Below are 57,671 nucleotides of genomic sequence, written 5' to 3' on the forward strand. Positions count from 1 at the left end.
CGTGGGCATTTTCGCCTAAAAGTTCAGCGTTTTGTATCTTTTTTAGTAAATCTCGACCATATAATTCCATATTCCAAATATAGTAAATTGAAGATGGAATTTGTTTTAAATAGATGTTAAAATTGAGTTGTTTTCAAAGCTTTTTTAGACGATTTTTTTAAGGATTTCTTAAAATAAAAACTCCCGAAAAAAATCGGGAGTAAATTTTGGATTAATAAAATTTAGGCAGTTCATTGCCGAATTTTATTTAATTTGAATAGCTCATCAACTCTTCTTTTTTCGAGTTGATTAGTTTGTATTCCAAGTATTTAAAGGAATCTCTTGGGATAATGGTTACCCATTTTTTGTATCTTAAAAACCATTTCATTTGGGTGCTCATCAAGCCTTTGGTCAGGTAAGCTTCCACAAACGGATGAACGTGAAGGAAAATTTTTCCTTTTTCCTTTTGGATAAGTGTTCTTATCACTTCTTCCATACGTTCTACCACAACAATTGGGGCTAGAATTTCGCCGTCAATATTTGGGTTTTCTTCTTTGGTTTCAATTTGGTTTTCGGGGCGCGTTCTTTGTCGCGTTATTTGGATGAGTCCGAATTTACTTGGTGGTAAAATTTTGTGGCGCGCTTTGTCGCGGCTCATTTCTGCTTTCAGGTGTTCGTATAAATCTTTTCGGTGATCAGCATTGATCATATCGATGAAATCGACAACGATAATTCCGCCCATATCGCGAAGTCTGAGTTGGCGCGCAATTTCTGTAGCGGCCATTTTATTCACGTTTAATGCATGTTCTTTGCTCGCTGAAGTTCCCGATGAAATGTTGTTTCCGGAGTTCACATCGATCACGTGAAGCGCTTCGGTATGTTCGATGACCAAATATGCGCCTTTAGAACTCGGGATATTCACATGTTTGCCGAAACTTTGTTTCAGTTGTTTTTCTACGTTGTAATATTCCATTAACGGAATTGGTTTGTCGTAGAATTGTACGATGTTTTTCCTTTCTGGAGCGATGACTTCGATATAAGCTTCCATATCGTTTACCATTTGCTCGTCATCACAAATAATAGAAACAAAATCTGCATTGAAATTATCGCGCAGAATCGCCGATGCTTTATCTTCTTCGCTTAAAATTTTGCTTGGAACTTTGTTTTTCTGTAGATTTTTGAAGGTATTTTCCCATTTTTGCACCAACAGATTCATATCATTGTGCAGTTCGGCAACTTTTTTTCCTTCGGCTACGGTTCTTATGATCACACCGAATCCTTCTGGTTTGATGCTTTCAATTAAAGTACGCAAACGTTCTCTTTCTTCGGTGTTGCTTATTTTTTTGGAAATCGAAACGCTTTTGTCGAAAGGAATCAGCACAAGAAATCTTCCTGTTAAAGAAATTTGAGTGGAAATTCGAGGACCTTTTGTAGAAATCGGTTCTTTGGTGATTTGCAGGATTACGCTGTCGTCTTTTGCGAGAACCTTGTCAATTACACCATTTTTGTTGATTTCCGGCTGGATTTCGAAGTTTTTCAGCGAAGAATTCTGCTGTTTTTTAGCGAGAGTGTCTTTGAGAAATTTTTTATACGTGAGAAATTGCGGTCCCAAATCCTGATAATGCAAGAAAGCATCTTTTTCGTAGCCAATGCTTACAAAAGCTGCGTTGAGGTTGGGTGCCAATTTTTTTACCTTACCAATAAATAAATCACCTACCACGAAGTCGCTTTTGTCTTCCTGTTCGTGTAATTCGAACAGCCGACCGTCTTCGAGAAGGGCAATTTTAGAGTGCTCATCTTCATGTGAAATAATCAGTTCTTTCTTCATTGTTGAGTTAAGGAATTAAAAAATTTAGTAGGATAGTCGTCAAAAACCTTTTGGATTTTATGGCTATTTTTTAAAATAATTTAATTGTTTTTTTATTACTTAGTGATGTTTTATCTTTTTAAAGAATGTTTGAAATGCCAGATTATCATTAAGATAAATCTATAATGAATAGGCTGCTTTCAAATTTTAGATAAAACAAAAATATAGTTGGTGAGGTTTTATGAATATAAAAACACCAACTATATTGTTATATTGTAAATCGCGAAGAGATTATTTTTTCTTGTGTCTGTTCGCTCTTCTTCTTTTCTTTCTTTTGTGAGTTGCAACCTTGTGTCTCTTTCTTTTCTTTCCGCTTGGCATAATTTATAAATTTTTAATTTGTAACTTATCGTTTTGTTTATTATTTAATTGCTACTTTGGTTTTTACCTTCTCTACAAACGTTTTTGATGGTTTGAAAGCCGGAATATTGTGAGCTGGGATTTCAATTGCTGTATTTTTAGAAATGTTTCTTCCCGTCTTTGCTGCTCTGGTTTTGATTACAAATGATCCGAATCCTCTTAAATAAACATTGTCGCCATTATACATCGAAGTTCTGATTTCCTGCATGAACGCCTCTACAACTTTCTGTGTTTCATTCTTTTCAGTTCCCAATTTATTTGAGATGGTGTTCACCAATTCTGCCTTTGTCATTTCCTTTATTTATTTATATTTTTGGTGTGCAAATATAAGAACATTTTTTGAAAACTAAAAAACAAAATGCTGATTTTCTTCACGTTGGTGAAAAACTATTGGCTTGGTACAAAACTTACGGAAGAGACTTACCTTTTCGATCGACGAAAGATCCCTATAAAATTTGGATCTGCGAAATTATTTTCCAGCAAACTAGAATCGAACAAGGGCTTAATCATTATCATAATTTCATCTCGAGATTTCCCGATATAGAAACCTTGGCAAATGCTGAAAACGACGAGGTTTTGCTCTATTGGAAAGGACTTGGTTACTATTCGCGCGCGCTGAATCTTCATAAAGCCGCACAGCAAATTATGATTGATCATGAAGGCATTTTTCCTGAAAAGTATGAAGATATTTTACAGTTAAAAGGTGTTGGAAAATATACGGCTGCTGCGATTTCAAGTATTTGTTTTGGAGCAAAAATTCCGGCGGTTGATGGTAATTTTTATCGGGTTTTATCACGGGTTTTTGCTGATGATTTTGATGTGTCGAATTCTAAAGCTTTCCAATATTTCTCCGAATTGGCTTTGCAAATGATGCCTGAAAAACAAGCTGGTTCTTTCAATGAAGCGATGATGGATTTGGGTTCAGAAATTTGTAAACCACGAAATCCAAAATGTGAAGTTTGCCCTTTAAATCAAGATTGTTTAGCATTTAATTTAGGAAAGATCCAGGATTTTCCGGTGAAATCGAAGAAGGTGAAACCGCAGGATTTGGAACTCAAATATTATTTCGTTCACTTCGGAGATTTGTTTTTGATCAAACAAAGGAAAGAAGATTTTATCTGGAAAAAATTATATGAATTTCCGGTCGAAATCCCTGAATCTTTTTCGGGATATGTTGGTTCGATGAAAACGGTTTCGCATAAACTTACCCACAAAAATTTGACGATACATATATATAAGGTCAGTTTGCCAACGATAAAAATGCTGAATGATTTTGCCAAAGAACAAGGCTTTACAATCACCAATCTAGTAGATTCTCATCAGAAATCTTTTCCAAAACCTTTGGAAAATTATTTGAAAAATATTGATTGACAATCATTTAACTTTATAGTTTTATTGAAATCTAAAAATAAAGTTTGAGTAAAAATCTCAACTTTTTTTAACTGGCTTAGGAATCTCATAGAATTGAATGATTGATAACATAAAACGAGATTCCTAAGTTTTTTTTGATAAAAATTATGCTTCAGAAAACGACTTCGCAATCTCAAATCTAATTTGTACTTTTGCGCAATGTTTAAAAAACTCATTTTCACTTTTTTAGGATTTATTTTGGTTTCTTGCAGTCCGGAAACTCAGCCGAAACCTTCTGGTGAACTTCGTTTGGAATATCCGAAACCCAAATATCAGGCGTTTTCCGCGCCGTGTAATTTCACCTTTGAATATTCGGATTTTGCGAAAATTGAAAATGCCAAAAATGCTTGTTGGTATTACATTTATTATCCAAAAATGAAAGCGAAAGTTTTCATTACTTATTTTCCGGTGAAGAACGATTTTGCCCTTCATATCAAAGAATCCGAGAAAATGGTTTACGAACACACAATAAAAGCCAGCTCGATTGATACGAAATCTTTCAGCTATCCGGAGCGAAGAGTTTTCGGGAATTTCTATGAATTGAAAGGTCCAACTGCATCGAATCTTCAGTTTTTTGTCACCGATTCCACAAGGCATTATGTAACTGCCAATTTGTATTTTAATTCCCGACCGAAACCAGATTCTTTAGCACCGGCTGTAGAATATATCAAAAAAGATTTGCTGCATTTAATCGATACTTTTCAGTGGAAATAATCAGTAAAAAGAACAACAAAAACATAATTTTTAATTAAAATAAAACTTTATAAATGAAACTTTTAGTCGTAGGATCAGTCGCTTTTGATGCCATTGAAACACCATTTGGAAAAACAGATAAAATTTTAGGTGGAGCCGCAACTTATATCGGTATCGCAGCTTCAATTTTGAATGTGAAATCAGGAATTGTTTCGGTTGTAGGAGGCGATTTTCCTCAATCGGATTTGGATATGCTGATCAACAGAGGTGTAAATATCGAAGGAATTGAAATCGTAAAAGACGGAAAAACTTTCTTCTGGAGCGGAAAATATCACAACGATTTGAACTCCAGAGATACTTTAGCAACTGAAGTCAATGTTTTAGAGAATTTCGACCCGAAAATTCCTGATTCTATGCAAGATTCCGAGATTTTGCTTTTAGGAAATCTTCATCCGGGAGTACAACTTTCTGTTTTGGAAAAAATGAACAAGCGTCCTAAATTGGTTATTCTCGATACGATGAATTTCTGGATGGATTCTGCTTGGGATGTTTTGATGCAAATGATTGCAAAAACAGACGTTATTACCATTAATGACGAAGAAGCTCGCCAACTTTCCGGCGAATATTCTTTGGTAAAAGCAGCGAAAAAAATCCATACAATGGGACCGGAATTTGTCATCATTAAAAAAGGTGAACACGGTGCATTGCTTTTCCACGATGGGAGAATTTTCGCAATTCCTGCGCTTCCACTGGAAGATGTTTTCGACCCAACCGGAGCCGGCGACACTTTTGCGGGAGGTTTTGCATCTTATCTTGCCAAAAAAGGCGATTTCAGTTTCGAAACCATGAAATCAGCGTTGATCGTAGGTTCAGCGATGGCATCTTTCACTGTTGAAAAATTCGGTACCGAAAAATTACAGGAAGTTACCGAGGCTGAAATGATGACCAGAATTCAGGATTTCAAGGATTTAACAACTTTCGAAGTAGAAGTTTAAATTATTTCCGAAAATTCAATCTTTTAATTTTTTAAAAATCTTCACCATAACAGAAGACCGAAGTATGAAAAAAATAGTTGCTTTCATGATGTTGGCAGGTTTGGGAAACACTCTTTCTGCACAGTATATGATAATTGGGAAAGACAGTATTTCGCTTGCCGATTTCAAAAAAGAATACCAATATGGTTTGCAAAATGCAGGTATTGAAAAAACCATTAAAGCGACAGAAGATTTTATTCTTCTCCAACAGTTTGCGGCCCAAAAACAGGTTGATACTACTGCATCATTTCGCGAGAAGATGATGGATAAAGAAAGTGAATTGAGAACGAAGTTTTTCTACCCGAAAAAAGTTGTAGACCCAGTTCTGAATGAGTACATGAAGGATAGCAAAACCGAGAAATTGGTACAGATTTTTATGGTGCAAAAAGCCGAAGGCGACAAAAATAATTATCAGCAGATTTACGATGATGTGAAATCCGGGAAAATGACGATGGAAGACGCGATTTCGAAATATACGAAAAGCGGACCGAAAGGTATTTACATCAAGCCCGGAAGCGTTGATAACAGTTTGTATTCTGAATTAAAGGTTTTGCCTAATAATTCATTAACTAAGTTGCAAAATACGCCGAATTATGTGGCTTTTGCTAAAGTTCAAAACTCGAGGCCAAGTTTGGGTTACATGATTTTCGGAACCATTTCTTATCCGAAAAATGCCGATTCCGAAGCGATGAAAACCAAAATTTACAACGATTTGAAAGCCGGAAAAAGCTTCCAAGAAGTTGCTAAACTTTACGGAGCCAACGAGCATGAAAAAGAAAACGGTGGAGTAGTGATGGGTTCGCCAACGCTTCCGGATGATGTGTATGAAGCTTTTAAAGGAAAAAAATCAGGATATTATTTACCGGAACCAATTCTTTTCGGGGAGAATTATTTTGTTTTTAATCTTTATAATGTTGAACCTTATGTTTTGACAGATAAAAACCAAGATTTTTTCTTGAAAGATATGAACAGCGCTTTGTATGGCGAAAATCTTCAGGATAAAATGCTTGCATTTGTGAAATCGGATCCTACTTATAAAGAGTTTCCGGAATTTCAGAATGTGAAGAAATCTTACCAAGCTTTCAATACGGCGAAAGATAATGTGGTTCTTTACCAGTACAAAAATTACAAAACGACAGTCGGTGATTTGAAAAAATTAATTGCTGATAAGAAAAGCGAGGCCGAAAAATTATCGCCGGAATCTTGGAGTGAAGCATTGAAAGGTGCAAATAATCAGGATGTGATGAGGTTCTATAGCCAGGATTTAACCAACCAAAAAGAGATTAAAAAAGAACTTTCAGATTTCCAAAAAGGATTGTATTCTGATTATATTTTCTCAAAATATTTGAATGAAGAAATCACAAAACACCCGGAATGGCTGACTGATTATTACAACAAAAACAAAGAAAAATACGTTTGGGGAAACAGAGCGGACGGCAGAGTAGCCATCATCGCAGATGAAACACTTAACAAAGAAATTGAAAAGGAAATCAAGAATCCTAAAAACTGGGAAAGTTTGAAAGCTAAATATTACGGCAAACTCAACGATAAGAAACAAATCCTCGTGCATTTCGAAAAAGGGGAAATGTCGGAAGATGCGGATGTGTTTACCAAATACAAAGTTCCTTTCAAAACGGGTGTTCATCAAACTAAAATGGAAGAAAGATCACTGGTGATCGCAATTGATAAGATTCTCCCTCCATCTCAAATGACTGAAGCCGAAGCTGCAGAAATGCTGAAAGATGCGGTAACTGAAGTGAAGCTTTCCGAGATTATTGCTCAGCAAAAAGCCAACACCAAAATTGTGATTCAGCCGGAATTCATGAAAGATTTGGAAAAGAATTTTAAGAAATAATTATAATAAAAAATGCAGTTTATCTCGTTTAGAATGATAATTTTGCAAATCGTTAAAAAATGAATATGAACAAGAAAATAAAATTTGCGCTTCTTTTTACCATGATTTTTGCCTTTTTTGGGGTTAAATTAAATGCACAATTGCAATCCGGATCTTTGGTGGATGGTATTGCAGTGGTAGTAGGAAACGAAATTATTTTGGAATCGGATATCGAAGATCAGGCAAATTATGCCAAACAACAAGGTGCACAGGTATCTGACAAATGTGAATTTGTTGAAAGCATTATTAATAACAAATTACTTATCTACGAAGCTAAAAGAGATACGCTGATCGAAAACCGATCCGAAGCTATCAAAGAAACTGCCAACCAAAAATATAACCAAATTCTTGGGCAATTTCCTGATGAAAAAACAATGCTTTCTACCTACAAGTTCCGAACTTCGTATGAAATGAAAAACGCCATCGAAAAAATTGATACCGACAATTATTATGGGCAAATGAAATACGGCAGAATCACCGATAAAGCCGACGTAACGCCGAACGAAGTAACCGATTTTTTCAATACTTACAAATCTCAGCTTCCTGAGGTGAAAGATGAAGTGACTTTGTCACAAATTATCATGTATCCAAAGCTTACAGATGCTCATAAGGACGAAATTATTGCCAAGCTTAACAAGATAAAACAAGATATTCTTGCCGGCGAATCATTCGAAAATCAAGCGAGAATTTACTCCGAAGATCCAGGTTCTGCGGCCAATGGAGGTTTGTACAAAAATATTTCTAAAGGAAAAATGGTAAAACCTTTCGAAGCTGCCGCACTTAATCTTCAGGAAGGCGAAATTTCCGATCCTGTGGAATCTGAATTTGGTTATCATTTAATTCAACTGGTGAAAAAAAGTGGTAAAAACTACGATGCAAGACATATTTTGCTAAAAGCAGAACCTAATGATGCCGAAATTGCAACCGCCAAAAAAGAACTCGATAGTATCAGAACTTTGATTCTTAATGGCCGATTGACCTTCAAAGAAGCAGCTTATCGATTCTCTGATGACAAAAAAACCAAGTTCAATGCAGGTATTCTTACCTCAGAAGATGGTTCCGACAGAATTGAAAAACTCAATCTTGCTCCTACCGTTTCTTATCAAATTGCAGGACTTAATAAAAATGATATTACCGATGTTTTTCAAGATACGATTCAGCAGGACAAGAAAGTTGTAAGCATCGTGAAAGTGGATGATATCATCGCATCTCATCAACTCGATATCACTACCGATTACGACCGAATTAAGCAAATGGCTCTTAATAAAAAGAAAAACGAAATGGTTGAAAAATGGGTGAAAGAGAAATTACCAGACGTATTTATCTCCATCAACAACCGGTACAAAGATTGTGCTTTCAAAACCGATTGGCGCAAATCTGAAGCTAAATAAATATTAAATCTCTGCAAAATCTGCGGAGATTTTTTTATTTTAAAAGAGGTTTCATTCTTCTCAGATTTTTTTTAAATTTACTTCATGAGCAATTTTATCCATTTCGGAATCGCAGAAAAAATGTACAGCGAAAACCAAAACAGAATCACCCAATTATTTCAAATTAAATATCCCATCATCCAAGGCGGAATGATATGGCATTCGGGGTGGCGATTGGCTTCTGCGGTCTCCAATAATGGAGGTTTAGGACTGATTGGTTCCGCAAGTATGTATCCCGATATTTTGCGCGAAAATATCAGGAAATGTAAAGCTGCGACCGACAAACCTTTTGGGGTAAATGTGGCGCTGCTTTACCCGAATTTAGAGGAAATCATTAACATTATTCTGGAAGAAGATGTAAAAATCGTATTTACTTCCGCCGGAAATCCGAAAGTTTATACAGAAACTTTACAAAAAGAAGGAATAAAAGTTGCGCACGTTGTTTCCTCCACAAAATTCGCCATGAAATGCGAAGATGCCGGCGTAGACGCTATTGTAGCCGAAGGTTTCGAAGCAGGTGGCCACAACGGACGAGATGAAACGACCACGTTTTGCTTAATTCCTAATGTAAAAAAACATATTTCAAAACCTTTAATCGCAGCTGGTGGAATTGCACTTGGTTCGCAAATGAAAGCTGCGATGATTCTCGGAGCCGATGGTGTGCAAATTGGTTCTCGTTTCGCAGCGACCGAAGAAGCGAGTTCTCATGATCATTTTAAGGAAAAAATTGTTTCATTAAACGAAGGCGATACTCAACTTACCTTGAAGGAATTAGCGCCGGTTCGGATGATTAAAAATAAATTTTTCTATGAATTAGAAGAACTTTATGATAAAGGAAGAGATGCTGAAGCATTAAAGAAAACCCTCGGAAGAGCACGCGCAAAACGCGGAATGTTCGAAGGTGATTTGGAAGATGGCGAACTCGAAATTGGACAAGTTTCCGCATTAATCGACGAAATATTGCCGGTAGAAAAGGTGTTTGAAAATCTACTGAAAGAATATCGAGAAGCGAATACTTTTGATCTTTAAATAAAAAATACCGCATCGTAAATGATGCGGTATTTTTGTTTAGTTTGCGTTAGTTGCTGCTTTTTCCTGTTGCTTTTTAGCCTGTCTTTCTTCGTATTTTTTCATAAAATAGCCAATAGCGATTGGTGCAACCCACATCAGGATTTTTCTTAAAAGTGCTGGATTCATAATGTATTTTTTTTGGTAATAGCATTTTCAATTTTTAAGCCAAACTTTCATTAAGCATAAAAAAAACCACCGAAAATTTCGGTGGTTTTACTGTTATGCGTTTTCAGTTGGCTTTTGACCTTCCTGATTGTTTTGCGGTCTATCTTCTCTCGGTTTTTGTTCCGGTCTTGCTGGTCTTGGCAAAAGTACTTTTCTTGAAAGTTTCATTTTCTTACGATCATCGTAACCCATGAATTTTACTTCTACTTCGTCGCCTTCTTTGTAAGGAACTTTCTCCAAACGAGCCCATTCGATTTCAGAAATGTGCAATAAACCTTCAGTTCCTTTCGCAATGGCTACGAAAGCACCGAAATCCATTACTTTTACTACTTTCCCTTTGTAAACCTCGCCTACAACAGGTACGAAAGTGATTTCGTTGATGGCAGCAATCGTTGCATTAATGTTTTCTCTGCTTACGCCGGAAATTTCAATTCTTCCGATTTCACCGATTTCTTCAATTGCGATTACGGTATCGAAATCTTTCTGCATTTGTTGAATGATTTTCCCACCAGGTCCGATTACAGCACCGATAAATTCTTTAGGAATTTCCAATACTTCCATTTTCGGAGCGTGTGGTTTCACATCAACTCTTGGTTTATCGATGGTTTTTAAGATTTCTCCTAAAATATGAAGTCTTCCTTCTCTTGCTTGGTTTAGCGCGGTTTCCATGATGTCCATTGTTAAACCTTGGATTTTAATATCCATTTGACAAGCGGTGATTCCGTCTGCGGTTCCTGTAACTTTGAAATCCATGTCACCTAAGTGATCTTCATCTCCTAAAATATCAGAAAGTACCGTGAATTTGCCTGATTTTGGATCAGTAATTAATCCCATCGCAATTCCAGAAACTGGTTTTGAAATTTGTACACCTGCATCCATTAAAGCTAATGTTCCTGCACAAACGGTCGCCATTGAAGAAGAACCATTAGATTCTAAAATATCGGAAACGATACGAATTGTGTAAGGGTTTTCTGTAGGAATCATGTTTGCTAAAGCTCTTTGCGCTAAGTTTCCGTGTCCAACTTCTCTTCTTGAAGTTCCTCTTAAAGGTCTAGCTTCACCGGTTGAGAATGGTGGGAAATTATAGTGTAAAAAGAATTTTTGATCATAATTAATGGCTACGGTATCTACCATATTTGCGTCTTTCACAGAACCTAAAGTTACCGCTGTTAACGATTGAGTTTCCCCTCTGGTAAAGATTGCAGAACCGTGAGCTCCTGGTAAATAATCGATTTCAGACCAGATTGGGCGGATCGTTTTCGGATCTCTACCATCTAATCGAATTCCTTCGTTGAGGATCATTTGGCGCATTGCCTCTTTTTCAACATCGTGGAAATAAACTTTTGCGAAAGGTTTTACCGTTTCTAGTTCTTCCTCGGAATATTGAGATAAAAATTCATCCAAAACTGCTTTGAAGTTTTCGCCTCTTTCTTCTTTAGCAGAAGGCGTTTTCGCTACAGCATATACTTTATCATAAGTTTCTTTCCACACTTTTTCGCGAATTTCTTCGTCGTGAGTTTCGTGGGAATATTCTCTTTTGGTTAAAGAAGAAGCTACTTTTGCAGCCAATTTTTCCTGAGCTTCAATCTGAGTTTTTATTTCTTCGTGAGCGTACTGAATCGCTTCGATCATTTCTGCTTCCGAAATTTCCTTCATTTCGCCTTCTACCATTACGATAGAGTCTTTTGTAGCTCCAACCATAATGTCTAAATCTGCTTTCGCTAAATTTTCAAGACTTGGGTTAATGGAAAGTTTTCCGTCGATTCTTACTACTCTTACTTCAGACATTGGTCCGTTGAAAGGAATATCGGTAATCGCAATCGCTGCAGATGCTGCCAAACCGGCAAGATCTTCGGGCATTACTTCTTTGTCATAAGAAATTAGAGAGATCATCACCTGAACTTCCGCGTGGAAATCTTCAGGGAAAAGTGGTCTTAGAACTCGGTCTACTAATCTCATGGTTAAAATTTCCTCATCGGAAGGTCTCGCTTCTCTTCTGAAGAAATTTCCTGGGATTTTACCACCTGCGTAGAATTTTTCGCGGTAATCTACTGTTAATGGAAGGAAATCAACTCCCGGATTTGCTTCTTTGTTGGCTACTACAGTTGCTAAAAGCATTGTTCCGCCACATTTTACTACTACCGAACCATCGGCTTGTTTTGCCAGTTTACCTGTTTCTAAGGTAATCTCCCGGCCGTCTTTTAATTGAAATTTTTCAATAATTGCTTGTGGAGCATTCATAAATTGGTCTCGTCTTTGGCACTCCGTATTGAGTGCGGTTAAATATTTAATCGTTTTAAATTTTCAATGGCAAATATACGGTTTTTCTCTGAATTTACCTTTTTAATTCCTTCGGAGAGGCGATTCCTGAGCTTATTTAATGGTGATCTAATGAGAATTTTGCAGTGTTTTCAAGCTTATAAAATGAGTTTGAATTTTCAAAATGGCATATTTAATGTATAAAAAAATCAAACATTAAAAATTTAAAATTATGGAAATTTTATGGACACTTATTATTGGCGCAGTTGCAGGATGGCTTGGTGCGCAGATTTTTAAAGGCGGAAGTCTCGGTTTAATCGGTAATATTATCGTCGGAATTATTGGTGGTGTGATTGGATATTATCTTTTGGGTACCACTTTTGGAACTGCGATAATTGGTCAAATTTTAACAGGAGCAGTCGGTTCGATTATTTTACTGGCAGTAATCAATCTTATTTCCGGAAGGAGGGTTTAAATTTTTAAACTAAATTTCATCAAAAAAAGCAACCCATTTCTGAGTTGCTTTTTTTAATTGTAATCGAAGATTATTTTCTGATTCCTAATTCAGCGATAATTGTTCTGTAACGTGCAATTTCTTTTTTCTTAAGATAATCTAATAAACTTTTTCTTTTCCCTACCAATTTTACCAAAGATCTTTCGGTATTGTAATCGTGACGATTGGCTTTTAAGTGTTGAGATAAGTGATTGATTCTGTAGGTAAATAATGCAATTTGCCCTTCAGCGCTTCCTGTGTCTGCGTCAGACTTTCCGTGTTTTGCGAAGATTTCTTTCTTCTTGTCAGTTGTTAAGTACATTCCAATATTATTTTAATGATTATTATGTAACGGGTGCAAAAGTACAACTTTTTTTCTTTCCTGAAAAACATTATTTATCAAGTAAATAGATTTATTAAAATTAAATGTTAAAAAAAACTTAAAATTTTCATTGTCAATCCATTCAATGGCAGTATTTTTGCTAAGACAAATACCAATGAAAAAAATCTATCCGTTTCTTTTCTCTTTTATCTTTATACTGTCTGGTTTTCAACTAGTTTCTGCTCAATTGGGCATCTTACAAAAGGAATCCAAGAAGCAGAATATTATTTATTTCAATCCCGAAGTTTTCCCAAATATTGAAGAAATCAAAGAGCCAACTTACACGGCTTTTTATTCAGGCGTTTCTGAAAAAAACAGCCCCTTTCGCAATTACAAAGTTTTGCGCGTTGATGCCAATATTCCTTTCGATTCCATAGATGTTGATGCAATTAAAGAATATTGTAAAAATAATAATGCACAACTCGCAGTGATTCCTAAAGTGAAATATTTCAAAGTAGGTTTTGGCAAATACGTTTTTTCAAACCAAGTGATTGTCAGTATGAAATTATACGATTCTATGGGAAATTTCATTACCGAAACCGATTACGATACCTATAGAAAGAATGCGAGAATTCTTGGTTCAGCTGAAAATTCTATTAAAATAGGCACTTCCGGAGCAGTGAATAGAATGGGAAAAAATCTCAAAAAATCCAAAAGCTTTTTTCTTGGTAATACGGAAAATTAATTTTTTTTCACCTTTATAAACATCATTTAATTCGGTTTTTGTAAGTTTTGAGTTATTTTTGCAATTCTAGAACAAAGAATTTTGGATACACAGGAACTTATTTTTAATCCGGCAGATATTGCAGAAACGCTAAGTGAGCTTCATGCTAAAGAGCGCGTTTTGGCATTTCTGAAAGTTCCGAAACAATACAAAGCCGAAGTTTTCTCTCATTTGGATCCCGATTTTCAAGAAGAAACCATACGAAATATCGGCAGTGAAGAGGTTTCCGAAATCCTCAACGCAATGACTCCCGATGACCGAACCGCGCTGTTCGAAGATTTTCCGGATGAACTCATTAAATATTCCATCAATCACCTCAATCCTCAGGAAAGAAGAATTGCCCTGAAACTTTTAGGTTATAATACAGATTCTATCGCACGTTTGATGACGCCTTATTACATTCAAATTCGAAAAGAATGGACGGTAAAAAGATGTTTCCAACAAATTAAGAAAGTTGGTAAAAAGATGGAAACCATGAACCATCTTTATGTAGTAGATGAAAGAAATAAATTAATAGATGACATCGCCATTGGATCCTTGCTTCTGGCCGAAGAAGATACCCTAATTTCAGAAATTACCGATAATCATTTTGTAGCCATTACCACGACCACTTCCAAGGAAGATGCGGTGCAGTATTTTGAAAAATATGACAGAACCGCACTTCCAATTGTTACTGAAGCCGGAGTTTTAGTCGGCATCGTAACGATTGATGATATTTTGGATCAAATTGAGCAACAAAATACCGAAGATATTCAGAAATTCGGGGGAATGGAAGCGCTGGATGAACCTTACCGACAAACCCATTGGTTCGAAATGATCAAAAAACGTGGTTTCTGGTTGATTCTTTTGTTTTTATTTCAGCTTTTAACGGCTTCTGCAATGGGTTACTTTGAAGATGAAATTCAGAAAGCAGTAGTACTCACATTATTTGTTCCGCTTATCATTTCCAGCGGTGGAAACACCGGTTCGCAGGCAGCCACACTGATAATACGTGCGATGGCACTCCAAGAAATCACTGTGAAAGATTGGTGGCTGGTCATCAAAAAAGAACTTGTTACCGGAATGGTTCTCGGCGGACTTTTGGGCGTTTTGGGATTTTTCAGAATTATGCTTTGGCAATACGCAGGTTGGTTCGATTATGGTCAATATTGGGAATTTATCGGCATTAGCGTAGGAATTTCTTTGATGATGATTGTGATGTGGGGAACACTTTCCGGATCGATGGTTCCATTTGTTTTGAAGCGATTTAATCTCGATCCTGCTACTTCTTCCGCGCCTTTTGTGGCAACTTTGGTTGATGTTACCGGTTTGGTGATCTACTTTTCTGTTGCCGGATTGCTTCTGAGTGGGAAACTTCTTTAAAAATGTCCTATGAAAATCATTTCTCTTGTTCCGAGTATTACCGAAGCGCTTTTCGATTTTGGGTTGAGTGAAAATGAAATTATTGGAAGAACGAAATTTTGCATTCATCCGGAAAATTTGGTTCAAAAAATTGAAATTATTGGCGGTACAAAAAATCTGAATTTAGATAAAATTAAAGCATTAAATCCCGATTTAATCATTGCTAACAAAGAAGAAAACGTCAAAGAACAAATCGAGGAATTGCAAAAAGATTTCAAAGTTTTGGTGACGAATATTTCCAATTTGGAAGACAATTATTATCTTCTGAAAACGCTCGGGAATTTACTTGTAAAACAAGAAATCGCTCAGAAATTCAACTTGAAAATCTATGAAATTCTGGCTAATTTTTCGGATTTAAAAAAGAAAAAATGCGCTTATCTAATTTGGAGAAATCCTTATATGACGGTAGGTTTCGATACTTTTATTCATGATATTTTGGATAAAATAGGTTTTGAAAATATTTTTAAAAACCAAAAAAGATATCCGGAAATTTCAGTGGAAGATTTACAAAGTGCGGATTATATTTTTCTTTCTTCGGAACCGTTTCCGTTTCAGCAAAAACATATTGATGAACTCCAAAAAGAGCTTCCAGACGCCAAAATTTTTTTGGTAGATGGTGAAGCATTTTCCTGGTACGGAACCCGACTTGCGAAGTGCGAAAGTTATTTTCAAAGTTTGGTTCAAAATTGCAAATAAAAAAGGACTCTTTGAAGAAAAAGTCCTTTTAAAAATTATTTTATTTGAATTAAATTTTTGCCATTTCTGCCTTGATTTTTTCCTGCAAACCAGCGCTTGCTGCGACCAATGGAAGTCTCAAATAATTTTTGATGATTCCCAATTCTGCCAAAACAGTTTTAATTCCGGCTGGATTTCCTTCTGCGAAAATCAATCTTGTGATTTCAACCAATTTATTGTGAATTTCGTAAGCTTCTTTCACTTTTCCTTCGAAAGCTAATTGAACCATCGTTGAAAATTCTTTCGGATAACCTTGTCCAATCACCGAAATAACGCCATTTCCACCTGCTAAAGTTACCGGAAGTGTATATTCGTCATCGCCGGAAACTAAATTGAAATTCGCAGGTTTTAGCCTTAAAATATCAAAATATTGCAAAATATTCGGAGCGGCTTCTTTAATCATAATTAAATTCGGGAATTCCTTTGCTAAACGCAATGTTGTGGACGCTTCAAGATTTTGTCCAGTTCGAGAAGGAACATTGTAAATGATGATGTTTTTTCCGGTTGAAGCCAAAGCTTTGTAATGTTGGTAAAGCCCTTCCTGATTAGGTTTGTTGTAATATGGTGAAACAGAAAGTACCGCATCGAAATCCGATAAATCGGTTTCTTCGATTTGCTTTTTCACTTCCAATGTGTTGTTTCCACCGATGCCTAAAACCAAAGGAACCCGTTTATTGTTGACCTTTATGATATGATTGATTACCTGTTTTTTTTCTTCTGTAGAAAGCGTAGCAGCTTCCGCAGTAGTTCCCAAAACAACCAAATAATTGGTTCCGTTTTCGATGTTGAAGTTGACCAATTTGGTCAGTGAATCGAAATCGACCGATAAATCTTCATTGAAAGGTGTAACCAAGGCAACACCAAGTCCTTTTAAATTACTCATTTTTATAAAATTAATATTTTCAAAATTACAAAATTTAATGCAAGAATTTATCAAAAAAATCATTAGTTAATATTCATATCTTTATATTTGCAACACAAGATTTATCTCAATGAATACCAAATTTTTCGTTCTTGGTTTGGCAATTTTGTCGCTTTCTTCGTGTAGAACGCCACTGAATGTTGCTCAAATAAAACCAGAAAAAAACATTTCTGTTTCCAAAGATTTACAGGAAGACCAAAATTTCAAAAACTTTATCGAACCCTACAAACAGGAAGTTGAAGGGAAAATGAATACCAAAATTTCCCACACCGCTGTTGATCTTAATAAACAAGGCGACAACAGTAATTTGGGTAATTTGTTGGCAGATTTCACTTTCGAAGGAGCCGATGATTGGGCGAAAAAGAATGGAATTGCAACCGGAGTTGACGCTGCAGTAATCAACATCGGAGGAATTCGAACTACGATCGGAGCTGGAGATATTTTGATGAAACATATTTACGAAGTAATGCCGTTTGAAAACGAAGTGATGATCGTAAAAATGAAAGGCTCGGATTTGAAAGGACTTTTCGAATATTACCTGAAAACCCAGAAAAATAATCCAGTTTCGCATTTGGTTATAGAAACGGATAATGGAGCGATAACTAATGAGTTAATTAATGGTCAGAAAGTGGATTCACACAAGGATTATTACATTGCAACCTCCGATTACTTGGCTTTAGGTGGTGATAATATGGCGTTTTTCGGGAAGGGTGAAATTATTTCTACCGGAATTAAATTGAGAGATTTATTTATTGAAAAATTCAAAGCAAATCCGGAAATCGTAGCTCCGAAAGATGTAAGATTAAATTTTAAAAATAAAAAAAATAAAACTGATGAATAGAAAGCAGTTTTTAAAAACAATAGGTGGTGGAACTTTAGCAATGACTTTAGCTCCGAATCTTTTGCTCGCGGAAAATTTGAATTTTTTAGAGGCAAATTCCGAAAATAAACTCACGATCCTTCACACCAATGATCAACATAGCCGTATTGAACCTTTCGATGCAAGTTATACCAGAAATCCCAATCAGGGAGGGTTTGCGAGAAGAGCTGCTTTGATCCAAAAAATAAGATCGGAAGAGAAAAATCTTCTTTTGCTCGATTCTGGCGATATTTTTCAAGGAACGCCTTATTTCAATTTCTTTGGTGGCGAATTGGAATTTAAACTGATGTCGATGATGGGTTATGACGCTTCCACAATGGGAAATCACGATTTTGATAATGGTTTGGAAGGTTTCAAAAAAGTGTTGCCGAATGCGAAATTCCCTTTCATTTGTTCAAATTATGATTTCAAAAATACCATTCTCGACGGGCAGACGATTCCGTATAAAATTTTTAATAAAAATGGAATTAAAGTCGGAATTTTTGCTGTAGGAATTGAACTTGCAGGTTTGGTTGGAAAGAAAAGTTATGATGAAACTGTTTGGCAAAATCCTATAGAAATTGCACAACATTATTCCGAATTTTTGAGAAATGATAAAAAATGCGATTTAGTGATTTGTCTTTCGCACATCGGCTACGATTACAAAGATGATCCAAAGAAAATTTCAGATAAAATTCTTGCTGCACAAACCGATGGAATTGACCTGATTTTAGGAGGCCATACCCACACTTTCTTGCCGGAACCGCAATCTTTCACCAACCGAAAAGGTAAAAATGTATTGGTAAATCAAGTTGGCTGGGCTGGTTTGCTTTTAGGAAAAATCGATTTTTATTTCGATAAAAACAAAAAAGTGCAAAATATTTCGTGGAATAATCAAGTTATAGATGATGGTATTTTAGTTTAATTAAAATCAAAAAAAGCTGTTTGCAACCTGATAACACACAAAGTTTACAATAAACACATGAAAAAAATATTACCGTTTTTACTCATTTTATTTTCGCTGAGCCTTAATTCACAAGTGATTTCGTCCAGCAAATGGAGCGATTTGTTTTCTTATAATAATGTTTTGGCGATTCGGGAAGACAACGGAAAACTCATCGCTGCTACTGAAAACGGAATTTTCTATTACACACCAGGAACAGGAGAGCTGAGCAAACTTTCCAAAGCAAATGGCTTACACGAAGTAAAAATTTCGGCATTTGATTATAATCCGGAAACGAAAACTGGTTTGGTAGGTTATGCAAATGGCTCGATGGATGTGATTACGCCGGAAGGAATTACTTATGTAGTTGATATTCCGATCGCTTCGGGCTATACCGGCAACAAAAAAATCAATCATATTTCGATTTCAGGAAATTTGGCGGTGATTTCTGTGGGGTACGGAGTTTCGATTTTTAAATTAGATAAAAAAGAATTCGGCGATTCATCTTTTTTCATGGTTAATGGCGTTTACGAAACAGCAAAAGAAGCGGTAATTAAAGATAATTTCGTGTATGCTGTGACAGCAACCGGACTGAAATCCCATGAAATGAATGTCACTTTTCCTATTTTTTCTACATGGAATAATGTGGCAACAGGTAATTTTACCCAAATTTCAGGAGGAACCATCATCGCTTATGCCGATGCAAATACGGTGAAATTTGGTGATGGAAATTCTTTTGCAAATTTGCCAAGAAGGTTTTCCGATATTCGAGATGTTCTTGTTACGGCTCAAAACATCATTGTTGCAGATGCTACTTCGGTATCAGTTTTTAATATTTCAGGAGCCTTTGTGAAATCTTACGACGCAGGAGAATCCTTGAATAGTGGATTTTATACCGATTCGAAAATATACGCAGCAACGAAAGTTTCCGGGATGAAAAACGAATCTGGTGATTCGCTAAAACCTGATGGACCTTACAATAATACCTCATATAAAATTGATGTAAAAGGAAGCCAGATTGTGATTGCCTCTGGTAGCAAAAATGAAAATTTAGATCCGATTACCAACCATAATTTAGGATATTATCATTTTGATGGCACGAAATGGAATTACCCACAATTGTTCATAAATTTCCCTGGAAATTTGAATGTTTTAGACGCTGTAATAAATCCTTCCATACCTGAAGAAATCTTTTTTTATAACTATGCATTTGACGTAGGAGTAAAAGGTATTTATAAAATGGATAATAACCAATTTGTAAAGAAATATGCAACGGAAGATCCGTTTTTGAATCGTGTTGGTGGATTGGCATTTGATGAAAATAGTCAACTTTTTGCGTCGGTAGCGTATATGCCAAATCCGAAACTAGGATTTTATTATTACAATCGTTCAGCCGATAATTTTCAGTTGGTGAGTGTAATTGATGCAAAAGATTCCCAAAAACCTGTTGCAAAATCTGGTATTCTGTATATTCCTTCAAATAGAACAGGAGGAGGCCTACTTGTTTATGATTACAAAAATACACCTTCATCAACCGGTGATGATCGCTTTATCATGCTTCGGAAAAATAATAATCTTCCTACTGAAGTAGTGGTTTCTTCTAATTTAGATAAAAATGATGACTTGTGGATTGGTACAGCAAATGGATTACGGATCATCAGTAATCCTTCATCAATTATTACCGAAGAAAATCCGCAAGCAAATCCCATTATTATTGAAGAAAATGGCCTCGGCGAGGAACTTTTTCGGGATAGCAATGTTCTTCAAATTGAAGTAGATGCCGGAAACCAAAAATGGGTTTCTATTGATGGAGGAGGTGTTTTTTATTTAAATTCTACCGGCGAACAAACCTTAAAACATTTTACCAAAGAAAATTCGCCACTTCCAAGTAATAGTGTAACCGACATCAAGGTGGATAATGCTTCTGGGAAAGTATATTTTGTGACTTTAGATGGAGTGATGCTGTACCAAGGTGATGTACTGAATGTTAATGAAAATTTTGGTGATGTTTTGATCTATCCGAATCCTGTTGTTTATTCAAAATATAAAGGAAATGTCAATATCAGAGGTTTGGCTGAGAAAACTAATATTAGGATTACAGATGCGGCCGGAAACTTAGTTCATCAAGCTGTGTCAAGAGGTGGATATTACGAGTGGAATCTCAATAACCAACGTGGTGTGCGTGTGGCTTCCGGAATTTACTTTGTGTTGATGACGAATGCCCACGGTACTGATACGGCTACTGCAAAAATCGCTGTAGTAAATTAATGCTCAATCAAACCTGCTTTTTGCTCTCCTATGTGAAATATGGAGATAATGACGCGATACTACACTGTTTTTCGGCGGAAAGTGGCTATCAAAGTCTATTTGCGAAAGGGATTTATTCATCTAAAAATAAAAAGAAGCCTTATCTTTTTCCGCTGAATTTACTCAATATTACGCTCTCGAAAGTTAGCAACCATCAGTCGATTTCCAATGTTTCCAAGATTGAACTTGCTGCGGATTTCTATGATTTTAATGAGGTTAAAATCAATACAATTCTTTTTTTTGCAGCCGATTTTTTACACCAAATTTTGAGAAATGAACACCAAAATCAAGCGGCATTTGATGAAATTAAAATCTTCAGAAATGAGTTGTCTGTTGCCAATCCTGATTCTTATATTTCCCTAATTTTTAATTTCCTTAAAATTATAGGAATTGCGCCACTTTTGGGCGAAGAAAAATATTTAAATCCGGAATCTGGAACGTTTAATCAAGAAATTGGTAATCCTATTTTCACTGATGGAATTTCACTGCTTTGGAAACGATTTTTAACCGCCCAAAAACCTTATGAAATTCGCTTGAAAAGAACTGAGAGAACAGCTTTCCTCGATTCTTTGATGATCTATTATCATCTTCATTTTACCGGATTCTATGTCCCTAATTCTTTAGCAATACTTCGGCAGATTTACGAGTAATTTAGCTTTAAATTCATAAAAAAGTTCCTTGAAAAAAAGGAACTTTTTATTTTTATAAAAACATAAATTTTATCTTTCAGCGTTGAAATGCGTCGTCTTATAAATCTGAAAATTGAATACAAAGCTTCTGTCTTTAAATGAAATTCCTGAATAATTATAATGAGAATCTCTTGCAAACGCAGCTCTGGAAGGAACAATAATAACTCCTTGCAAGTTGTAATTGCTTTCATCTGGAATATCGTAAGCTTTAAATTTCTTCAAAGCTTCTTGAAATCCTTCTATTTCGTAATAACTTCTTTGTTTTGTCGCATCAGTTGTTGCATTGTCCAAAACGGATTTTTTCACATAGAAATATGCTGGATCGACTTCTGGTACGCCCGCTCCGGAGATTGTATTTTTAAAGGTTTGCGCTGAAGAAAAAGAAACTACATTGTCGGTTTTTGTGGCAACATAATTCGTCGCGCGAACCATCAAGCGGATAAGATCGTAATTTCCTATTGCTTCTCCTGGTTCCGGTTGTGCACCTGCACGCATAATATAAATAACCCCGGAAGGCAATGTTACAGGATTAAGATCAGCTAATTTTGTATTAACAGCGTCTGTTGCAGTTAACTCTTTTATATTACCTTTTGCATCTAAATAATGAGTTTCCAAAAAGTTTTTTGCAGCTTGGTCATCATAGTTGTTTTGGGTCTCAACACTTACTTCTTCCACAGTATCTTCAGTATCATCCTTTCTACAAGAAACAACGGCAATAGAAGCTAAAGCCAGAAATAAGATGGTTTTTTTCATTTTTAATATTATCATTAAATTGCTAAAATTTTTTAATCCAGCAAAAGTATAAATAAAATATGAGAATTGATAAATTTTTATGGTGTGTTCGTTTTTATAAAACCAGAAGCATCGCTGCAGACGAAATAAAAAAGAACAGGGTAGGGATTGGAGGACAAACCGTGAAATCCTCAAAAGAGGTGAAACCCGGCGATGTCATTAAAATAAGAAAAAACCAAATTGATTATCAGATAAAAGTTGTGCAAATCCCCAAAAGTAGACTAGGAGCGAAGCTGGTTCCGTTGCACATCGAAGATAAAACCGATAAACAACAATACGATATTCTCAAATTGCGGAAATCTGAACAAGATTATTACAGAAATAAAGGTGAGGGAAGACCTACCAAGAAAGACCGCAGAGAAATTGATGAATATGTTTACGGAGACGATAATGTTTCTTTGGAAGATGGCGATTGGGACTTTTTTTTCAGTGAATTGGAGGATAATGATGATTAAAATAATGCCGCAATTTCATCCGCAATTTCTTCTGGAGATTTTCCATCGGTGATAACTTTGTATTTTGCTTGAGAATAAAAAACATTTCTTTCAAACAAATGTTTTGCGATAAATTCAGGCAAATCTTCATCAGCAATATTCGCTACCAAAGGTCTTTTCTCTTTTTGTTTAAGAATTCTTTCGGAAAGCATTTTTACTGAGCTTTGCAGAAAAACACTCTCGGAATGTTTGTTGATGATTTCCATATTGTTGAAATAAGCCGGAGTACCTCCGCCCACACTTAAAATAATGTCTTTGGTGGAACCTAAGATTTTATTTAAAATTTGATTTTCCTGTTTTCGAAAGTAAATTTCACCCCGTTTTTCGAAAATTTCGGGAATTGTCATTTTATTTTTCACAGAAATTTGACGATCGAGGTCAATTAATTTAAAATTAATTTTTTGGCTCAAAACTTTGGAAATGTGAGATTTACCGCTTCCCATGTATCCTATCAGAGAAATAATCATGTTTGAATTTTGTACAAATTACCAAAAAAATTTTGAGATTTTAAAAAAAGGCCTATCTTTGCACCACTCAAAAACAGAAAATAATTATTAAATCTAATTTTTTAATTATTGGTTTTAAAAGAGTGGCCGACTCGGTAGCTCAGCTGGTAGAGCAATACACTTTTAATGTATGGGTCCTGGGTTCGAATCCCAGCCGGGTCACTAGTGAAAATTTCCGTAACCCTACGGATTTTTTTTGCCTGCGTGGTGAAATTGGTAGACACGCCATCTTGAGGGGGTGGTTTCCTAAGGATGTGCTGGTTCGAGTCCAGTCGCAGGCACTGCAAAAAATTAAATAGAAATACGAAGAATTAATAATTCTGGTAATTTCGAAAAAATCTTTTAATTATTAATTTCAATTTTTAATTAGAAAGACTCGGTAGCTCAGCTGGTAGAGCAATACACTTTTAATGTATGGGTCCTGGGTTCGAATCCCAGCCGGGTCACAATTTTTACCTTTCGGGGTAATTTTTTTTTCATATTAATATTTTGTGATTTGGTGCTCAAAAGTCTTCTCATTAGGAAGACTTTTGACGTTTTTAGGAACATCTCCTAATCCAAATGCATATTATCGATAAGGCGCACATCTCCCACGAATACTACAATAAAAGCTCGATAGCTTTTGTCTTTATAGAAAAAATCGGTCTGTTTCAGGGTCGCTTCATCGGCAATTTCGAAATATTCCAATTTCATTCCTTGTTGATTATCAAAAATATCCTTTACTCGCTGGTTGATTTCAGGAATGGTAATCACTCGGAACCAATCGTTTACTTTGATTAGGGTTTCATAAATGATTTTAGCGGCTTCTTTTTGTTCTGGGCTCAATCGCTGGTTTCGGGAACTCATTGCGAGACCGTTTTTTTCTCGATAAATAGGAACTCCGTGTATTTTGATTGGGAGCTTTAGTTTTTCAGTGAGTTTTTTAATGATTGCCAATTGCTGATAATCTTTGTCTCCAAAATAAGCATTGTCGGGTTTTACCTGTCGGAAAAGTTCTTCTACTACAGTCCCAACTCCGTCGAAATGTCCTGGTCGGGATTTGCCTTCCATTTCATTTTCCAATCCATCGAAATCGTATTTTTTGCTTTCTAAAGCTTCTGGATAGATGTCGGAGATTTCCGGGATATAGACAGCATCTACATCACCAGATTCTTCTAGAATTTTGATGTCTTTTTCAATATTTCGCGGATATTTTTCTAAATCTTGAGGATTATTGAACTGAGTAGGATTTACAAAAATGGAGGAAATAACCAAATCGTTTTCTTCTCTTGCTTGGGCATAGAGTGAAAGATGGCCCTGGTGAAGAGCTCCCATGGTAGGAGCGAATCCGATTTTTTTTCCCATTTCTTTCTGTCTTTCAATAAAATCGAGTAAAGTTTTCTTGTTTTTAAAAATTTCCATAGTTCTATAATTATCCGTGTAAAAATAGAAATTTCCGATAAAAAAAGCCTACTTGAAACTGATTTATTTTACAGAAAAACCAAGGGTTCTGAAATATAATTATTAAAATATGTTAATTAAAAAATATTCGCTCAAAATTTTGTAATTTTGCAGAACAGAACAAAATCTGCTTTATTAATAAGAAGAACGAAAGAAAATATGCCGAACCAAAAAATATTATATGTCACCACGGAGATGTTTCCGTATCAGGAAGATACCAACATGGGAGCAGTGGTGAGTAAAATGGCTCTGAAAATGCACCAAGAAGGTAATGATGTGAGGGTTTTCATGCCAAGATTTGGGCAGATCAGCGAACGTAAGTTTCAGCTTCATGAGGTGATTCGTCTTTCTGGGATGAATATTATTATCAACGATTTGGATCAGCCACTAATCATCAAAGTAGCTTCTCTTCCGGGAGAAAGACTTCAAGTGTACTTTATTGATAATGAAGAGTATTTCAAAAGAAAACAGTTCTATGCCGATGATGAAGGAAATGCTTTTGAGGATAATGATGAACGGGCTATTTTTTTTGCACGGGGCGTGATTGAAACTATCAAAAAACTCAATTGGGTGCCGGATGTGATACATCTTAACGGATGGATGTCTTCTTTTATCCCTATTTATCTTAAAACTTTTTATAAAACCGATTCCTATTTCAAGGATTCTAAAATAGTACTTTCCGTTTATAATGAGGAGGATACTCCGCTTTCGCCTACGGTAGAAGAAAAAATGAATTTCGACAATATTACCTCGCTTCAAGCGTTTACAAAACCAAGCTTTCAGCAATTCGTTATTGAGAGCATGGATATGGTAGATGTTGTTGTAAAAGGAGATGAATTTCTTCAGGACAAACTCGATCAAGCTTTTAACACAACCAAAACTCAAAAATCAGAGTATTTGGATGCACAATCAATCGAAACTTTATACTAAATCAATTTAATTTTAATGATAAAAAATATTAAAAAGACATTCAATATTACCGCATCACTGGTTATTGGAAGTTTAATTTTATGGAGCTGCGAATCTGATGCAGATCAATTGGGATCTCAGTTTTTTCAGAATGGCGCAGAAGGTACCGAAACACCTTATGATGTAATCGCTTATAATGTATTTAATGGAGATTCTGTACGAACAGATAATTCCAGATTACAAACCGCTACTTTAGGAGCTTTCAACGAACCGCAATTTGGTCTTCAAAAATCAGCCTATGTTTCCCAAGTAAGATTGCCTTCTTATGAACCGAATTTCGGAACCAATGCAGTTTTAGATTCTGCGGTTTTGGTGATTAAACCAACATATCCAACGGATTCCGTTACTACAACTACGGTTGAAGATTACATTTATCCAGATGGAAATGTAGCTGCGAAAAAAGTTGTAACGACTTATCCCATTACCAAATATGGTAAAACAAAATTGAATGGCGGGAAAACTGTTTTCAATATTAAAGTAAATGAAGTAACAGAGTTTCTTGGTTCTAATAGTGATAAAATATTTTCAAATAAAGTTGTCACTACAGGTGCCTTGTTAGGAACCAAAGTTTTCAATGGTAATATCAGCTCCATTAAAGTTACAAAGGATAGTGATAACAGTGAACTTTATCTAAGAGAAGCAAATATTAGAATTCCGTTGGATTCTGCTTTCTTCCAAAACAAGATTATTAGTAAGTCTTCCTCGCCAGAATTGGCAGATGCAGCTTCTTTTATTCGTTATTTTAAAGGTTTAAAAATTTCTGTAGATGAGAATGACGGGTATATCTTTAGTTTCGATCCCAACACAGTTGAAATAAACTTGTATTATAAAAATGATGGTATAAAAGATGCTGATGGGATTGTGACTCGTGAAGAAGCAAGTTATACTCTTGATTTAGGATCTTCCAATACCCATTTTAATGAAGTGAAATTCGATAGAGCAGGAACTGCATCAGAAACTGCTTTAGCGACAATTGATCAGGTGAATGGTGATGACAAAATTTTTGCACAAGGAATAGGAGGTCCAGGAATTGGATTGAGAATTCCTGCGGCTACCGTTGCAGCTATAAAAGAGTTGTATAAAAACGAAAAAATAGGAATTATCTCAGCTAAAATAAGATTGTACACCGATAAAACCAATTGGGATAACAATTATACCAAGCCAAACTATTTTGTAGTGAGACAAAGAGATTTAACACCAGCGGCAGGCGAACCAGAATATCTTGATGATTTCTTGGAGGATATGAGTGCATTGGCATATAATGCTAATTATAGCTTAGTAAAAACCTATGATTTAGATAAAAATCCAGCTTATTATGACATTGGAATAACCCAAACTTTCAAAAATATTATTGAAAAAGAAGCCGATAATCATGATTTGATTCTCAATGTAGGAAGTTATACGACGGATACTTCAGGTAATTTATTAGGATTGACTTACCCTAATTTAGGAGCACAAAACTTCAATACAAGAGCTTATACACCTAACCGGGCAGTATTTGTAGGCAGTGATCCTGCTAATGATAAAAGGGTAAAACTCCTTATATCTTATGGTAAAAAATAAATTTAAGAATTAAAAAAATTATAGAATATGTGTGGAATCGTAGGATATACAGGTTTTCAAGATGCATACGAAGTGGTAATCAATGGTCTTCGTAGATTAGAATACCGCGGTTATGATAGTGCAGGAATTGTTTTAGATAAAGAAAACTCTAGTTTTGAAGTTGCAAAAACTAAAGGAAAAGTAGATGATTTAGTCGCAATTTCAGAAAATCTTGTTGGGAAATCTCATGTAGGAATGGGACATACAAGATGGGCAACCCATGGTGTGCCGAGTGATCGGAATTCTCATCCACATCTTTCCAACAACGGTAAAATTGCTTTAGTACATAATGGAATCATTGAAAATTATGATACCATAAAAATTATGCTTACTGAGAAAGGTTTTACCTTCAAATCTGAAACAGATACCGAGATTCTCGTTAATCTAATCCAGTATTTTATGGATATCGATTCTTCACTCGATTTCCCAACTGCGGTGAGATTTGCATTAAATGAAGTATACGGAGCTTATGCAATAACTGTGATGCATGATGATTTTCCTGGAGTGTTGGTTGTAGCGAGATTAGGTTCTCCATTAGCAATTGGTTTAGGAAATAATGAATACTTTATCGCATCAGATGCATCACCTTTTGTAGAATTTACAAAAGAAGCAGTTTATCTTGAGGAAGGTCACATGGCTACAATCTCTCTTGAAAAAGGAGTAGATATCAGAACCATTAAAGACAATGAAAAAATAGTTCCTCACGTTCAAGAATTAAAATTAAGCCTTGAGCAAATCGAAAAAGGAGGTTATGAGCATTTTATGCTAAAAGAAATTTTCGAACAACCAAAATCGATTCATGATACATTAAGAGGACGATTACTTGTAGATGAAGGCATCATCAAAATGGCTGGAATTTGGGATCATCTTGATAGAATCAGTCAAGCTCAAAAAATCACGATCATTGCTTGCGGAACTTCATGGCATGCGGGATTGATTGGAGAATATTTAATTGAAGAATTTGCAAGAATCCCGGTTGAAGTAGAATACGCTTCGGAATTCCGCTATAGAAATCCAATTATTAACGAAAACGATGTGGTAATCGCAATCTCCCAATCTGGTGAAACCGCCGATACAATGGCTGCAATTAAAATGGCCAAAGAAAAAGGAGCGTTTATCTATGGAATTTGTAACGTAGTAGATTCTTCTATTGCGAGAGTTACTGATGCTGGTTCTTATACCCACGCAGGTCCAGAAATCGGTGTAGCTTCTACAAAAGCATTTACAGCTCAATTAACGATACTTTCTCTTATCGCAATTAAATTAGGAAAACATAAAGGACATCTTAGTAACCAAGAATTCATGAGATTGATTACTGAGTTGGATGCATTACCTAAAAAAGTAGAAGAAGTATTGGCGACTACTAATGATATCACCAAAGAAATTGCGAAGAATTTTGTAGATGCACAAAACTTCCTTTATTTAGGTAGAGGTTATAATTTCCCTGCAGCATTAGAAGGAGCGCTTAAATTGAAAGAGATTTCTTACATCCATGCAGAAGGATATCCGGCTGCCGAGATGAAACATGGTCCAATCGCTTTGATAGACGAGAATATGCCAATTGTAATCATCGCTCCAAAACAAGGGCATTATGATAAAATAGTGAGCAATGTTCAAGAAATAAAAGCCAGAAAAGGTAAAGTAATAGCATTAGTAAATAAAGGTGATACGCAGGTTTCAGCAATGGCAGATCATATTATTGAGTTTCCAGAAACGTCTGAATGTTTCTCACCAATTATTGCTTCGGTTCCTTTACAATTATTAGCTTATTATATTGCTGTTTTCCGAGGTGCAAATGTGGATCAACCGAGAAATTTGGCAAAATCTGTTACGGTAGAGTAAAATAATTATTTGGAAGTTACAAAATAATAAAAACAAATATCCGTTAACAAAAGTAATTTCCTTTTAAATTATATATACCGTTTAATTTCTTTAAATAAAATGAAAAGAATATTTCTTATAGTATTAATGGTGTCAGCTGTAATCTCTTGTTCTAAAGGAGGAAGCGCATCTGCAGGAAGACCAGGATCTAAAACCAAAGGGGAGCTTATTTCTACAAGTAAAAGGAGTTCGTTTTTGGTAGAAAGACCATACGGAATGGTTGCAATACCTGCCGGTTCTTATGTAATGGGATTAGCAGATCAGGATTTTACCAATGCCCCTGAGAAAGCTAATCTAAAGACGGTTACTGTATCTTCTTTTTTCATGGATGAAACCGAGATTACCAATGCAGAATATAGGCTTTTTATTAATTACGTGAGAGATTCCATTGCACGAACCTTATTAGCTGAAGCTGCTGGTGAATCTACAGAAGAAGGAACATCAATTGGTAATTTTGCTTATGCTTCAAATACAGAAGAAGATACCAAAGATGCTTATCAAGAATTTATAGAATCTCAAGGTGGAAGAAATGGATATGATGACTATGGTGCATTTAAAAAATTAGATTGGTCTGTCCCTTTGCAATGGAAAACTTCTGAATACCCTGATGCTCAATATGCAGAAGTATTAGAATCAATGTATTTGCCAAAAGCAGAGAGAATTAATAACGAAAGAATTCTTGATTCCAGAAAATTATTGTACGCTTATAATTGGGAAGATATTGAATCTGCAGTGAAAGATAAATCACGCAGTACAAAATACCTAAAAAAAGAAAGTATCGCTATTTATCCAGATACTACTGTTTGGATTAAAGATTTCAATTATGCATATAATGAGCCACTTTATGATGGATATTTTTGGCATAGTGCTTATAAAAATTATCCAGTTGTTGGTGTCACATGGGATCAAGCAAGAGCTTTTTGTAATTACAGATCCAGAAGAAAATCAGATTACAACGAATCTCTGAAAAAGAAAAAACAAAAACCAATGGCATTCCGTCTTCCAACAGAAGTTGAATGGGAATATGCTGCAAGAGGAGGTTTGGCTAATTCCACTTATCCCTGGGGAGGCCCTTATTTACAAGATGACAGAGGTTGCTATCTTGCCAATTTCAAACCAAAACGTGGTAATTATATTGAGGATGAAAAGAAAGGGACTTACATGTATACTGCACCAGTAAAACAATTCAAGAAAAATGGCTTTGGATTATATGATATGGCTGGCAATGTTTCTGAATGGACTGAGTCTCCTTACAACAATTCAACATATCAGTTTGTATCTACATTAAACCCCAATTTATCTAATCAAGCTTATAGAGAACTAAGAAAATCTGTGAGAGGTGGTTCATGGAAAGATGTGGGGTATTTATTAATGACCGGAACAAGAGATTACGAAAGAAAAGATTCTGCTAGAAGCTACATTGGGTTTAGAACGGTGCAAGATATTCCAGAGGGATCAACTGCCAAATATAAAAAGAAAACAAACTAATAATTAACTAATAAAATTCAATTAGTATGTTTAAAACTAAAGAAAGAATTTATAATTTCGTTTATTCTATAGGAGCAGCAATCGTAATTATTGGTGCCCTTTTCAAAATGACTCATTGGAGTTTAGGTCTACTTTCTGGTAATGTGATGTTGGCGGTCGGTCTTATTACAGAAGCTATCATTTTTACAATATTTGCATTCGATCCTCCGAAGTCTGAGGAATCTTATGCTTGGGAAAATGTATATCCAGAATTATTAGATTCACATGCTGCACCAAATCCAAAACATTCTACTTTAGGTGTGCAATCTGCTGAAGTAAAAGAATTGCAAGTTTCTTTATCTGATAAATTAGATCAAATGCTTGCTGATGCTAAATTAGACGCAGGTTTATTCGAAAGATTAAGAGCTGGTATTGACAATTTTTCAACTTCTGTTGATCAAATCAATAAAACAGTTGATGTTACGGGTGCTACTCAAAAATACAATGACCAATTGACTTTAGCATCAAGCCACTTAGAAAGTATGAATGCGCTTTACGCACTTCAATTAGAGCACGGAAAAATTCAATCCGAATACAGTAAAAAATATGTGGAGGATATGCAAAAATCTGTTGCTCACTCAGAAAAATTCAACGAAGAATTATCAGGATTGACTTCTAATCTCAACAATCTAAATAGAGTATACGGCGGAATGCTTAGCGCAATGAAATCATAGTTTTCTCACCATTATAATTATTAACAAAATTTATTAAAAATGGCACAAGGAAAACAGACTCCTCGTCAGAAGATGATTAACTTGATGTATCTTGTTTTCATTGCAATGCTTGCAATGCAAATCGACCAGGAAATCATCCGCTCATATAAAGATACCACTGGATCTCTAGAAGAAACCAGAGTTCTCACCGAAAACAATAATTCAATCTTTAAGAAAACCTTAGAAGCCAAAGCTAAAAACACTCCTGAGACTTTTCTGGCGGCTTTAGATAGCTACAAAGGTTTAGAAGCGAAGGCTGATGATTTGGTGACAACTATTGAAGCATTAAAAACAACTTTAAGCAAAGAAGCAGAGTATAACAGAAACGCTGAAATTCAAGAAAGCTTTGCAGCTCTTAATAATACTGAACCTTCTACTAACATTTTTTTTGCAGGTGGTGATGAAAATAAACCGTCTAAATCGGCTCAAGATTTAAAAACAAAAATTGAAACTTTCAAAACCTATGTTACCCAAACTTATGGATCTAATCCATTGATGAAAGAAGTTGTTGCAAGAGCTAACAAACAAATGATCACCGAATTTGCAAAACCTCAAAACGGTAAAAACTGGTTGCAATACAAGTTCTATAATCAGCCTCTTATTGCGGCGTTATCTAACTTAGAAGTAATTCAATCTTCTGCAAGAGGAATTCAAGGGGATGCTTTGTCAGTAATGCTTCAGGAAAAAGTAGATGCTGATATCAAATTTGATGCTTATCAAGCAATCGTTTCTGCACCTTCTACTGTAATTCAAGGTGAAGCTGCTCCGGCTTCTGTTGCAATTGGAAATTATTCAAGCAACGTTCCGGGATTGTCAATGCCTGGTTTATCAGTACAAAACGGTCAAGGAACAACATCTCTTAACACAAGTGCGTTGGGTGAGCATAAATTTGCAGGTACCATTTCATTTACGGATGTCAACGGTAAAGTGATTTCTTTGCCTTACGATCATACTTATAAAGTTATCGCAGGTGCACAAGAACTTAAAGCTCAAAAAGGAGCAATCGTAACTGCTGATAAAATGAATGTACTATACCGAGGATTAGCTAACCCCGTTTCGGGATCTATCTTAGGAGCTGATATGTCGGCGATTTCTCTTTCTGCTGCCGGTGCTTCTGTAAGCGGAAGCGGTGGAAAATGGACTGTAACTCCTGGTGCAGGAAGCACAGTGACATTAACGATTTCTGGAAGAGATCCTAAAGGAGGTATTATTTCTCAGGCTTTCCCTTTCAGAATCAAAAATGTTCCACCGCCAATTGGTCTGGTTCAAGGCAAAAACATCGTTTCAATGCCTGCAAGTTCTATTCCTAATCAAAGAGTTACTGCGGATATGCCCGATTTCGATTTTCCTGTAAGTTTCACCGTAAACAGTTTCATGTTTAAGGTTCCTGGTAAAGCAGCAATGCTTGTAAACGGAAATTCTATGGCTTCTGTAGCGAATCTTACAAAAGGACTTAGAAACGGCGATATTGCATATATATTTAATATTAAAGCAACCGCAACAGGATTGGGCAATCAACAATTGCAAAATATAGGGAACATCATAATAAACGTACAGTAATTACGTTGTAAAACATATATATATCATATAATTTTCCAGAAAAATGAGAAAGATATTATTTCTATTTTTAGCGTTAAGTTTTCTAGGGTTAAATGCTCAAAAGAAGAAAAATACAGTTAAAAAGATAAAAGCAAATACAACGAAAACAGCTCAGGAAAAAACTGAGACTCAAGAGGATGCGGATATGGGGAATATCGATTCGTTGGTGAATGCTTATGCAACACCAGTTCAGGATGAACCTATCACTTCGATGTCAATTCTAAATGCAAAATCTCCTGAATCTTTCAGAAAATACCGTGAGCTTGGACTAGTAAAAAAAGGAGACTCTTTAGTTTCTAATAAAATTACTCCACTTAGTTATGGCTATATCGAGGATAAAGACATTCTGAAAAGTATGGTAGTATGGGAAATTATTGATATGAATGATAAGTTTAATCAGCCTTTCTATCATAATGAAGACGGTTTGGTTTCCCAAAACAAATCATTATACCAAATTCTTTTTGATGCTATTAACGATGGTAGAATCAAAGAAGTTTATGATGATGAAATGTTTCTCACTAAATTAAGTCTTGATGCTATTCAAGCTCGTATCAAAAACGCAGTTTTAAGTGATGCAGGGATTAATAAAATGAACGAAAATGGTGGTAGACTTACCGAAGCTGAGAAAAAAGAATTTACCAACGTTTACGAAACCAAAACTGAAAATGTAAAGGTTTTGAAAATAAAAGGAATGTGGTATATCGATAGAAGAGATAGCCAAATGAAGTATCGACTTCTTGGCATTGCTGCAATGGGGAAAGATCCTGCAACAATGGGACAATATGGACCAGACGGACAGCCATTAGCTTCCAAAGATGAATTAATCGACTTGTTTTGGGTATTTTATCCAGATGCAAGAGAAGTTTTAGCAAACACTGTGGTTTTCAATAGCAAAAACTTAGCTTCTGATATTAGTTTTGACGATATTCTTAACGCAAGAAGATTTTCGTCCATCATTTACAAATCAGGTAATGGTTTAGGAAACGGTGTGATCAAAGATTATATTCCACGTGATGCTGATGCTCAATTAGAAGAAAGCGAAAGAATCAAAGCGCAAATCTTACAAATGGAAAATGATATGTGGAATTACTAAAATTCCATTGTTATACAACAAAAACCTGAGTATCTTTACTCAGGTTTTTTTTATGGAAAGATAAAATAGATTATGATCATGAGAAATGTAGATTACATCATCGTTGGCGACGGTTACGCAGCACTTTTTTTCGCGCACCAATTAATTCAGAGTAATAAATCTTTTGTCCTTTTTTCAAATGGAAAAAAGAGTGCGTCGCAGGTTTCTGCAGGGATTGTAAATCCGATGGTTTTGAAGAAATTCACGACATTTTGGTTGGCTCAGGAACAACTTGATCGCCTCAATGAAACGCTTGATGAGATTGAAAAATATACTGGAAATCATTATTTAATTAAAGAGAATATCCATCGGATTTTTCATGATCAGAAGGAAAAAGAATTGTGGCTGAGCAAAAGTGAAAACCCAGATTTAAAACCCTTTCTGAATTTAGAATTTAAGACTTTAGAAACCATCAAAAATCCTTTTGGTGTCGCATCTGTCGATCAATCTGCAAGGTTAAATGTGGAGGGGTTTTTCAATGATTTCAAACATTATTTAAAAACGAATGACTTCTTAATTCAAGAAAATTTCAATTATGATTCGCTCAACGATCATTCTTATGGTGATATTTCCTTTAAAAATATTGTTTTTTGTGAAGGAATTGGCGTGAAAAACAATCCTTTTTTTAGTGAAATTCCGGTAATCCCAAACAAAGGACATCATTTAAAAGTTCGCCTTTCGGAAAAATTGAATCATCAACTTACTTTGAAGAAGAAACATTTTTTATTTCCATTGAATGAAGAATTCTACTATTATGGCGGAACTTACGATCCAAATTTCCGTTCGGAAGAAATTGACGAATTTAAAAAAGAAGAACTTATTACGGGACTTCAGGAGTTTTATCCTCACGATTTTCAGGTAGAGGAAGTTAATTTCGGGTTTCGACCAACTGTGAAAGACAGAAGACCAATTTTGGGAAATCATCCTAAACATCAGAATTTCTATATGTTTAATGGACTTGGTGCCCGCGGAATTCTAAATGGTTGTTACTTTGCGAAAGAATTATTTCAACATATCGAGTTTGAACAACCACTAATTCCCGAAGTCGATTTAAAGCGATTCAATTTGGAGCAAAACTGAATAAAAAAAGCATAGTTTTTGTATAATTTAAGCCCAAATCAATAAAAATACAATGAAAAAATTTAAGTTTTTGCTAATTCCGATGGTTGCTTTGGCAGGATTTCTCACTTTCAATTCTTGTAAAACAGGAATTCCCGAGGGAGCGGAACCGGTTAAAAATTTCCAGGCCGAAAAATATTTGGGGAAATGGTATGAAATCGCTCGATTTGATTTCCGTTTTGAAAGGGGTTTAGACAATACAACAGCCAATTACAGCCTAAATCCCGATGGAAGCATAAAAGTGGTCAACCGTGGTTACAAAACCGCCGAAAACGAGTGGAAAGAAGCTGTCGGTGAGGCCCGATTTCTCGAAGGTCAGTCAATAGGAAGATTGAAAGTTTCTTTTTTTAAGCCATTTTGGGGTGCCTATAATATTCTTTCGATTGACGGAAATTACGAGTACGCTTTGGTTGCAGGTGATAATCTGAAATATCTTTGGATTCTTTCGCGTGAGAAAACAATTCCCAACGAAATTCGAGAAAAATACCTCAATCTAGCCAAAAAATTAGGGTACCAAACAGAAAATATGATTTGGCCGAAACATGATCGCTAGTTCACGCCCAAGAAAATGGGTTTATATACCGAAATTAAATCCTAATTGGGCTTAAAGTCAGTAGAATGTTTAAGTGGAAGCTATTGTTAAATTAACTCATTTTTAAAGCCTAGTTTTCTCCCAGTCAAAGCCTAGGCAAAACCCAGTCCTAGCCCACCATAAAGGCAGTAACCTCCTATCGGCAAAAAGTGCTCTTTTCGGCAAAAATGGTCGTTTTCGGCAAATTCGGCAAATTCGGTAAAAAACGGCAAAAACGGCAGAAATAACCATTTTATAAAATCAAAAAAAAGCGAAGTATTTCTTCACTTTTTTCTTAGTAAATCTTATGATTTTCTTTTCTTGTTTACACCTTGAAATTCCAACTCTGCTACAAAGTCTCCTGACCTTTGTGCAAGGAGTTCAAGGCAGGACGATTCTCTATTTCTTTGAAATCAAATCATTCGTTATTTAACACAAAAGCAAGTCTGAAGATAATGCTTCAGTATCATGCCTATGAAACTAGAGTATCACACCTATGATACTAGCGTGTCATTTGGATGATACTGGAGTTTTGTCATTATTTTTTGTGGAGGAAGTAAAAAAAATAAATGCTTGCTAGAATATTTTTCTTTCTTTTTCATAAACCAACGCATCATCGCTAAGGCTAAGTTTTTCAAAAAAAGTTTTTTGACTTGGTATGAAAATAGTATGAAGATTAAGAGTATTTTGTATCTATTTTATTCATGTTTGTTTGGTTTACAGAAACTATAAATTTTAAGACAAAACACAAAAAAAGTGCTGATAATCAGCACTTTCTTAGCAGAGAGGAAGGGATTCGAACCCTCGATACAGTTACCCGTATACTAGCTTTCCAGGCTAGCTCCTTCAACCACTCGGACACCTCTCTAATTGAAGACTGCAAAAATAGGGTATTTTCGTGAGATTTAAAAATTCATTTGGAAAAAAAACAAACTTTAGTTTTCTGAAACTTCACCGCAAAGGTTTTTAGCAAAGTTTTCTGCAAAACTTCCTTTGTAATAAGGGTTTTCGAGAAGATGCATCGCTTTGGTAATTGCACTTTCTGCGGTCATATCGTGGCCGCTGATGGCTCCAATTTTTGTGAAAATATTCGAATTGGAATATTTCCCGAAAGAAATTCCGCCCGAAACACATTGCGAAACCACCACGATTTCGGTGCCGCGACTGCGCAAGAGTTGTAAAACATCCAGCGTTTTTTTGGTGTTAAAAATAGTGCCGGAACCGAAAACCTGCAAAATCAAAACCTTCATGTTGGGAATTTCCGAGAAATGTTCAAGATGCATTCCCGGGAAAATTCGCCAAAAAAGAACATCCTGAGACAAATGGGAATCTACGCTAAAAGCTTCACCAGATTTCGAACGCCACAAAAAATCCTTTTCAATATTCAAATGAACTCCAGATTGCCCTAGAGCCGGATAATTGGGACTTTGATACGCATCGAAATATTCTGCAGAGTATTTCAAAGTTCGGTTTCCTCGGAGCAATTTGTATTCGAAATAAATCGTAACTTCCTGAATTACCGCTTTGTCATTTTCGTATAAACTTGCGTAGTACAGCGTGGTCAGTAGGTTTTCTTTCGCATCGGTGCGCAAATCTCCAATCGGCAATTGAGAGCCGGTCAGAATCACGGGTTTGCTTAGATTTTTGAGCATAAAACTCAAAGCAGAAGCCGTGTAAGACATGGTGTCGGTACCGTGTAAAATTACAAAACCATCGTAGAGATCGTAATTTTTCCCGATCAGTTTGGCGATAATTTTCCACTCTTTCGGTCCCATATCGGAGGAATCGAGGGGTTTTTTGAACGGATGCACGTCAACTTCACATTCGATAAGTTTCATTTCCGGCAGTTTCTGGAAGATGTTTCCGAAATCAAAAGCCCGCAAACTTCCGGTTTCATAATCTTTTTCCATCCCGATCGTGCCGCCGGTGTAGATGAGAAGTACTTTTCTTTTCATAAATTCAAAAATACATCTTTTAAGCTGAATTCAAATAATTTGGGCGCCAATTTGACTTTGTCGAATGGCAAGATTTGATTTTTTATGGCGCCATTTCCGTCTTCCACTCCCGCTTTTTTGTTCCGCTTCGCTCCACAAAAAGAGCTCCGTTCAAGCTGGGGCGCGTACGGATTCCGAATAAAAGAAAGGTTTTCACCAACAAAATTCGATTTCGAACCCAACCTTTCAACACTTTTTGGCGCTCGCTTCGCTCGCGCCAACCGCAAAAAATTCTTATTTTTGAAAAATGAATTCACAAAAAACATTTGAATATTTAAAACAATTTCTCACCGAAGAACGACTCAGCAAAATAGAATTTTATGCTCAGGAAAGTTCAGATTTTGTGTTGCCGGTGATGGAAGATATTTTCCAATTTCGAAATGCGGCGGCGATTGTACGCTCTGTGGAAGCGTGTGGATTTCATAAAATTGTAGCGATAGAAAGCGAAAACGAATTCAATCCGAATCTTCGCGTGACCAAAGGTGCAGAAACTTGGGTGGAAGTGGAAAAAATGCCTCACCAAATAGAATCTTTAGAAGAAATCAAGGCGAGAGGTTATAAAGTTCTGGCAGTTTCGCCAGAGAAAAATGCAACAATGCTTCCCGATTACGATTTGAAAGAACCAGTTGCGCTGGTTTTCGGGACGGAAAAAGAAGGCGTTACCGAAGAAATACTAGATTTTGCTGACGAAACTTTGGCGATTCCGATGTATGGATTTACCAAAAGTTTCAATGTTTCGGTCGCGGCGGCGATTTGTTTTTATGATTTAAAACAAAAGCTCGTGAAATCCAATTTCGATTACAAACTTTCTGATGAAAAACTTTGGGAGCTCAAGGTTCGATGGGCGAAAAATTCCATAAAAAGTGGCGAAGAAATCTATCAGAAATTCTTGAAAGAACAATCTACATCATCTTAAAATAATTCCACGCAGCGACAAAAACGCCCGCAGTTTCGGTTCTCAAACGTTGATTTCCGAGCGAAACAGCTTTGATTCCTTTTTCTGCTAAAACCTGAATTTCTCTATCTGAAAAATCGCCTTCAGGACCGATCAGGAAAGTGATTTTTTCTTGCGGATTAATTTCTTTTAAATCAATTCTCTTCAAATTTTCGTTGCAATGGGCAACAAAAGTGGTTTCTGGATCTAAATTTTTAATGAAATCTGAAAATTTCGTCAAATCATGAACCACCGGAAAATGAAATCGCAAACTCTGTTTCGAAGCTGCAACGCTTTGTTTTCGTAGCTTTTCGATGTTGAGGATTTTCCGTTCCGTTTTTTCGGTTTGAATTAAAGTGACTTCAGAAATTCCCATTTCGGTAGCTTTTTCTAGAAAAAACTCGATTCTGTCGATGTTTTTGGTAGGAGCGATTGCGATGTGAAGTTTTGGCGAAAAATCCGGAAGATTTTCTTTGATTTCATCGATGTTTAAGGAAACTTTTTTGCCTTCAAAAACCAATGTTCCGTTGGCGAGATTTCCTTTTCCGTCGGTTACGGAAATTTCTTCGCCATCGCGCATTCTCAGGACTTTTACGATATGTTGCTGTTCTTCTTCATTGATTTGAACGGCAGGGAAAATTTCACCAAAAAATAACTTCATTTTACTCGGATTTTTGTTTAAAACCTTCTTCAATATCGTAGCGCGCAGTTGCTGAAACCGAGAGGTCTGAAAATTCGCCTCGGTCGTATTTCAGTTTTGCGACCATTGCGATCATTGCGGCATTATCGGTAGTATATTCAAATTTTGGGATGTAGATATTCCAGCCGAGTTTTTCTGCGTTTTTCTGCATCGCTTCTCGCAATCCGGAATTTGCGGAAACTCCACCGGCGATGGCAATGTGCTGAATGTTATAATCTTTTGCGGCTTTTTCCAGTTTGTTCATCAAGGTTTCTACGATGGTTTTTTGAACGGAAGCGGCTAAGTTTTCGATGTTTTCTTTAACGAAATCCGGATTTTTTTTGATTTCTTTTTGAATGAAATATAAAACCGAAGTTTTCACTCCGCTGAAGGAATAATTGTAGTTTTCTAAGCGAGGTTTGTTGAAAGTGAATGCGTTTGGATCGCCATTTTTCGCCAATTTGTCGATAATTGGACCGGCAGGATAATCGAGGTCGAAAATTTTCCCGATTTTGTCAAAAGCTTCACCGGCTGCATCGTCAATGGTTTTCCCGATAATTTCCATATCGAAATAATCTTTCACCAAAACAATCATCGTATGACCACCGGAAACTGTTAAACATAAAAAAGGAAACGGCGGCGGCGCAATATTTGCATCGTCGATAAAATGTGCTAGAATGTGTGCTTGAAGGTGATTTACTTCAATTAAAGGAACATTCAAACTCATCGCTAAAGATTTGGCAAATGAAGTTCCTACGAGTAAAGAACCCAGAAGTCCTGGTCCGCGTGTAAATCCCACGGCAGAAATATCTTTTTGTTGTATATTTGCTTTGCTGACGGATTTTTCAACCACAGGAATGATATTTTGCTGATGTGCACGGGAAGCCAGTTCGGGAACCACGCCGCCATAATCGTTGTGGATGGCCTGATTGGCAGCAATGTTTGAAAGAATTTTATTTCCTTTGATGATCGCAGCAGAAGTGTCGTCGCAGGATGATTCTATCCCTAAAATTATTGATTCGCTCATAACAATGGCAAATTTAGAGAATAATAACGATAACGAAAACAAAAAATCGCTCACAGAGAATATTGGAGATTCTGTGCAGAAAGGTGTAGAAAACGTCCAGGATACGGTGAAAGAAACGGTAAAAGAAGCTACGGAATTGGCTTCTGATGCCATCCATCATCCGGTAGAAACTGCGGGCGAGTTTGTGCAACAAGCGGCGAAAGATGTCACGAACTACAAGTGGTGGGCGAAATTGCTCTTGGTTTTGTTCTGGGTATCATTATTTTTGGTGGTATCTTTTTTTGTGATTGTAAGTTTACCTTCCACCAAAAACTGGGCTGCCCAAAAGGTGATTGAAAAACTGAATAAAGACATGAAATCCCAAATGTCTTTCAAAAGTGTGGACGTAAACTATTTTGGCGACATTCATATTCATGAAGTAGCGATTAAAGATTACAAAAATTTTAATTTTCTACGAGCCAAAGAACTTTATGCAGATTCCAACTGGTGGGCTATCATCAGTAATTCCCGGAATTTGCAGTTTCAGTCGCTTTCTTTGCAAGAACTCGATTTGAAAGTGATTACTTATAAAAGAGACAGTATCTCGAATTTTATCCGTTTTGTAGATTTGTTCAATAAGCCTTCTGCGACTAAACCAAAAGAACCTTTTCAGCTGAAATCTCGGGTTTTTATTACCAATTCAAGTATCTCAATTGTTAATCAAAACAACGAAGGCGAAAAAGGAAAATGGCTCACTGCCAAAAATGTAAATCTGGTCGTTCCGGAACTGAAAGTGAATGGTTCTGATGTTTTTGCGCAGATTAATAACATGAGGTTCACCACCGAAAGATGGGGAAAAAAGCATTATGTAGATACTTTTTCTACGGAACTGGCTTTAACCAAGAAATTCCTTTTGCTAAAAGATTTAACTCTTAACACTGACCATTCGTTGTTGCAAGGTGATTTGAAATTCAACTTGAACAACGGTTCTTGGGCAGATTTTGCTGATAAAGTGAAATGGGACATGAAAATGCAGCCGGGAAGCCAACTCAGCGGCTACGACATCAGCTATTTTGTGACCAATTGGGATAATTATAAACCGATTAATATTTCGGGTGGAATGACGGGAACTTTGAATAATTTCTATCTCGATAATTTTCTGCTGAGAAATCCTCAGGTCAACATCCGAACTCAAACGATGAAAGTTTCTAATCTGCTGAAAGGCAATTTTCAAATAGAAACCAACACGCTTTCTACTGATTTTACTTATAAAGAACTTAAAAACATGATGCCGACTTTCATCTCATCAAAAATGAAAAATTTTGCTGATGATTTCGGGAGATTAAAATATAATGGAGCAGTAAGAGTGACTCCTAAACAGGTTTTTGTGCCCAATGCTAAGTTGATTACCGGTATTGGTCAGGCCAAAATCAGTAATTTTTATTTGGATGATTATAGTTCGAATTTACCAAAATACCGTGGCTATGCGGAAGTAAACGATTTGAATACTTCTGTTATTACCAAAAACAAGCAAGTAGGGCTTATTTCTGGGAAATTTAATTTACAAGGACAAAGTTTCGATGTGAACACGATGAAGCTCAGAACACGATCTCAGATTTCTAAAATCGAGATTATGAATAAGGAAATCAATAATGTTTTTCTTGATGGTTTGCTTGATCATAAAACCTATCGCGGTATTGTAAATGTAAACGATGAGCAGGCAAAAGCCGATGTGGACGGTTTTGTCGATTTCCGAACCAGTAAGTTATTTGCCGATATTAATGCCAATGTAAAATATTTAAACATCAATTATTTCACCGGAGCAAAAGGCAACCAAGTCGTTACCGGATTGGTGGATGGTAAAATTTCGATGACGAATTTGAATGATTTGAATCTGGATGCCGATTTGCAAAACGTCACCTTTGCCAATGCTGCACAAAAGTATCTTATTCCAAACGCGAAAGTGAAAGCTTTCTTTGAAAACGGAAACCGAATTGTTTCTGTAGATGCTCCAGGTGCGGTGAACGGGCAAATTTCCGGGAAATATAATCTAGAAGATCTCACCGGAATGATACAAAACGGAATTGGAAAAATTCTAGTGGGACCACCGCCAAGAAAATTGTATCGTGGACAAAATTTCGTGATGAATTTTGATGTGAAACAAGGGCTTGTAAGCTATTTCGAACCCAATTTGCAAATTCCAAAAGGGGCTGCAGTTAGTGGTTCATACGATGGAAATTCCAATAATTTGGTTTTAAATATCGATGCTGCAGCTTTAAAATATGTAATGACCAAAAAACAGGAAATCACCGATGCTGATAGGGCTTTGGCTGCTGCAAATCCGGCTTACAAAATATCAGAAAGAGACAAGATTACTCGGGATAGCGCGATGGTAGATAGTTTAATGGTAAGAATCAATACCGCCAATCTCGATGAACAGATATTCGCAAAAGTAAATAGAGTAGAGTACAATAAAAATATTCTGAAAGATATTACCTTAAGTGGGAAAAACGAGAATAATAAAGTTCTTCATATCGCTGCGAATTTCAAACATGGAACTCCCGAAGATGAGGTGAAACAAACTTTGAAAGAATATGCTGTAAACCTCAACCAAACCACCAATTCAGTGGGAGATTATGTATTCAGATTCGAACCAACTACCGTGAAATTTAATGATGTAGCTTGGAGTGTGGATACTTCGACAGAACTCAATCATTCGATTACTTACAGAAAGAAAACATCTGATTTTCTTATTCAGAATTTGCGGTTGTATTCTGATGCCAGTGAATTGTTTTTAAAAGATGCGATTTTCAAATCTGCCAAAGATTTTTCCGCAGTAGGAGAAGTGAAAAACTTGGATATTTCTAAAGTTTTTGCCCTTACCAGCAGTGATAACAGCATGGATATCCAAGGAACTGCCAACGGAACCTTTGATATAAAGATGGATAAAAATAATCTGGAACCACTCATTGATTTGGATGTTACCAATATTTTGATGAATGGAAAAGATATGGGAAATGTCATCGTTTCAGCCAAAAAAAGCAATACGCCCAACGTTTTTGATATAGACGCCAAAGTAGTATCAGCGGGGATTATTGGTGATAATAACCTTCACCTTACAGGTACAATTAATAATAATACCTCTTCTCCAACGCTGGATTTGGTTGCAGATATGAACGAGTTCAATATTGCTTTTGCTCAGGAATTTGTAAAAGGTGTTTTTGGTAATCTCAGAGGAAAAGCTTCTGGTGATTTGAAAATTTCAGGTAAACTCAGCGACATCGACTACAGTGGCGATATTGCAATGAAAGATATGGGTCTCAAACTAAATTTTACCGGAGTAGATTATTCATTCGATGATACCGTGATTTCTCTTTCACGAGGTTTGGCGATACTGAACGACATTGGTGTTCGAGACGGAAGAACCAATTCCCGAGGATCGATTTCCGGAGCGATTCAATTTGAAACTTTGGCTTCTATGGGGGTCAACTTAGTAATGAGAGCTGATAATTTGATGCTCCTGAATACTACTCAGAAAGATTTCGATTTGTTCTGGGGAAGAATTTACGGTACTGGAACACTTTATGTGGACGGTCCGGTTTCGGCATTGAATATTTCCACACCTGAAATGAAAGCGCTGAATAATAGTGTATTTACGTTTAATTCAAACTCAACATCCAATGTTGAAGAATTTAAAATGTTACGCTTCCTGAAAAAAGATGAAGCAGGTGTAGTATCTGTCGAAGAAAAAAAACAATCCAGCGCCAATATGAATATTGACTTTACAGTTTCACTCGATAAAGGAACTACGGTGAACGTTTTAGTGGGCGATGACATCGGAGATATTACAGTGCGTGGAAGTTCCGACAAACTGCGGTTTACCATGGGTAGAACTGGAGTTATATCGATGAATGGAAATTATTTGGTAGATAACGGAACTTTTGTTTCTAAGGCGATCCTCAATAGAACATTCCACATCACCAAAGGAAGCAGCATTCGATGGGATGGCGATGCGATGTCGCCGGAACTCGATATCGATGCAACTTATCTGAGAACGGTGACCAATGCGGGCTCTTACCTTGGAATGTCCAATTTACAGCCAATTAATGTTTTGCTTTCTACTAAAATTACGCAAACGCTCAACAATCCGAAAATCGAATTAGGGGTTTCTGCGCTTGATGTTTCAAGTAATTTAAAAGAAACGCTTGCACAAAAAATGAGCAACGAGGACGAGAAAATCATTCAATTCGGATCTGTTTTGGTTCTGAGCAGTTTCAATGAAGCCAATGCTGGTTTCGGAAATTTGAATCTTGGAAATACTTTGGAAACTTCGGGCTATAATATGTTGTTCAAGCAATTAGGTTCTGTGTTGAATACCATCAGCAACGAATTCCAGGTGGATTTGAATTATCTAAAAGGCGATACCAATTCCAACAGCGGCGATCGAGCGAATGCAAGTGTAAGTTTTGCGCTTTCACCAAGAATAAAAGTGAAAACAGGTTTAGGAATTCCGATCTCGAAATCTGAAAACACCAATGCTGAATATCTTTCCGGAGAAGGAATTGTAGAGTACGACTGGTCTAGAAAGAACGACGGAACCCGATTGCTAAGAGCATATTCTAAACCAAGTAATATCGGCTTAAACGGAACGGCCGCAGGTAACGCAAGTGCGAACCAGAGTTATGGAGTCGGTGTAGTTTATAGTAAAAGCTTTAATACAATATTCAAAAGAAAGAAAAAAGACAAAAAAAATCAAACACCAAAGTCTGAAATTATAAGAGATTCTATTAAAAAAGATACAATAAAATAGGAATTATTTGTTAAACGTTCATTTTACGTTAAAAGTTGTTAATATTTAAGTAAATTTTTTCGCTTTAATATTTTTTTGTAAATTTGCAAAAATATTCACGGAGTATTATTAAATGTATAAAATTCAACAATGAACTATCAACTTGACGAAATAGATAAAAAAATCCTAGATTTTTTAGTGGAAAACACAAGAATGCCCTTCACAGAAATCGCTAAACAAATGGACGTTTCTGCAGGTACCATTCACGTAAGAGTAAAAAAAATGGAAGATGCCGGTATCATCCTTGGATCTTCTCTTAATATAGATTACGGTAAATTAGATTATCACTTTACCGCATTCATCGGAATTCTTCTAACTAAATCCAACAGAACTCAAGACGTTTTGAAGGAGCTTACTACCATTCCAAACGTAATTGAAGCTAGCGTAATTTCCGGTAAATACAACATTTTCTGTAAAGTAAGAGCTAAAAATACCGAAGACGCTAAACGAATTATTTATCAGATTGATGATATCCAAGATGTAATGCGTACCGAAAGTATGATTTCCATGGAAGAATATATTTCTGATAAAAACCGACTTATCGACGCGGTTTCTATCTAGAAAATAACCATTTTTTAAATAACAAAAACTTTCGATTCTTTTCGAAAGTTTTTTTAATTTTACACCTTATGAAAGATGAATTTGCAAACGAAAATCCGAAGAAAGATTTAGGATTTATTTTATCACTTTGCGCTTTGGTGCTGTTTAGTATTATGGGAATTGGAATCGATGCTGATGAATTCCTGCAAAAAAAAGATCTCAACATTCCCGAATGGTATTTCTACATGATCTTTTTTGTAGATTTCTTAATGATTTTGGGAATTGTACTCATTTTTTATTACCGAAAAATTGGTATTTTTATATTTCCGGTTGCGGTATTAATGCATTATTTGATGCACAATTATTATCTTTCAACGTTTCTATATACCGATGTTACCAACCTTTTTCTCTATATTACGGTAGGTTTACTCGCATTCATTCCTAAATGGCAATTTTTTAAGTAAATGAAATATTTTCACTTATTAATCTAAAATAAAAAACCGTTTCAGAATTTCTGAAACGATTTTGTTTTGATATAGGTTTTAAATTTCAGCTTATTTAGCTAAAATTCTTTTTACTGCTTCTTTCACAGCATCCGAATCAATTTTGTATTTTTTCATCAATTCTGCAGGGGTTGCAGATTCTCCGAAAGTATCGTTTACGGCTACGAATTCCTGAAGGGTTGGTCTTTTTCTCGCCAACATTCCGGCTACAGATTCGCCTAAACCACCTAGATAGTTGTGCTCTTCAGCGGTTACAATTTTTCCGGTTTTTTCTACGGATTTTAAAATGATTTCTTCATCCAAAGGTTTGATCGTGTGAATGTTAATGACTTCACAAGAAATTCCTTCTTTTTCTAATTCTTCAGCAGCCACCAAAGATTCCCAAACTAAATGTCCGGTAGCCACGATGGTTACGTCCTTTCCTTCCTGAAGAAGAATTCCTTTTCCGATTTCAAACGGCATATCTTCCGGAATAAAAACTGGAACTACAGGTCGCCCGAATCTTAAATAAACCGGTCCTTCGAAATCTGCAATCGCTAAAGTTGCGGCTTTTGTTTGGTTGTAATCGCAAGTGTTGATCACCGTCATTCCCGGAAGCATTTTCATCATTCCGATGTCTTCCAAAACTTGGTGAGTTGCACCGTCTTCTCCTAAGGTTAAACCAGCGTGAGAAGCACAAATTTTTACATTTTTATTAGAATAAGCAATCGACTGACGAATTTGGTCATAAACTCTTGAAGTAGAAAAGTTTGCAAAAGTTCCGGTAAAAGGAATTTTTCCGTTGGTTGCTAAACCTGCAGCAATTCCCATCATATTGGCTTCTGCAATTCCTACTTGGATAAATCTTTCCGGAGCTTTTTCAATGAATTTTTCCATTTTCAAAGAACCGATGAGGTCTGCACAAAGTGCTACCACATTTGGATTTTTATCAGCCAATTCAGCTAATCCGGCTCCGAAACCGCTTCTTGTATCTTTTTTTTCTGTGTATGTATATTTCATTTTATTTTTATTTGATTTCACGAATTACTTCGAATTTTACCAATTTTAGTAATCAGCAGGTGCTTCAAGATACAATTGTTTGAAAGCAGTATCGAGTTGCTCATCATTAGGCGCTTTTCCGTGCCATGCATGAGATCCCATCATATAATCTACTCCATAACCCATTTCGGTGTGAAGGATGATGGCAACGGGTTTACCATTTCCAGTTTCAGCTTTTGCTCTTTCCAAAATAGCGATTACGGCTTCTAAATCGTTACCGTTTTTCTCGTTTAAAACTGTCCATCCGAAAGCTTCTAGTTTTTCGTGCAAATCACCTAAATCTAAAACGTCATCAGTATCGCCGTCGATTTGTCTTCCGTTGTAGTCGATGGTTGTGATAATGTTATCTACTTTTTTGGCTGCGGCAAACATAAAAGCTTCCCAGTTTTGTCCTTCCTGCAATTCGCCATCGCCTTGTAAAACGTACACCAAACTTTGATCTCCGTCTAATTTTTTGCCTAAAGCTGCGCCAATTGCCACAGAAAGTCCTTGGCCTAAAGAACCTGAAGCCACACGAACTCCCGGCAAACCTTCGTGCGTGGTTGGGTGTCCTTGTAATCTGGTATTTAATTTTCTGAAAGTTGCCAATTCTGCAACCGGAAAGAAATCAAATCTCGCCAAAGTGGAATAGAATACAGGCGAAATATGCCCGTTGGAAAGGAAGAAAAGATCTTCATTCTTGCCTTCCATGGTGAAGGGTAATTTGTAATTCATCACTTTGCCATAAAGCGCTGTGAAGAATTCAGTACAGCCCAAACTTCCGCCCGGATGCCCGGAATTTACAGCATGAACCATTCTTAAAATGTCTCTTCTGATTTGTGTAGTAAGAGATTTCAGCTCTTCGATACTTTTACTCATTTTATAGGATTTATTTGCACGCGAATTTACAAATTTTTAGCGGGTTAAGGAAATGAAAACATCCGAGTTTTGAGCTCGGATGTTTTAGTATTTAGAATTTTATCAAGGTTAATTCCTGAGGATTCTGAATTATTTCTTCCGAATCAACCATAAACCAAAGAAAGTTAGCAATCCGTTGATAATCAATAATTCTAATCCGATTTTGAAATCGCCGAACATATTTTCTTGGTATTTATCAATGAAAAAAGAAATCAAAGGTGCTGCGATACAAACATAAGGAACGAGTTTGTCTTGTACTTTGAACTTCGTGAAAATTCCAAATGCAAACAAGCCAAGAAGCGGTCCGTAAGTGAATCCTGCGAGTTTCAGAATTAAGCCAATCATGGAGTTGTCATTAATAATTTTAAAAATAACCACCATAATTAAAAACGAAAAAGCGACAATCAAGTGAACTCTTTTTCGGAATTTTTCTTGTTCTTTTTGTGAAATATTTTTTTCTTTCAACCCGAAAACATCAATGCAAAGTGAAGAAGTTAATGCCGTCATCGCGCCATCAGCACTCGGGAAAAGTGCAGAAATTAAAGCAACGATAAAGATGATCGAAATGAAAGCTGGCATGTGATTCAAAGCGATATCCGGGAATAATTGATCGCCTAAACTTGCCACATGTTCCGTGGTTCCATAAAGGTGTAAAAGCCCTCCCATAAAGAGAAACAACGAAATTACTCCGACTAAAATAATCCCAAGAACGACCATGTTTTTCTGAGAATCTTTCAATTTAGTTACCGAAAGGGATTTCTGCATCATTTCCTGATCAATTCCCGTCATCGTAATCGTGATGAAAGCTCCGGCTAGAATTTGTTTAAAAAAGAATGCTTTGCTGTTCGCATCGGTATTGAAAACTTCGGTGTAGCCCAATTTGTTCATTTCGTTTAAACTTTCAAAAAAGCCTAAATTCAGATGGTTTAGCATATATGCGGAGCAAATAATTAACCCCAAAAGCATACAGGTTGTTTGCAAAGTATCGGTCCAAACGATGGTTTTCACACCGCCTTCATAAGTGTATAAAATGATCATCGCCAAAATCACCAAAGTGGTTACGATAAACGGAACGCCGAGCGAATCGAGAATCGCCAATTGTAAAATATTCACCACCAAATAAAGTCGCGCCGTTGCGCCAACTAATCTCGAAACGATGAAAATCCATGCTCCGGATTTGTAGGAAATTTGGCCCATTCTTTCCTGAAGGTAACCATAAATGGATGTGAGTTTCAGTCGATAATACAATGGCAGAAGCACATACGCGATAATTACATAACCAATTAAATATCCGATGGTAATTTGCAAATAATGGAATTTATCTGTGCCTACTGCACCAGGAACCGACACGAAAGTAACGCCCGAAAGCGAAGTACCAATCATCCCGAAAGCAACGAGCATCCAGTTACTTTTTCGGTTTCCGATAAAGAAACTCTCATTATTACTGCCTTTTCCGGTTCGGTAAGCGACCCAAAGTAAAAGCGCAAAATAAGCAATGATAATACACAACAACACGATCGGATTCATAAATTTCGTTTTAAAGTTTCACAAATATAGTTTTTTTGTTAAGATTTGGGAGCAGCTTGAGTTTTCTATCAAAAATTCAGCAAAAAAAAACTTCCTGGAAAAAAATCCGAGAAGTTTTTTAAACGAGTTGAAGATAATTTGTTAACTCAAAACATCCTGTAGTTCAGCGTTTTTTGCAATCGTTGCTTTAGCATACGGACAAAGTGGAATCACTTTTACGCCGTTTTTTCTGGCATATTCTACACCGGCATAAACCAATTGTTTTGCATATCCTTTTCCGTTAAAAGCTTCATCAACACCGGTATGATCGATGATGAATTTATCTGTTCCGGCCCAAGTGTAGGTCATTTCTCCGGCTTTTACTCCGTCTTCATAAATTTCGAATACACCGTTTTTTTCGTTGTTGTGATGTTGTATTTCCGCCATATTTTTGTTTTTTTAATGATGATTTTTTGAAAAATTTTATTCTGTGAAACGGGTATTTACCTCAATGTTTCCGTGGAAAATTTTATGCACCGGACAAGCCTCAGCAATGGTTTGTAAGCGTTGAAGTTGATCCTCATCTAAATCTGCGCCTTCAAAACTGATGTTTCTGGTGAAAACCGCGTTTTTGGTTTGAGGATAATTTTCCAGTTCTACTTCTACATCTATTTTCGGAACGTCCCAACCTTTCCGGTCAATATACATTCTCAAAGTTGCTGCTGTACAACTTGCTAAAGAGGTTGCCAAAATTTCAAACGGATTGAATCCTTTATTTTGTCCTCCTTTCTCCAAAGGTTCGTCGGTGATAATTTTGTTTTCACCAGCAGTAACTTCGGTGTAGAATTTATCGGTTCCTAAAATTGCTTTTACCGTAACACTCATATATTTTTTATTGCTTTAATCATTAAGATTTTTTGGGAGCCCATTGATCATAAGGGGACATATCGAAAGCAAAAACCTCCATCATATCCAGTCCAAGGGCTTTTGCTACTCCTTCTCCGTATTCAGGATCTGCTTTGTAGCAATTTCTGATATGGCGGATTTGGATGAATTTCTCGGCTCCACCTACATTTGCGGCAGTATTTTTAAATAAAACATCGGCTTTTCCATCGGCTTTGATGATTCTGAACAAATCCCCTGGTTGGGTGAAGTAATCTTCATCATCATCCCGGAAATTATGAGCATAAGCATCACCGGAAAGTTCCAATGGTGGTTCTTTCGCGCTTGGTTGTTCCTGCCATTCGCCGTAACTGTTTGGTTCATAATGTTTTGTTGCGCCGTGATTTCCGTCCACGCGCATTTGTCCGTCTCTGTGGAAAGCATGATAAGGACATCTTGGCTTGTTAACAGGAATCTGAAAATGGTTTACGCCCAATCGGTATCGCTGCGCGTCGCCGTAAGAAAATAATCTTCCCTGGAGCATCTTGTCCGGTGAAAAACCAATTCCGGGAACAATATTGGTGGGGTTGAAAGCCGCCTGTTCAACATCCTGAAAATAATTTTCTGGGTTTTTATTAAGTTCAAATTCACCAACTTCGATGAGTGGGAAATCCTTTTTAGACCAAACTTTGGTTAAATCAAACGGATGGAATCGGTAAGTTTTTGCCTGTTCTTCGGTCATGATCTGTATAAACATTTTCCATTTCGGGAAATTGCCTTTTTCAATATTTTCGAACAAATCTTTCTGTGAAGATTCGCGATCCATTCCGATGATTTCAGCAGCTTCTTCATCTGATAAATTTTCAATTCCCTGCTGTGTTCTGAAATGGAATTTTACCCAATGACGGACATTGGCATGATTGATAAAGCTGTAGGTATGACTTCCGAAGCCATGCATGTGTCGATAACCGTTTGGGATTCCCCGGTCGCTCATCACGATGGTTACCTGATGCAGAGATTCCGGCAGTAAAGTCCAGAAATCCCAGTTGTTGTTGGCGCTCCGCATATTGGTTTTCGGATCGCGTTTTACGGCATGATTCAGATCAGGAAATTTCATCGGATCACGGAAAAAGAATACCGGAGTATTGTTTCCCACCAAATCCCAAATTCCCTCGTCGGTATAAAATTTTAAGGCAAAACCACGAATGTCTCTTTCTGCGTCGGCCGCACCACGTTCTCCGGCCACGGTAGAAAACCGTGCAAACATTTCTGTCTTTTTGCCGATTTCATTAAAGATATGGGCTTTTGTATATAGCGAAATATCGTGGGTTACGGTAAATGTTCCAAATGCGCCGGAACCTTTGGCGTGCATCCTTCTTTCCGGGATAACTTCTCTGTCGAAGTTGGCCATTTTTTCCAGAAACCAGAAGTCCTGCATCAGCATGGGTCCTCTGGCTCCCGCGGTCTGTACGTTTTGGTTGTCTGGCACAGGCGCTCCGGTCTGTCTTGTCAGTTTTTTCTTTTCTTCCATGATTATAATATTTTGTCAGATAAAGTTACAAATTAAAATAGCTTCATAAAATTCAATCTATCTAATTCTATGATATTTTTGGGTGAAAAGATAAACTGACAGGTGAATTAAACGAAGATTGCGTTTGTTATTTTGATAGTTTCCCGTTTAAAATGGCTTTGGGAAGCGGCACGAACTCTTCTTCATCTCCTACAACCAAAGGGAAAGCTTCATGATTTTGCTCGTGCCAATTGACTTTTGCCTGCTCGATGATTTCTTTATCTGAATTGACGAAATTCCAGAAAATAAAACGTTCCTCATCGAAAGGTTCGCCACCAAAAAGATAAATGGTTGCGTTTTCACCGATTTCAAATTCACATAAAGTTGCATTTTTTGCAATAAGTAATTGTTTGCCGCCGAAAGTATTTCCTTCGATATTTACATTTCCTTCCAAAACATACATGGCCACTTCGCCGAAGAGATTTTTCCCGATGCTTATTTTCTGTGCAGTTTGGCTTTTAATTTCTAAAAAAAACAATTTTGAATGAACAGGAAACGGAGATTGATGCCCAAAAAGTTCACCTGCAATTAATTTATATTGCAAATCGCCTTCATTCCAAACTGGGATATCGGCGGCTTCAGTGTGATGAAAAGTGGGCTCACTCTGCTCCAAATTTTTGGGTAAACCAACCCAAATCTGAAAACCATGAAGATTTTTGTCTGTATGTCTTAAATATTCGGGAGTTCTTTCAGAATGCGCTACGCCTTTTCCGGCGGTCATCCAATTCACCGCGCCTGGTTTTATTTCGATATCGCTTCCAAGACTGTCTTTGTGCTGAATAGATCCTTCAAAAAGATAAGTAAGCGTAGAAAGTCCGATGTGAGGATGGGGTGGCACGTCCAGATTCTGGTAATCTTTCAGGGCGGCAGGTCCCATGTGGTCAATAAAAACAAAAGGTCCTACCGCACGTTTTTCTCTGAAAGGAAGCAGTCTTCCTACCAAAAAGTTTCCAATGTCGGCCGCTTTTTCTTCTATAATTAATCCGATGTTTGACATGATTGAATTGTTTTTTTTAATGTTACAGCAATGCTAAGATAAACAATCTCAACAATATTTAGTTGACGCCTAACCTTCTTTTTACCTCCGGAATAACCTGTGTTGCAAATAGCTCAATGGATTTCATTGTGAGTTCATGAGGAACAAAACCCATACTTGCTTGCGCAAAAAATCGGGTGAAACCGAAAAGTTCGTATTCATAAATGATTTTTTCCACTACTTGTTCCACGCTTCCGACCATAAGTGATCCTTCCGGACTTCTCATGAACTCAAACTGTTCGCGGGACATTGGTTGCCAACCGCGGCTTCTCCCTACACGATCCATCATTTGGGCGTAATAAGGGAAAAATTCGTCGGCAGTTTTTTCGCCATCTTCTCCTACAAACATATGGTTATTGATTCCCACCTGTAAATCTTCTGGTTTTACTCCATTTTCTAAAGCGAATTTATTATAAAGATTAATAAATGGCGCAAACTGACTTGGCATTCCACCGATAATTGCGAGCATCAATGGAAGATGAAGTTTTGCTGCACGCACCGCAGAAGTCGGAGTTCCGCCTGCTGCAAGCCAAATTGGAAGTTCGCCGTTCAATGCTCTTGGATAAACTCCCAAATCGTGAATTGGCGCACGAAGAGTTCCGCTCCATGAGATTTTTTCTTCCTTATTGATTTTGAGTAAAAGATCGAGTTTCTCTTCGAATAGTTCGTTATAATCATTCAAATCAAATCCGAACAAAGGAAATGATTCAATGAAGGAACCGCGACCCGCCATGATTTCTGCTCTTCCGCCGGAAATAGCATCTACCGTTGCGAATTGCTGATAAACCCGAACCGGATCTTCAGAACTTAAAACTGTTACAGCGCTGGAGAGTTTAATGTTTTTTGTAACTGCCGCAGCCGCCGCTAAAACAGTGGTTGGTGACGAAACCGCATAATCTGGGCGGTGATGTTCGCCAATTCCGAAAACATCAATGCCCAAATCGTCGGCCAGTTTTATTTCTTCTAAAAGATTTTTTATTCTTTGGTGTGCATTAAATCCTTTCCCGGAAGCAGTTTCCGGAGCCATATCGGCAAAGGTCATCAAGCCAAATTCGATCTTTTTCATAATTTCCGTTACAATTAATAAGCCGCTGTGAAAATTTGATGTTTGAATTTTTTGTTTTCAAGTTCATCAACAACCGCAACTGCCAAATCCTGAACGGAATGTCTGGAGCGTCCTTCTTCATCAAAAACAGGCGAATCTGTTGCCAATCGGTATTTTCCGGTTTTGGTTTGGTCTTCGCTGAAACTGCTCATTTCTAAAGCGGGGCTGAAAAACTCCCAATCGAGGTTTTCGTTTTTGGAAAGATTTTCAACAAAATATTTCTTCACTGCACTTGCTGCTGGATAAATTTCTTCTGGGAAATCCGGTCCGTCAACGATATGATTTCCATCAATTTTCAAAGTTCCTGCACCTCCGATGACGATCAGTTTTTTCACACCAGAATTTTCAACCGCGTTTTGAATTGATGCTGCACCTTTCAAATATTCTTCGTGAATATTGGGATTTGTCCAGCCCGGATTATAGGCGCTGATAACTGCGTCACTATCTTTCACAGCTTCTGATAAATCGTTTTCGTTGAAAATGTCGATGTTATTTTTTTGAAGATTTTCGTTTTCTATGGTGATTTTATCTGTATTCCTTGCGATGGCATTTACCTGATAATTTCTTTCTAAAAGTTCATTAAGAATGGCGTTTCCTACAAAACCTGTAGCGCCGATAAGTGATATTTTCATTTTATTTAAATTTTAAAATTAGTTGTTATTGTTTGTTGTAATAAAATTAGTGTAAAAAATTGCAGTTAAAACGTTAATGGATGTTTTTAACAAAATTTTAATCTTCCAAATAGCCGAATTTTCCTCTATTGTAATCATCAAAAGCTTGAATAATTTCCTCGCGAGTATTCATTACGAAGGGGCCATGTGGATAAATAGGTTCATTTAATGGTTCTCCACTGATTACTAAGACAATGGAGTCTTCAGTTGCTTCAATGGTGAAATTTTCGCCTTTATTTTCGAACAAAACGAAATGATCGGTTGGAACTTTTTCTTCTCCGTTGACTATAATGCTTCCTTCAATGACCAAAGCTGCTGTATTGAAATTTTCCGGAAAGCTGAAGTCTGCTTTTCCACCTTTTTTCAATTTAGCATTCATTAAATTTATTGGGCTGAACGCGGAAGCTGGGCCTTTTTCTTCTTGGTAATTTCCTGCAATTAGTTCGATGAATCCGTTTTCTCCAAGATCCACTTTTTTCATTTCTGAATTTTTAATGGCTTGATATTTCGGAGGACTCATTTTGTCTTTTGCCGGAAGATTTACCCAAAGTTGCACCATTTGGAAAATTCCGCCTTCTTTTGCCCATTCGGTTTCGTGGAATTCTTTATGAAGAACTCCTGAAGCTGCGGTCATCCACTGCACGTCGCCTTCGCCGATGATTCCGCCTCCGCCTGCGCTGTCGCCATGTTCCACACGACCTTTGTAGGCGATGGTTACCGTTTCGAAACCTCGGTGCGGATGAACGCCAACTCCGCGGGGAGTGTCGGTTCCGGAAAAATGGAATTTTGAATTGTAATCCAACATGAGAAAAGGATCCATTCTTTTCATATCCAAATGATATCCGCTCGGAATAAAATTATGTACTCTGAAACCATCCCCAACAAAATGTGGAGGTTTTGGTGCTGCGATGAGTTCTATTTTTTTAGTTGCCATTGTGTTGTATTTTGATGATACAAAAGTACTTCAGCTAAATGGCAAAAACATTGATCTAGGGTAAGAACGTATCACGCTGTAAATCAGTGGATTTTGTAAATAAAGATTTTGAAATTATTCCGATTTCATATTTTCGCCATCTTTTGTATGAAGACGTCGGAAAACAAAACCGGAAAGAATAGTAAGGATTCCTACTACAAAAAAGGTGTAGCGAAAGGCAAGGTGTGGATTTTCAGCTTTTGCTTCGAAGGATTTTAAAATAATCAGTCCAAAGGCGATTCCGAAACCAATGGCCAATTGCTGATTTACAGCAAGCAAAGAGTTTCCACTACTTGTATGATCGTTTCGCAAATCGGCGATGGAAATCGTGTTCATCGAAGTAAACTGGATGGAATTGAAAAAACCGAGCACCGCAATAATCGGAATAAACCAGAAAATAGAAGAGTGAATTCCCGGAATTCCGAGGCAACAAATGAGCGCACCGATGATGAACGTATTGATCATCAAAGTTTTTCGGTAGCCGAATTTATTTAAAATATGAATAACGTAAGATTTTCCGAACATCGCTGTTAAAGCCATCGGAGCAACAATCCACCCAGAAATTACCGCAGTTTCCTGATAAGCAATTTGTATCATTAAAGGTAAAAGTAAAGGAATTGAACTGATTCCTAATCGAGTAGCGAGATTTCCTAAAATTCCCACACGAAACGTTCTCACTTGGAAAAGATTCAATGGGAAAATAGGGTTTTGGGTTTTGCTGGCGTGTTTGTAATAGTAATAAATCATCAAAAAGCCCAAGATGAAAATCAACAAAACCGGCGTCGTATGCGTAGTATTTCCAAATAATTCTAATGAAATGGAAAGCAATAAAGACGCGGAAGCGAAAATGATAAACCCTTTCAAATCAAATTCTGAAGCGGCAGATTTATAATTCGGCATGAACTTCAGTCCTAAAACAATTCCGATTAAACCAATAGGAATATTAATGAGAAAAATCCAATGCCAGGAAAGATAATCCACCATATAACCACCGACTAACGGACCCAAAACTGGCCCGATTAATGCAGGAACAATCGCGAAATTCATCGCTTTCAGCAATTCGTTTTTGGGATAAGTTTTGATGAGCGCTAATTTTCCGACTGGTGTCATCAAACTGCCACCAACACCTTGTATCACTCTGGAAATTACCAAATGCATCAGGTTTTGAGAAAATGCACAAAACAAAGATCCTGCACTGAAAATAATCAATGAGAAAATAAAAATTTTCTTGGTTCCGAATTTATCTGCCAAAAAACCGCTAACCGGCATGAATAAAGCCAAAGTCAACACATAACTGATGATGGCATTTTGCATATTCAATGGCGATTCGTTCAAATCTCTCGCTATCGAAGGTAGGGAAGTGTTGAGAATGGTAGAATCGAGCATCTGCATAAAAATCGCCGTCGCCAAAATAAGCGGAAGGAACTTTTTCACAGAAGGATTTGGGGTGTTAATGGTTTCAGACATTAAACAAAATTAGAAAAATCCTGTGATTTAGCACAGGATTTAGAATTTTAAGCAACGTT

Annotated in this window: 53 protein-coding genes and 4 tRNA genes (2 of these 57 running past the window's edge); 31 read left to right on the forward strand and 26 right to left on the reverse strand. The window is 36.6% G+C overall.

Features of this window, described 5'->3' with window-relative positions; all coding sequences use genetic code 11:
• From NOV28_RS00570 to NOV28_RS00580, 3 genes are all read right to left on the reverse strand, one after another.
• Positions 1 to 70, reverse strand: the 5' portion of a protein-coding gene (locus NOV28_RS00570; protein WP_255926483.1) for an NUDIX hydrolase. The gene continues 560 nt to the left of window position 1, outside the view; 70 of the gene's 630 nt are visible here — the first part of the coding sequence; it begins with the start codon at positions 68 to 70; the stop codon falls past the left edge of the window.
• 177 nt (positions 71 to 247) lie between these two features.
• Complete coding sequence (locus NOV28_RS00575) at positions 248 to 1,807, reverse strand: Rne/Rng family ribonuclease (protein ID WP_255926485.1); 1,560 nt, start codon at positions 1,805 to 1,807, stop codon at positions 248 to 250.
• Positions 1,808 to 2,207: 400 nt separating this feature from the next.
• Positions 2,208 to 2,498, reverse strand: coding sequence for an HU family DNA-binding protein (locus NOV28_RS00580; RefSeq protein WP_088264242.1), 291 nt, complete (start codon positions 2,496 to 2,498; stop codon positions 2,208 to 2,210).
• Between the two features lie 47 nt (positions 2,499 to 2,545).
• Between NOV28_RS00580 and mutY the strand changes: the two genes are divergently transcribed.
• From mutY to NOV28_RS00610, 6 genes are all read left to right on the forward strand, one after another.
• On the forward strand, positions 2,546 to 3,577 hold the full coding sequence (gene mutY / locus NOV28_RS00585) for an A/G-specific adenine glycosylase (RefSeq protein WP_255926491.1): 1,032 nt from the start codon (positions 2,546 to 2,548) through the stop codon (positions 3,575 to 3,577).
• A 198-nt stretch (positions 3,578 to 3,775) separates the two neighbouring features.
• Positions 3,776 to 4,330, forward strand: coding sequence for a gliding motility lipoprotein GldD (gene gldD / locus NOV28_RS00590; protein WP_255926493.1), 555 nt, complete (start codon positions 3,776 to 3,778; stop codon positions 4,328 to 4,330).
• A gap of 53 nt (positions 4,331 to 4,383) precedes the next feature.
• Entirely contained in the window at positions 4,384 to 5,304 is a 921-nt protein-coding gene (locus tag NOV28_RS00595; protein ID WP_255926495.1) for a PfkB family carbohydrate kinase, read from the forward strand.
• A 64-nt stretch (positions 5,305 to 5,368) separates the two neighbouring features.
• Positions 5,369 to 7,198 (forward strand): peptidylprolyl isomerase, encoded by a 1,830-nt coding sequence (locus tag NOV28_RS00600; protein ID WP_255926497.1) that lies wholly within the window; start codon positions 5,369 to 5,371, stop codon positions 7,196 to 7,198.
• Between the two features lie 65 nt (positions 7,199 to 7,263).
• Positions 7,264 to 8,628, forward strand: coding sequence for a peptidylprolyl isomerase (locus tag NOV28_RS00605; protein ID WP_380264814.1), 1,365 nt, complete (start codon positions 7,264 to 7,266; stop codon positions 8,626 to 8,628).
• Positions 8,629 to 8,712: 84 nt separating this feature from the next.
• Positions 8,713 to 9,696, forward strand: coding sequence for an NAD(P)H-dependent flavin oxidoreductase (locus tag NOV28_RS00610; protein WP_255926499.1), 984 nt, complete (start codon positions 8,713 to 8,715; stop codon positions 9,694 to 9,696).
• A gap of 39 nt (positions 9,697 to 9,735) precedes the next feature.
• On the opposite strand, the gene NOV28_RS00615 is transcribed toward NOV28_RS00610, so the two are convergent.
• Together NOV28_RS00615 and NOV28_RS00620 are read right to left on the reverse strand one after the other, a co-directional pair.
• Positions 9,736 to 9,864 carry a hypothetical protein gene (locus NOV28_RS00615; RefSeq protein WP_255926501.1) on the reverse strand — a complete coding sequence of 43 codons (129 nt, stop codon included), beginning with the start codon at positions 9,862 to 9,864 and terminating at the stop codon, positions 9,736 to 9,738.
• Between the two features lie 93 nt (positions 9,865 to 9,957).
• Entirely contained in the window at positions 9,958 to 12,144 is a 2,187-nt protein-coding gene (locus NOV28_RS00620; protein ID WP_255926504.1) for a polyribonucleotide nucleotidyltransferase, read from the reverse strand.
• 250 nt (positions 12,145 to 12,394) lie between these two features.
• On the opposite strand from NOV28_RS00620, the gene NOV28_RS00625 reads away from it, so the two are divergent.
• Positions 12,395 to 12,637, forward strand: a complete 243-nt coding sequence (locus tag NOV28_RS00625; RefSeq protein ID WP_255926506.1) for a GlsB/YeaQ/YmgE family stress response membrane protein — start codon at positions 12,395 to 12,397, stop codon at positions 12,635 to 12,637.
• Positions 12,638 to 12,707: 70 nt separating this feature from the next.
• On the opposite strand, the gene rpsO is transcribed toward NOV28_RS00625, so the two are convergent.
• Positions 12,708 to 12,977 carry a 30S ribosomal protein S15 gene (gene rpsO, locus NOV28_RS00630; protein ID WP_255926508.1) on the reverse strand — a complete coding sequence of 90 codons (270 nt, stop codon included), beginning with the start codon at positions 12,975 to 12,977 and terminating at the stop codon, positions 12,708 to 12,710.
• Between the two features lie 175 nt (positions 12,978 to 13,152).
• Here rpsO and NOV28_RS00635 point away from each other — a divergent pair, with 175 nt between their 5' ends.
• The 3 genes from NOV28_RS00635 (at position 13,153) to NOV28_RS00645 (ending at position 15,858) form a co-directional block, all read left to right on the forward strand.
• Complete coding sequence (locus NOV28_RS00635; RefSeq protein ID WP_255926510.1) at positions 13,153 to 13,722, forward strand: pyruvate decarboxylase; 570 nt, start codon at positions 13,153 to 13,155, stop codon at positions 13,720 to 13,722.
• Positions 13,723 to 13,803: 81 nt separating this feature from the next.
• The gene (mgtE, locus tag NOV28_RS00640; RefSeq protein ID WP_255926512.1) at positions 13,804 to 15,123 is read left to right on the forward strand and encodes a magnesium transporter; all 1,320 of its coding nucleotides are present in this window, start codon (positions 13,804 to 13,806) and stop codon (positions 15,121 to 15,123) included.
• Positions 15,124 to 15,132: 9 nt separating this feature from the next.
• Positions 15,133 to 15,858: an ABC transporter substrate-binding protein gene (locus NOV28_RS00645; protein ID WP_255926514.1), complete on the forward strand. Its 726-nt coding sequence runs from the start codon at positions 15,133 to 15,135 to the stop codon at positions 15,856 to 15,858.
• A gap of 49 nt (positions 15,859 to 15,907) precedes the next feature.
• Here the strand turns inward: NOV28_RS00645 and dapA are convergent, their stop codons facing one another.
• Positions 15,908 to 16,780 carry a 4-hydroxy-tetrahydrodipicolinate synthase gene (gene dapA, locus NOV28_RS00650; RefSeq protein ID WP_255926516.1) on the reverse strand — a complete coding sequence of 291 codons (873 nt, stop codon included), beginning with the start codon at positions 16,778 to 16,780 and terminating at the stop codon, positions 15,908 to 15,910.
• A 109-nt stretch (positions 16,781 to 16,889) separates the two neighbouring features.
• Between dapA and NOV28_RS00655 the strand changes: the two genes are divergently transcribed.
• Genes NOV28_RS00655 through recO form a run of 4 tightly spaced genes read left to right on the forward strand, consistent with a single transcriptional unit; the run spans position 16,890 to position 21,578 of the window.
• Positions 16,890 to 17,660, forward strand: coding sequence for a 5'-nucleotidase C-terminal domain-containing protein (locus tag NOV28_RS00655; RefSeq protein WP_255926518.1), 771 nt, complete (start codon positions 16,890 to 16,892; stop codon positions 17,658 to 17,660).
• Positions 17,653 to 18,603, forward strand: coding sequence for a bifunctional metallophosphatase/5'-nucleotidase (locus tag NOV28_RS00660; protein ID WP_255926520.1), 951 nt, complete (start codon positions 17,653 to 17,655; stop codon positions 18,601 to 18,603). Before NOV28_RS00655 ends, NOV28_RS00660 begins: the two co-directional genes overlap by 8 nt.
• Positions 18,604 to 18,660: 57 nt before the next feature.
• Complete coding sequence (porZ, locus tag NOV28_RS00665; protein WP_255926522.1) at positions 18,661 to 20,889, forward strand: type IX secretion system anionic LPS delivery protein PorZ; 2,229 nt, start codon at positions 18,661 to 18,663, stop codon at positions 20,887 to 20,889.
• Positions 20,889 to 21,578 (forward strand): DNA repair protein RecO, encoded by a 690-nt coding sequence (gene recO, locus NOV28_RS00670; protein WP_255926523.1) that lies wholly within the window; start codon positions 20,889 to 20,891, stop codon positions 21,576 to 21,578. Before porZ ends, recO begins: the two co-directional genes overlap by 1 nt.
• A 69-nt stretch (positions 21,579 to 21,647) precedes the next feature.
• On the opposite strand, the gene NOV28_RS00675 is transcribed toward recO, so the two are convergent.
• A complete protein-coding gene (locus tag NOV28_RS00675) occupies positions 21,648 to 22,370 on the reverse strand; it encodes a hypothetical protein (protein ID WP_255926525.1) in 723 nt (240 codons plus the stop codon).
• A gap of 59 nt (positions 22,371 to 22,429) precedes the next feature.
• On the opposite strand from NOV28_RS00675, the gene NOV28_RS00680 reads away from it, so the two are divergent.
• Positions 22,430 to 22,864: an RNA-binding S4 domain-containing protein gene (locus NOV28_RS00680; protein WP_255926527.1), complete on the forward strand. Its 435-nt coding sequence runs from the start codon at positions 22,430 to 22,432 to the stop codon at positions 22,862 to 22,864.
• Here the strand turns inward: NOV28_RS00680 and NOV28_RS00685 are convergent.
• Complete coding sequence (locus NOV28_RS00685) at positions 22,861 to 23,370, reverse strand: shikimate kinase (protein WP_255926529.1); 510 nt, start codon at positions 23,368 to 23,370, stop codon at positions 22,861 to 22,863. The genes NOV28_RS00680 and NOV28_RS00685 overlap by 4 nt on opposite strands.
• 128 nt (positions 23,371 to 23,498) lie before the next feature.
• On the opposite strand from NOV28_RS00685, the gene NOV28_RS00690 reads away from it, so the two are divergent.
• From NOV28_RS00690 to NOV28_RS00700, 3 genes are all read left to right on the forward strand, one after another.
• A tRNA-Lys gene (locus NOV28_RS00690) sits at positions 23,499 to 23,571 on the forward strand.
• 36 nt (positions 23,572 to 23,607) lie between these two features.
• Positions 23,608 to 23,690 (forward strand) — tRNA-Leu (locus NOV28_RS00695).
• 92 nt (positions 23,691 to 23,782) lie between these two features.
• Positions 23,783 to 23,855 (forward strand) — tRNA-Lys (locus NOV28_RS00700).
• Positions 23,856 to 23,961: 106 nt separating this feature from the next.
• On the opposite strand, the gene panC is transcribed toward NOV28_RS00700, so the two are convergent.
• Positions 23,962 to 24,810 carry a pantoate--beta-alanine ligase gene (panC, locus tag NOV28_RS00705; protein ID WP_255926531.1) on the reverse strand — a complete coding sequence of 283 codons (849 nt, stop codon included), beginning with the start codon at positions 24,808 to 24,810 and terminating at the stop codon, positions 23,962 to 23,964.
• Positions 24,811 to 25,008: 198 nt separating this feature from the next.
• Between panC and NOV28_RS00710 the strand changes: the two genes are divergently transcribed.
• The 9 genes from NOV28_RS00710 to NOV28_RS00750 all read left to right on the forward strand — a co-directional run bounded on the left by NOV28_RS00710 (position 25,009) and on the right by NOV28_RS00750 (position 35,944).
• Positions 25,009 to 25,779: a glycogen/starch synthase gene (locus NOV28_RS00710; protein ID WP_255928662.1), complete on the forward strand. Its 771-nt coding sequence runs from the start codon at positions 25,009 to 25,011 to the stop codon at positions 25,777 to 25,779.
• A gap of 15 nt (positions 25,780 to 25,794) precedes the next feature.
• Positions 25,795 to 27,381, forward strand: coding sequence for a DUF4270 family protein (locus tag NOV28_RS00715; protein ID WP_255926533.1), 1,587 nt, complete (start codon positions 25,795 to 25,797; stop codon positions 27,379 to 27,381).
• A 27-nt stretch (positions 27,382 to 27,408) separates the two neighbouring features.
• Positions 27,409 to 29,262 carry a glutamine--fructose-6-phosphate transaminase (isomerizing) gene (gene glmS, locus NOV28_RS00720; protein WP_255926534.1) on the forward strand — a complete coding sequence of 618 codons (1,854 nt, stop codon included), beginning with the start codon at positions 27,409 to 27,411 and terminating at the stop codon, positions 29,260 to 29,262.
• 99 nt (positions 29,263 to 29,361) lie between these two features.
• Positions 29,362 to 30,789, forward strand: a complete 1,428-nt coding sequence (gene porK, locus NOV28_RS00725; RefSeq protein ID WP_255926535.1) for a T9SS ring complex lipoprotein PorK/GldK — start codon at positions 29,362 to 29,364, stop codon at positions 30,787 to 30,789.
• A gap of 26 nt (positions 30,790 to 30,815) precedes the next feature.
• Entirely contained in the window at positions 30,816 to 31,502 is a 687-nt protein-coding gene (gene porL, locus NOV28_RS00730) for a type IX secretion system motor protein PorL/GldL (RefSeq protein WP_255926537.1), read from the forward strand.
• Positions 31,503 to 31,541: 39 nt separating this feature from the next.
• Entirely contained in the window at positions 31,542 to 33,101 is a 1,560-nt protein-coding gene (gene porM / locus NOV28_RS00735) for a type IX secretion system motor protein PorM/GldM (protein WP_255926539.1), read from the forward strand.
• Between the two features lie 250 nt (positions 33,102 to 33,351).
• The gene (porN, locus tag NOV28_RS00740; protein WP_255928664.1) at positions 33,352 to 34,233 is read left to right on the forward strand and encodes a type IX secretion system ring subunit PorN/GldN; all 882 of its coding nucleotides are present in this window, start codon (positions 33,352 to 33,354) and stop codon (positions 34,231 to 34,233) included.
• A 78-nt stretch (positions 34,234 to 34,311) separates the two neighbouring features.
• Entirely contained in the window at positions 34,312 to 35,352 is a 1,041-nt protein-coding gene (locus tag NOV28_RS00745) for an NAD(P)/FAD-dependent oxidoreductase (protein WP_255926541.1), read from the forward strand.
• A gap of 52 nt (positions 35,353 to 35,404) precedes the next feature.
• Positions 35,405 to 35,944, forward strand: a complete 540-nt coding sequence (locus tag NOV28_RS00750) for a lipocalin family protein (RefSeq protein ID WP_255926543.1) — start codon at positions 35,405 to 35,407, stop codon at positions 35,942 to 35,944.
• A gap of 799 nt (positions 35,945 to 36,743) precedes the next feature.
• Here NOV28_RS00750 and NOV28_RS00755 read toward each other — a convergent pair.
• A tRNA-Ser gene (locus NOV28_RS00755) sits at positions 36,744 to 36,830 on the reverse strand.
• A gap of 67 nt (positions 36,831 to 36,897) precedes the next feature.
• The gene (locus tag NOV28_RS00760) at positions 36,898 to 37,917 is read right to left on the reverse strand and encodes an asparaginase (protein WP_255926545.1); all 1,020 of its coding nucleotides are present in this window, start codon (positions 37,915 to 37,917) and stop codon (positions 36,898 to 36,900) included.
• A 286-nt stretch (positions 37,918 to 38,203) separates the two neighbouring features.
• Here NOV28_RS00760 and NOV28_RS00765 point away from each other — a divergent pair, with 286 nt between their 5' ends.
• On the forward strand, positions 38,204 to 38,872 hold the full coding sequence (locus NOV28_RS00765; RefSeq protein ID WP_255926547.1) for a TrmH family RNA methyltransferase: 669 nt from the start codon (positions 38,204 to 38,206) through the stop codon (positions 38,870 to 38,872).
• On the opposite strand, the gene NOV28_RS00770 is transcribed toward NOV28_RS00765, so the two are convergent.
• Together NOV28_RS00770 and tsaD are read right to left on the reverse strand one after the other, a co-directional pair.
• Entirely contained in the window at positions 38,859 to 39,551 is a 693-nt protein-coding gene (locus tag NOV28_RS00770; RefSeq protein ID WP_255926549.1) for an RsmE family RNA methyltransferase, read from the reverse strand. The genes NOV28_RS00765 and NOV28_RS00770 overlap by 14 nt on opposite strands.
• Before the next feature lies 1 nt (position 39,552).
• Positions 39,553 to 40,596, reverse strand: a complete 1,044-nt coding sequence (tsaD, locus tag NOV28_RS00775) for a tRNA (adenosine(37)-N6)-threonylcarbamoyltransferase complex transferase subunit TsaD (RefSeq protein WP_255926551.1) — start codon at positions 40,594 to 40,596, stop codon at positions 39,553 to 39,555.
• A 4-nt stretch (positions 40,597 to 40,600) separates the two neighbouring features.
• Here tsaD and NOV28_RS00780 point away from each other — a divergent pair, with 4 nt between their 5' ends.
• From NOV28_RS00780 to NOV28_RS00790, 3 genes are all read left to right on the forward strand, one after another.
• A complete protein-coding gene (locus NOV28_RS00780; RefSeq protein WP_255926553.1) occupies positions 40,601 to 45,385 on the forward strand; it encodes a translocation/assembly module TamB domain-containing protein in 4,785 nt (1,594 codons plus the stop codon).
• 129 nt (positions 45,386 to 45,514) lie between these two features.
• The gene (locus NOV28_RS00785) at positions 45,515 to 45,985 is read left to right on the forward strand and encodes an Lrp/AsnC family transcriptional regulator (RefSeq protein WP_255926555.1); all 471 of its coding nucleotides are present in this window, start codon (positions 45,515 to 45,517) and stop codon (positions 45,983 to 45,985) included.
• 68 nt (positions 45,986 to 46,053) lie between these two features.
• Positions 46,054 to 46,428: a hypothetical protein gene (locus tag NOV28_RS00790; RefSeq protein WP_255926557.1), complete on the forward strand. Its 375-nt coding sequence runs from the start codon at positions 46,054 to 46,056 to the stop codon at positions 46,426 to 46,428.
• Positions 46,429 to 46,518: 90 nt separating this feature from the next.
• Here NOV28_RS00790 and NOV28_RS00795 read toward each other — a convergent pair whose 3' ends face one another.
• The 12 genes from NOV28_RS00795 to NOV28_RS00850 form a co-directional block, all read right to left on the reverse strand.
• The gene (locus NOV28_RS00795; RefSeq protein WP_255926559.1) at positions 46,519 to 47,466 is read right to left on the reverse strand and encodes a transketolase family protein; all 948 of its coding nucleotides are present in this window, start codon (positions 47,464 to 47,466) and stop codon (positions 46,519 to 46,521) included.
• Positions 47,467 to 47,511: 45 nt separating this feature from the next.
• Positions 47,512 to 48,363, reverse strand: coding sequence for a transketolase (locus NOV28_RS00800; RefSeq protein ID WP_255926561.1), 852 nt, complete (start codon positions 48,361 to 48,363; stop codon positions 47,512 to 47,514).
• A 129-nt stretch (positions 48,364 to 48,492) separates the two neighbouring features.
• Positions 48,493 to 49,929, reverse strand: coding sequence for a sodium:solute symporter (locus NOV28_RS00805; RefSeq protein ID WP_255926563.1), 1,437 nt, complete (start codon positions 49,927 to 49,929; stop codon positions 48,493 to 48,495).
• A 141-nt stretch (positions 49,930 to 50,070) separates the two neighbouring features.
• Positions 50,071 to 50,355, reverse strand: a complete 285-nt coding sequence (locus NOV28_RS00810) for a GNAT family N-acetyltransferase (RefSeq protein WP_255926565.1) — start codon at positions 50,353 to 50,355, stop codon at positions 50,071 to 50,073.
• Between the two features lie 36 nt (positions 50,356 to 50,391).
• On the reverse strand, positions 50,392 to 50,793 hold the full coding sequence (locus tag NOV28_RS00815) for an OsmC family protein (RefSeq protein ID WP_255926567.1): 402 nt from the start codon (positions 50,791 to 50,793) through the stop codon (positions 50,392 to 50,394).
• A gap of 22 nt (positions 50,794 to 50,815) precedes the next feature.
• Positions 50,816 to 52,321 carry a catalase gene (locus NOV28_RS00820; RefSeq protein WP_255926569.1) on the reverse strand — a complete coding sequence of 502 codons (1,506 nt, stop codon included), beginning with the start codon at positions 52,319 to 52,321 and terminating at the stop codon, positions 50,816 to 50,818.
• A 127-nt stretch (positions 52,322 to 52,448) separates the two neighbouring features.
• Complete coding sequence (locus NOV28_RS00825) at positions 52,449 to 53,357, reverse strand: pirin family protein (RefSeq protein ID WP_255926572.1); 909 nt, start codon at positions 53,355 to 53,357, stop codon at positions 52,449 to 52,451.
• A gap of 58 nt (positions 53,358 to 53,415) precedes the next feature.
• Entirely contained in the window at positions 53,416 to 54,462 is a 1,047-nt protein-coding gene (locus tag NOV28_RS00830; RefSeq protein WP_255926574.1) for an LLM class flavin-dependent oxidoreductase, read from the reverse strand.
• Between the two features lie 14 nt (positions 54,463 to 54,476).
• Positions 54,477 to 55,133, reverse strand: a complete 657-nt coding sequence (locus NOV28_RS00835; protein ID WP_255926576.1) for an NAD(P)-dependent oxidoreductase — start codon at positions 55,131 to 55,133, stop codon at positions 54,477 to 54,479.
• 97 nt (positions 55,134 to 55,230) lie between these two features.
• Positions 55,231 to 56,106: a pirin family protein gene (locus NOV28_RS00840; RefSeq protein ID WP_255926578.1), complete on the reverse strand. Its 876-nt coding sequence runs from the start codon at positions 56,104 to 56,106 to the stop codon at positions 55,231 to 55,233.
• Between the two features lie 114 nt (positions 56,107 to 56,220).
• Complete coding sequence (locus NOV28_RS00845) at positions 56,221 to 57,612, reverse strand: MFS transporter (RefSeq protein WP_255926580.1); 1,392 nt, start codon at positions 57,610 to 57,612, stop codon at positions 56,221 to 56,223.
• Positions 57,613 to 57,659: 47 nt separating this feature from the next.
• Positions 57,660 to 57,671 carry the 3' end of a HigA family addiction module antitoxin gene (locus tag NOV28_RS00850; protein ID WP_255926582.1) on the reverse strand. 297 nt of this gene lie beyond the right edge of the window, so 12 of the gene's 309 nt are visible here — the last part of the coding sequence; its start codon lies beyond the right edge, outside the window; its stop codon occupies positions 57,660 to 57,662.

This window comes from Kaistella montana, from assembly GCF_024436175.1.
In the GTDB taxonomy this organism is placed as follows: Bacteria; Bacteroidota; Bacteroidia; order Flavobacteriales; family Weeksellaceae; genus Kaistella; species Kaistella montana.

Bases quoted from the DNA above. Each gene is read 5' to 3' on its own strand.
- NOV28_RS00575 (WP_255926485.1), bottom strand. From the start codon at position 1,807: ATGAAGAAAGAACTGATTATTTCACATGAAGATGAGCACTCTAAAATT.
- NOV28_RS00580 (WP_088264242.1), bottom strand. From the start codon at position 2,498: ATGACAAAGGCAGAATTGGTGAACACCATCTCAAATAAATTGGGAACT.
- gldD (WP_255926493.1), top strand. From the start codon at position 3,776: ATGTTTAAAAAACTCATTTTCACTTTTTTAGGATTTATTTTGGTTTCT.
- NOV28_RS00595 (WP_255926495.1), top strand. From the start codon at position 4,384: ATGAAACTTTTAGTCGTAGGATCAGTCGCTTTTGATGCCATTGAAACA.
- NOV28_RS00600 (WP_255926497.1), top strand. From the start codon at position 5,369: ATGAAAAAAATAGTTGCTTTCATGATGTTGGCAGGTTTGGGAAACACT.
- NOV28_RS00605 (WP_380264814.1), top strand. From the start codon at position 7,264: ATGAACAAGAAAATAAAATTTGCGCTTCTTTTTACCATGATTTTTGCC.
- NOV28_RS00610 (WP_255926499.1), top strand. From the start codon at position 8,713: ATGAGCAATTTTATCCATTTCGGAATCGCAGAAAAAATGTACAGCGAA.
- NOV28_RS00615 (WP_255926501.1), bottom strand. From the start codon at position 9,864: ATGAATCCAGCACTTTTAAGAAAAATCCTGATGTGGGTTGCACCAATC.
- NOV28_RS00620 (WP_255926504.1), bottom strand. From the start codon at position 12,144: ATGAATGCTCCACAAGCAATTATTGAAAAATTTCAATTAAAAGACGGC.
- NOV28_RS00625 (WP_255926506.1), top strand. From the start codon at position 12,395: ATGGAAATTTTATGGACACTTATTATTGGCGCAGTTGCAGGATGGCTT.
- rpsO (WP_255926508.1), bottom strand. From the start codon at position 12,977: ATGTACTTAACAACTGACAAGAAGAAAGAAATCTTCGCAAAACACGGA.
- NOV28_RS00635 (WP_255926510.1), top strand. From the start codon at position 13,153: ATGAAAAAAATCTATCCGTTTCTTTTCTCTTTTATCTTTATACTGTCT.
- NOV28_RS00645 (WP_255926514.1), top strand. From the start codon at position 15,133: ATGAAAATCATTTCTCTTGTTCCGAGTATTACCGAAGCGCTTTTCGAT.
- dapA (WP_255926516.1), bottom strand. From the start codon at position 16,780: ATGAGTAATTTAAAAGGACTTGGTGTTGCCTTGGTTACACCTTTCAAT.
- NOV28_RS00655 (WP_255926518.1), top strand. From the start codon at position 16,890: ATGAATACCAAATTTTTCGTTCTTGGTTTGGCAATTTTGTCGCTTTCT.
- NOV28_RS00660 (WP_255926520.1), top strand. From the start codon at position 17,653: ATGAATAGAAAGCAGTTTTTAAAAACAATAGGTGGTGGAACTTTAGCA.
- porZ (WP_255926522.1), top strand. From the start codon at position 18,661: ATGAAAAAAATATTACCGTTTTTACTCATTTTATTTTCGCTGAGCCTT.
- recO (WP_255926523.1), top strand. From the start codon at position 20,889: ATGCTCAATCAAACCTGCTTTTTGCTCTCCTATGTGAAATATGGAGAT.
- NOV28_RS00675 (WP_255926525.1), bottom strand. From the start codon at position 22,370: ATGAAAAAAACCATCTTATTTCTGGCTTTAGCTTCTATTGCCGTTGTT.
- NOV28_RS00680 (WP_255926527.1), top strand. From the start codon at position 22,430: ATGAGAATTGATAAATTTTTATGGTGTGTTCGTTTTTATAAAACCAGA.
- NOV28_RS00685 (WP_255926529.1), bottom strand. From the start codon at position 23,370: ATGATTATTTCTCTGATAGGATACATGGGAAGCGGTAAATCTCACATT.
- panC (WP_255926531.1), bottom strand. From the start codon at position 24,810: ATGGAAATTTTTAAAAACAAGAAAACTTTACTCGATTTTATTGAAAGA.
- NOV28_RS00710 (WP_255928662.1), top strand. From the start codon at position 25,009: ATGCCGAACCAAAAAATATTATATGTCACCACGGAGATGTTTCCGTAT.
- NOV28_RS00715 (WP_255926533.1), top strand. From the start codon at position 25,795: ATGATAAAAAATATTAAAAAGACATTCAATATTACCGCATCACTGGTT.
- glmS (WP_255926534.1), top strand. From the start codon at position 27,409: ATGTGTGGAATCGTAGGATATACAGGTTTTCAAGATGCATACGAAGTG.
- porK (WP_255926535.1), top strand. From the start codon at position 29,362: ATGAAAAGAATATTTCTTATAGTATTAATGGTGTCAGCTGTAATCTCT.
- porL (WP_255926537.1), top strand. From the start codon at position 30,816: ATGTTTAAAACTAAAGAAAGAATTTATAATTTCGTTTATTCTATAGGA.
- porM (WP_255926539.1), top strand. From the start codon at position 31,542: ATGGCACAAGGAAAACAGACTCCTCGTCAGAAGATGATTAACTTGATG.
- porN (WP_255928664.1), top strand. From the start codon at position 33,352: ATGTCAATTCTAAATGCAAAATCTCCTGAATCTTTCAGAAAATACCGT.
- NOV28_RS00745 (WP_255926541.1), top strand. From the start codon at position 34,312: ATGAGAAATGTAGATTACATCATCGTTGGCGACGGTTACGCAGCACTT.
- NOV28_RS00750 (WP_255926543.1), top strand. From the start codon at position 35,405: ATGAAAAAATTTAAGTTTTTGCTAATTCCGATGGTTGCTTTGGCAGGA.
- NOV28_RS00760 (WP_255926545.1), bottom strand. From the start codon at position 37,917: ATGAAAAGAAAAGTACTTCTCATCTACACCGGCGGCACGATCGGGATG.
- NOV28_RS00765 (WP_255926547.1), top strand. From the start codon at position 38,204: ATGAATTCACAAAAAACATTTGAATATTTAAAACAATTTCTCACCGAA.
- NOV28_RS00770 (WP_255926549.1), bottom strand. From the start codon at position 39,551: ATGAAGTTATTTTTTGGTGAAATTTTCCCTGCCGTTCAAATCAATGAA.
- tsaD (WP_255926551.1), bottom strand. From the start codon at position 40,596: ATGAGCGAATCAATAATTTTAGGGATAGAATCATCCTGCGACGACACT.
- NOV28_RS00780 (WP_255926553.1), top strand. From the start codon at position 40,601: ATGGCAAATTTAGAGAATAATAACGATAACGAAAACAAAAAATCGCTC.
- NOV28_RS00785 (WP_255926555.1), top strand. From the start codon at position 45,515: ATGAACTATCAACTTGACGAAATAGATAAAAAAATCCTAGATTTTTTA.
- NOV28_RS00790 (WP_255926557.1), top strand. From the start codon at position 46,054: ATGAAAGATGAATTTGCAAACGAAAATCCGAAGAAAGATTTAGGATTT.
- NOV28_RS00795 (WP_255926559.1), bottom strand. From the start codon at position 47,466: ATGAAATATACATACACAGAAAAAAAAGATACAAGAAGCGGTTTCGGA.
- NOV28_RS00800 (WP_255926561.1), bottom strand. From the start codon at position 48,363: ATGAGTAAAAGTATCGAAGAGCTGAAATCTCTTACTACACAAATCAGA.
- NOV28_RS00805 (WP_255926563.1), bottom strand. From the start codon at position 49,929: ATGAATCCGATCGTGTTGTTGTGTATTATCATTGCTTATTTTGCGCTT.
- NOV28_RS00810 (WP_255926565.1), bottom strand. From the start codon at position 50,355: ATGGCGGAAATACAACATCACAACAACGAAAAAAACGGTGTATTCGAA.
- NOV28_RS00815 (WP_255926567.1), bottom strand. From the start codon at position 50,793: ATGAGTGTTACGGTAAAAGCAATTTTAGGAACCGATAAATTCTACACC.
- NOV28_RS00820 (WP_255926569.1), bottom strand. From the start codon at position 52,321: ATGGAAGAAAAGAAAAAACTGACAAGACAGACCGGAGCGCCTGTGCCA.
- NOV28_RS00825 (WP_255926572.1), bottom strand. From the start codon at position 53,357: ATGTCAAACATCGGATTAATTATAGAAGAAAAAGCGGCCGACATTGGA.
- NOV28_RS00830 (WP_255926574.1), bottom strand. From the start codon at position 54,462: ATGAAAAAGATCGAATTTGGCTTGATGACCTTTGCCGATATGGCTCCG.
- NOV28_RS00835 (WP_255926576.1), bottom strand. From the start codon at position 55,133: ATGAAAATATCACTTATCGGCGCTACAGGTTTTGTAGGAAACGCCATT.
- NOV28_RS00840 (WP_255926578.1), bottom strand. From the start codon at position 56,106: ATGGCAACTAAAAAAATAGAACTCATCGCAGCACCAAAACCTCCACAT.
- NOV28_RS00845 (WP_255926580.1), bottom strand. From the start codon at position 57,612: ATGTCTGAAACCATTAACACCCCAAATCCTTCTGTGAAAAAGTTCCTT.